48 protein-coding genes and 2 tRNA genes are annotated in these 52,833 nt (G+C 48.8%); 15 read left to right on the forward strand and 35 right to left on the reverse strand.

The genetic code is table 11. The annotated features are described in order from the left end of the window. The 13 genes from HMPREF2865_RS03260 to mraZ all read right to left on the reverse strand — a co-directional run. Positions 1 to 526 (reverse strand): tetratricopeptide repeat protein (locus tag HMPREF2865_RS03260; protein WP_141752512.1); only part of this gene is annotated, 526 nt, incomplete at its 3' end. Between the two features lie 61 nt (positions 527 to 587). Continuing rightward, positions 588 to 1,076, reverse strand: a complete 489-nt coding sequence (locus HMPREF2865_RS03265) for a group II truncated hemoglobin (protein WP_070645587.1) — start codon at positions 1,074 to 1,076, stop codon at positions 588 to 590. Positions 1,077 to 1,191: 115 nt separating this feature from the next. Next, a complete protein-coding gene (gene mraY, locus HMPREF2865_RS03270) occupies positions 1,192 to 2,274 on the reverse strand; it encodes a phospho-N-acetylmuramoyl-pentapeptide-transferase (RefSeq protein ID WP_004518887.1) in 1,083 nt (360 codons plus the stop codon). Positions 2,275 to 2,375: 101 nt separating this feature from the next. Further along, entirely contained in the window at positions 2,376 to 2,525 is a 150-nt protein-coding gene (locus tag HMPREF2865_RS12125) for a hypothetical protein (RefSeq protein WP_049335337.1), read from the reverse strand. A 15-nt stretch (positions 2,526 to 2,540) separates the two neighbouring features. Continuing rightward, positions 2,541 to 3,905 (reverse strand): UDP-N-acetylmuramoyl-tripeptide--D-alanyl-D-alanine ligase, encoded by a 1,365-nt coding sequence (murF, locus tag HMPREF2865_RS03275; protein ID WP_070645589.1) that lies wholly within the window; start codon positions 3,903 to 3,905, stop codon positions 2,541 to 2,543. Beyond that, entirely contained in the window at positions 3,902 to 4,405 is a 504-nt protein-coding gene (locus HMPREF2865_RS03280; protein WP_070645591.1) for a hypothetical protein, read from the reverse strand. Before HMPREF2865_RS03280 ends, murF begins: the two co-directional genes overlap by 4 nt. Before the next feature lie 21 nt (positions 4,406 to 4,426). Beyond that, complete coding sequence (locus HMPREF2865_RS03285; RefSeq protein ID WP_070645593.1) at positions 4,427 to 5,281, reverse strand: peptidase; 855 nt, start codon at positions 5,279 to 5,281, stop codon at positions 4,427 to 4,429. 24 nt (positions 5,282 to 5,305) lie between these two features. Next, the gene (locus tag HMPREF2865_RS03290) at positions 5,306 to 5,827 is read right to left on the reverse strand and encodes a M23 family metallopeptidase (protein WP_070645595.1); all 522 of its coding nucleotides are present in this window, start codon (positions 5,825 to 5,827) and stop codon (positions 5,306 to 5,308) included. Positions 5,828 to 6,007: 180 nt separating this feature from the next. After that, on the reverse strand, positions 6,008 to 7,486 hold the full coding sequence (locus HMPREF2865_RS03295; protein WP_070645597.1) for a UDP-N-acetylmuramoyl-L-alanyl-D-glutamate--2,6-diaminopimelate ligase: 1,479 nt from the start codon (positions 7,484 to 7,486) through the stop codon (positions 6,008 to 6,010). Between the two features lie 26 nt (positions 7,487 to 7,512). Next, the gene (locus HMPREF2865_RS03300) at positions 7,513 to 9,261 is read right to left on the reverse strand and encodes a peptidoglycan D,D-transpeptidase PBP2 (RefSeq protein ID WP_004518895.1); all 1,749 of its coding nucleotides are present in this window, start codon (positions 9,259 to 9,261) and stop codon (positions 7,513 to 7,515) included. A 78-nt stretch (positions 9,262 to 9,339) separates the two neighbouring features. Further along, positions 9,340 to 9,603 carry a cell division protein FtsL gene (gene ftsL / locus HMPREF2865_RS03305; protein ID WP_003681879.1) on the reverse strand — a complete coding sequence of 88 codons (264 nt, stop codon included), beginning with the start codon at positions 9,601 to 9,603 and terminating at the stop codon, positions 9,340 to 9,342. 63 nt (positions 9,604 to 9,666) lie between these two features. Further along, positions 9,667 to 10,629, reverse strand: coding sequence for a 16S rRNA (cytosine(1402)-N(4))-methyltransferase RsmH (gene rsmH, locus HMPREF2865_RS03310; protein WP_070645599.1), 963 nt, complete (start codon positions 10,627 to 10,629; stop codon positions 9,667 to 9,669). After that, on the reverse strand, positions 10,626 to 11,081 hold the full coding sequence (gene mraZ / locus HMPREF2865_RS03315) for a division/cell wall cluster transcriptional repressor MraZ (protein WP_003748265.1): 456 nt from the start codon (positions 11,079 to 11,081) through the stop codon (positions 10,626 to 10,628). The genes rsmH and mraZ overlap by 4 nt, the downstream gene beginning before the upstream one ends. A gap of 401 nt (positions 11,082 to 11,482) precedes the next feature. Here mraZ and HMPREF2865_RS03320 point away from each other — a divergent pair, with 401 nt between their 5' ends. From HMPREF2865_RS03320 to HMPREF2865_RS03330, 3 genes are all read left to right on the forward strand, one after another. Then, positions 11,483 to 12,634: a class I SAM-dependent methyltransferase gene (locus HMPREF2865_RS03320; protein WP_070645601.1), complete on the forward strand. Its 1,152-nt coding sequence runs from the start codon at positions 11,483 to 11,485 to the stop codon at positions 12,632 to 12,634. Positions 12,635 to 12,740: 106 nt separating this feature from the next. Further along, positions 12,741 to 12,817, forward strand: a tRNA-Met gene (locus HMPREF2865_RS03325). 6 nt (positions 12,818 to 12,823) lie between these two features. Then, a tRNA-Ala gene (locus HMPREF2865_RS03330) sits at positions 12,824 to 12,899 on the forward strand. Between the two features lie 156 nt (positions 12,900 to 13,055). Here the strand turns inward: HMPREF2865_RS03330 and HMPREF2865_RS03335 are convergent. The 6 genes from HMPREF2865_RS03335 to HMPREF2865_RS03360 form a co-directional block, all read right to left on the reverse strand. After that, positions 13,056 to 13,460, reverse strand: coding sequence for a ClpXP protease specificity-enhancing factor (locus HMPREF2865_RS03335; RefSeq protein WP_070585198.1), 405 nt, complete (start codon positions 13,458 to 13,460; stop codon positions 13,056 to 13,058). A gap of 11 nt (positions 13,461 to 13,471) precedes the next feature. After that, positions 13,472 to 14,077: a glutathione S-transferase N-terminal domain-containing protein gene (locus tag HMPREF2865_RS03340; RefSeq protein ID WP_039861850.1), complete on the reverse strand. Its 606-nt coding sequence runs from the start codon at positions 14,075 to 14,077 to the stop codon at positions 13,472 to 13,474. A gap of 213 nt (positions 14,078 to 14,290) precedes the next feature. After that, on the reverse strand, positions 14,291 to 15,076 hold the full coding sequence (locus HMPREF2865_RS03345) for a cytochrome c1 (protein ID WP_039864285.1): 786 nt from the start codon (positions 15,074 to 15,076) through the stop codon (positions 14,291 to 14,293). Between the two features lie 14 nt (positions 15,077 to 15,090). Then, entirely contained in the window at positions 15,091 to 16,614 is a 1,524-nt protein-coding gene (locus tag HMPREF2865_RS03350; protein WP_168162036.1) for a cytochrome b, read from the reverse strand. An 18-nt stretch (positions 16,615 to 16,632) separates the two neighbouring features. Further along, positions 16,633 to 17,214, reverse strand: coding sequence for a ubiquinol-cytochrome c reductase iron-sulfur subunit (petA, locus tag HMPREF2865_RS03355; protein ID WP_070459589.1), 582 nt, complete (start codon positions 17,212 to 17,214; stop codon positions 16,633 to 16,635). Positions 17,215 to 17,337: 123 nt separating this feature from the next. Continuing rightward, entirely contained in the window at positions 17,338 to 18,087 is a 750-nt protein-coding gene (locus tag HMPREF2865_RS03360) for a Nif3-like dinuclear metal center hexameric protein (RefSeq protein ID WP_070645603.1), read from the reverse strand. Between the two features lie 175 nt (positions 18,088 to 18,262). On the opposite strand from HMPREF2865_RS03360, the gene HMPREF2865_RS03365 reads away from it, so the two are divergent. Beyond that, on the forward strand, positions 18,263 to 19,189 hold the full coding sequence (locus HMPREF2865_RS03365; RefSeq protein ID WP_070504237.1) for a LysR family transcriptional regulator: 927 nt from the start codon (positions 18,263 to 18,265) through the stop codon (positions 19,187 to 19,189). 73 nt (positions 19,190 to 19,262) lie between these two features. Here the strand turns inward: HMPREF2865_RS03365 and HMPREF2865_RS03370 are convergent, their stop codons facing one another. The 3 genes from HMPREF2865_RS03370 to dnaJ all read right to left on the reverse strand — a co-directional run bounded on the left by HMPREF2865_RS03370 (position 19,263) and on the right by dnaJ (position 21,960). Continuing rightward, positions 19,263 to 19,913 carry a TIGR01621 family pseudouridine synthase gene (locus HMPREF2865_RS03370; RefSeq protein WP_070645605.1) on the reverse strand — a complete coding sequence of 217 codons (651 nt, stop codon included), beginning with the start codon at positions 19,911 to 19,913 and terminating at the stop codon, positions 19,263 to 19,265. A gap of 1 nt (position 19,914) precedes the next feature. Continuing rightward, positions 19,915 to 20,493, reverse strand: coding sequence for a TMEM165/GDT1 family protein (locus HMPREF2865_RS03375; protein WP_070645607.1), 579 nt, complete (start codon positions 20,491 to 20,493; stop codon positions 19,915 to 19,917). A 297-nt stretch (positions 20,494 to 20,790) separates the two neighbouring features. Next, positions 20,791 to 21,960 (reverse strand): molecular chaperone DnaJ, encoded by a 1,170-nt coding sequence (gene dnaJ, locus HMPREF2865_RS03380; RefSeq protein ID WP_070645609.1) that lies wholly within the window; start codon positions 21,958 to 21,960, stop codon positions 20,791 to 20,793. A 469-nt stretch (positions 21,961 to 22,429) separates the two neighbouring features. Between dnaJ and leuS the strand changes: the two genes are divergently transcribed. Further along, positions 22,430 to 25,060, forward strand: coding sequence for a leucine--tRNA ligase (gene leuS / locus HMPREF2865_RS03385; RefSeq protein ID WP_070645611.1), 2,631 nt, complete (start codon positions 22,430 to 22,432; stop codon positions 25,058 to 25,060). A gap of 78 nt (positions 25,061 to 25,138) precedes the next feature. Here the strand turns inward: leuS and adhE are convergent, their stop codons facing one another. Continuing rightward, the gene (gene adhE, locus HMPREF2865_RS03390) at positions 25,139 to 27,754 is read right to left on the reverse strand and encodes a bifunctional acetaldehyde-CoA/alcohol dehydrogenase (protein WP_070587983.1); all 2,616 of its coding nucleotides are present in this window, start codon (positions 27,752 to 27,754) and stop codon (positions 25,139 to 25,141) included. 316 nt (positions 27,755 to 28,070) lie between these two features. Beyond that, positions 28,071 to 29,390, reverse strand: a complete 1,320-nt coding sequence (locus HMPREF2865_RS03395) for an MFS transporter (protein WP_070645613.1) — start codon at positions 29,388 to 29,390, stop codon at positions 28,071 to 28,073. Positions 29,391 to 29,739: 349 nt separating this feature from the next. Here HMPREF2865_RS03395 and HMPREF2865_RS03400 point away from each other — a divergent pair, with 349 nt between their 5' ends. After that, entirely contained in the window at positions 29,740 to 31,113 is a 1,374-nt protein-coding gene (locus HMPREF2865_RS03400) for a Na+/H+ antiporter family protein (RefSeq protein WP_049335972.1), read from the forward strand. 1 nt (position 31,114) lies between these two features. Then, complete coding sequence (locus HMPREF2865_RS03405) at positions 31,115 to 31,342, forward strand: SlyX family protein (RefSeq protein WP_004518924.1); 228 nt, start codon at positions 31,115 to 31,117, stop codon at positions 31,340 to 31,342. Positions 31,343 to 31,444: 102 nt separating this feature from the next. Here the strand turns inward: HMPREF2865_RS03405 and lysA are convergent, their stop codons facing one another. Then, on the reverse strand, positions 31,445 to 32,665 hold the full coding sequence (lysA, locus tag HMPREF2865_RS03410) for a diaminopimelate decarboxylase (RefSeq protein WP_070645615.1): 1,221 nt from the start codon (positions 32,663 to 32,665) through the stop codon (positions 31,445 to 31,447). A gap of 16 nt (positions 32,666 to 32,681) precedes the next feature. After that, on the reverse strand, positions 32,682 to 32,852 hold the full coding sequence (locus HMPREF2865_RS03415; protein ID WP_070585219.1) for an LPS translocon maturation chaperone LptM: 171 nt from the start codon (positions 32,850 to 32,852) through the stop codon (positions 32,682 to 32,684). Positions 32,853 to 32,923: 71 nt separating this feature from the next. On the opposite strand from HMPREF2865_RS03415, the gene cyaY reads away from it, so the two are divergent. From cyaY to HMPREF2865_RS03430, 3 genes are all read left to right on the forward strand, one after another. Further along, positions 32,924 to 33,247 (forward strand): iron donor protein CyaY, encoded by a 324-nt coding sequence (gene cyaY / locus HMPREF2865_RS03420; RefSeq protein WP_070645617.1) that lies wholly within the window; start codon positions 32,924 to 32,926, stop codon positions 33,245 to 33,247. 54 nt (positions 33,248 to 33,301) lie between these two features. Beyond that, on the forward strand, positions 33,302 to 33,808 hold the full coding sequence (gene luxS, locus HMPREF2865_RS03425) for an S-ribosylhomocysteine lyase (RefSeq protein WP_070645619.1): 507 nt from the start codon (positions 33,302 to 33,304) through the stop codon (positions 33,806 to 33,808). A 184-nt stretch (positions 33,809 to 33,992) separates the two neighbouring features. Further along, entirely contained in the window at positions 33,993 to 35,306 is a 1,314-nt protein-coding gene (locus HMPREF2865_RS03430) for a hypothetical protein (RefSeq protein WP_070645620.1), read from the forward strand. A gap of 110 nt (positions 35,307 to 35,416) precedes the next feature. Here the strand turns inward: HMPREF2865_RS03430 and HMPREF2865_RS03435 are convergent, their stop codons facing one another. The 4 genes from HMPREF2865_RS03435 to HMPREF2865_RS03450 all read right to left on the reverse strand — a co-directional run bounded on the left by HMPREF2865_RS03435 (position 35,417) and on the right by HMPREF2865_RS03450 (position 38,266). Further along, the gene (locus HMPREF2865_RS03435; protein WP_070459619.1) at positions 35,417 to 36,106 is read right to left on the reverse strand and encodes a hypothetical protein; all 690 of its coding nucleotides are present in this window, start codon (positions 36,104 to 36,106) and stop codon (positions 35,417 to 35,419) included. Next, entirely contained in the window at positions 36,088 to 37,146 is a 1,059-nt protein-coding gene (locus HMPREF2865_RS03440) for a beta-ketoacyl synthase N-terminal-like domain-containing protein (protein ID WP_070645622.1), read from the reverse strand. Before HMPREF2865_RS03440 ends, HMPREF2865_RS03435 begins: the two co-directional genes overlap by 19 nt. After that, entirely contained in the window at positions 37,143 to 37,433 is a 291-nt protein-coding gene (locus HMPREF2865_RS03445) for an acyl carrier protein (protein WP_063068421.1), read from the reverse strand. The genes HMPREF2865_RS03440 and HMPREF2865_RS03445 overlap by 4 nt, the downstream gene beginning before the upstream one ends. 107 nt (positions 37,434 to 37,540) lie before the next feature. Continuing rightward, positions 37,541 to 38,266: a 16S rRNA (uracil(1498)-N(3))-methyltransferase gene (locus HMPREF2865_RS03450; protein ID WP_070645624.1), complete on the reverse strand. Its 726-nt coding sequence runs from the start codon at positions 38,264 to 38,266 to the stop codon at positions 37,541 to 37,543. A 179-nt stretch (positions 38,267 to 38,445) separates the two neighbouring features. Between HMPREF2865_RS03450 and HMPREF2865_RS03455 the strand changes: the two genes are divergently transcribed. Further along, complete coding sequence (locus HMPREF2865_RS03455) at positions 38,446 to 39,234, forward strand: inositol monophosphatase family protein (protein WP_070645626.1); 789 nt, start codon at positions 38,446 to 38,448, stop codon at positions 39,232 to 39,234. Between the two features lie 264 nt (positions 39,235 to 39,498). Here HMPREF2865_RS03455 and HMPREF2865_RS03460 read toward each other — a convergent pair whose 3' ends face one another. Then, complete coding sequence (locus tag HMPREF2865_RS03460; RefSeq protein WP_070645628.1) at positions 39,499 to 39,966, reverse strand: YchJ family protein; 468 nt, start codon at positions 39,964 to 39,966, stop codon at positions 39,499 to 39,501. A gap of 163 nt (positions 39,967 to 40,129) precedes the next feature. Between HMPREF2865_RS03460 and HMPREF2865_RS03465 the strand changes: the two genes are divergently transcribed. From HMPREF2865_RS03465 to HMPREF2865_RS03480, 4 genes are all read left to right on the forward strand, one after another. Further along, positions 40,130 to 40,978, forward strand: a complete 849-nt coding sequence (locus HMPREF2865_RS03465; protein ID WP_210399347.1) for an RnfABCDGE type electron transport complex subunit B — start codon at positions 40,130 to 40,132, stop codon at positions 40,976 to 40,978. 70 nt (positions 40,979 to 41,048) lie between these two features. After that, a complete protein-coding gene (locus tag HMPREF2865_RS03470; RefSeq protein WP_070645631.1) occupies positions 41,049 to 42,047 on the forward strand; it encodes a BtrH-related acyltransferase DarH in 999 nt (332 codons plus the stop codon). Positions 42,048 to 42,160: 113 nt separating this feature from the next. Beyond that, on the forward strand, positions 42,161 to 43,075 hold the full coding sequence (locus HMPREF2865_RS03475) for an ABC transporter ATP-binding protein (protein ID WP_070645633.1): 915 nt from the start codon (positions 42,161 to 42,163) through the stop codon (positions 43,073 to 43,075). Next, on the forward strand, positions 43,072 to 44,325 hold the full coding sequence (locus HMPREF2865_RS03480) for an ABC transporter permease (RefSeq protein ID WP_070645635.1): 1,254 nt from the start codon (positions 43,072 to 43,074) through the stop codon (positions 44,323 to 44,325). Before HMPREF2865_RS03475 ends, HMPREF2865_RS03480 begins: the two co-directional genes overlap by 4 nt. Before the next feature lie 60 nt (positions 44,326 to 44,385). Here the strand turns inward: HMPREF2865_RS03480 and HMPREF2865_RS03485 are convergent, their stop codons facing one another. The 4 genes from HMPREF2865_RS03485 to HMPREF2865_RS12235 form a co-directional block, all read right to left on the reverse strand. Beyond that, complete coding sequence (locus tag HMPREF2865_RS03485) at positions 44,386 to 45,618, reverse strand: HlyD family type I secretion periplasmic adaptor subunit (RefSeq protein ID WP_070645637.1); 1,233 nt, start codon at positions 45,616 to 45,618, stop codon at positions 44,386 to 44,388. 16 nt (positions 45,619 to 45,634) lie between these two features. Then, complete coding sequence (locus tag HMPREF2865_RS03490; protein WP_070645638.1) at positions 45,635 to 47,818, reverse strand: type I secretion system permease/ATPase; 2,184 nt, start codon at positions 47,816 to 47,818, stop codon at positions 45,635 to 45,637. Between the two features lie 27 nt (positions 47,819 to 47,845). Next, positions 47,846 to 49,108, reverse strand: coding sequence for a TolC family protein (locus HMPREF2865_RS03495; protein WP_070645639.1), 1,263 nt, complete (start codon positions 49,106 to 49,108; stop codon positions 47,846 to 47,848). Positions 49,109 to 49,276: 168 nt separating this feature from the next. Then, positions 49,277 to 52,833 (reverse strand): autotransporter outer membrane beta-barrel domain-containing protein (locus HMPREF2865_RS12235; RefSeq protein WP_210399345.1); only part of this gene is annotated, 3,557 nt, incomplete at its 5' end.

Raw genomic sequence — 52,833 nt, forward strand, 5'->3', positions numbered from 1 at the left:
ACCACTGCACTGCCTGTGTATAGTCTTGACGGACGCCTTGCCCTTTTGCATACATCGTGCCCAAATTAACTTGGGCTTTAGCATCCCCTTGTTCTGCAGCCCTACGATACCACTGCACTGCCTGTGTATAGTCTTGACGGACTCCTCGCCCTTGGCCATACATCAAGCCCAAATTGAATTGGTCATCGGCATGCCCTTGTTCTGCAGCCTTGCGATACCACTGCACCGCCTGTGCATCGTCTTGACGGGATCCTAACCCTTGATCATACGCCACGCCCAAATTATGTTGGGCTTCTGCAACCCCTTGCTCTGCAGCCTTGCGAAACCACTGCACCGCCTGTGCATAGTCTTGACGGACTCCTTCGCCTTTGTAATACATCACACCCAAATCCAATTGGGCTTGAGCATTCCCTTGCTCCGCAGCTTGAAGCGTTTTCTGAAAATTCGGCATATTATCCGCCCAAACTGCCTGCGCCAAGCCCAAAGATAACAGGGCTACCATCATTTTTTTTAATAATTTATTCATTCTAAAATCCATTTCTTTCAAATTATTGTTTCTGTTTTATCCAAGAAGTTTCAGACGGCCTTTAGCCAGCAAATTCCTCAAAAAATCCGTTGACATCATAGCTGGCTAAAATATGCTGCAATTCCGGTGCGCGCACCCATGGGTCAACCGCCATCGGCGGCATAGGCGGTTCGATACCGTCTTCGTTTTGGTTACGGCACCAATCTGCCATGGCAAAAACTTGGATTAAAACAGGTTCGGCAAGTGCTTTGTCGATGTCCAGTTCGCTCATGGCTTGGGCAAAGCAGGCGATCCATTCGTTGCGGACTTGTACGTTGACGGCAAAGGGCATATGGCGGGCGCGCAGTTGGGGATGGCCGTATTTTTCGACAAAAAGTTGCGGGCCACCGAGCCAGCCGCTAAAAAATTCGTAGAGCTTTTCGCGTATCAGGGTCATGTCTTCGCCGTGCATTTGCCGCAAAGCTTGGTATCTTGGCTCAAGTTCCATCAAGTCGTAGAAACGGTCGGTCAGGGTGCGGATGCCGGTTGCGCCGCCAAAAGATTGGTACATATTTGGGGACTTTCTGTGTGGATTATTGCGGGATTTATTTTGAGACGTAGGATTCAGGCAAGCATGCTTACCTTACATAATGGCCGTCTGAAAGTTTCAGACGGCCTTTGGAGATTTAGCGGATTTTGAGGGTACTCAAACCAATCAGCACCAAGACGATGGTGATAATCCAGAAACGGACGACGACTTGGGTTTCTTTCCAGCCTTTTTGTTCGTAATGGTGATGAATCGGCGCCATCAGGAAGATGCGTTTTTTGGTGCGTTTGTACCAACCGACTTGCAACATAACGGAAATGGCTTCAACAACAAACAGGCCGCCCATGATGACGAGGACAAATTCTTGGCGGATGATGACGGCAACGGTACCGAGCGCCGCACCAAGTGCGAGCGCGCCAACGTCGCCCATAAAGACTTGTGCCGGATAGGCGTTAAACCACAAAAAGCCGAGACATGCGCCACACATGGCGGTACAGAAAATCACCACTTCGTTTGCACCGGCAACGTAAGGCAATTGCAGGTATTGGGCAAATTGGGAGTGTCCGCTGGCATAAGCAAAAATGGCAAGACCGGCGGCGACAAGTACAACGGGGAATGCGGCCAGACCGTCCAAACCGTCGGTCAGGTTAACGGCATTGGATGTGCCGACGATGGTCAGGTAGGACAATACCAAGAAGCCGACTACGCCAAGCGGCAAGGCAACTTGTTTGAAGAAGGGAACAATCAGGATATTGTTGGCAGAGTTTGTCGCAAGGTAGAACAATGCCAAGCCGGCGATAATGGCAACGCTGGACTGCCACACCATTTTAAATTTGGCAGACACGCCGTTAGGGTCTTTATAAACCACTTTGCGCCAGTCGTCGTAAAAACCGAGTGCGCCGGTAGCAAGCAAGACTCCTAAGAGAATCCAGATATAAGGATTTGCCCAGTTACCCCACAAGATTGTGGACACGGTAATAGCGGTCAAAATCAGCGAGCCACCCATGGTTGGCGTACCGTTTTTGATCAGGTGGGTTTGAGGGCCGTCGGTACGGACGGCTTGGCCGACTTTAAGCGCAGTCAGCTTGCGGATGGTCCACGGACCAAGCAATAGGGAAAACGCCAAAGCAGTCAAAGCCGCCATGACGGCGCGGAATGTGGTGTATTGAAAAATATTCAGACCGGTTAACCAGTTACTGAAATGTGCGAGCCATAAAAACATGGGGCTTCCTTTTTTGTTTTTGTTGTTACAGCGGGCTTATTGCCCAATTAAAAATCAATCGGTATGCCGTCTGAAATTTCAGACGGCCTTATTGAGTAAGATTATTTCTCTACCACGCAAATCGGATAGTTTCCAGGATTCTTTCCGCCGCCCAAATCCAAGCAGGTATCTTCATAAATAAATGCCTGTACTTTCATTCCGGCATAAAACGCGGCAATCAGCAAACCAGTCAATAGTAAAATCTTTTTCATATTTCAGACGGCCTTTTACGCGGTTGTTGCTGCCAATGCCTCGATCACTTCTTCCATCTTCATAAAGCGCGAGCCTTTGACCAATACAGTAGCGCGTTCAGGCAAGTCGTGGCTCAACACTTGAATCAGCGGATCTTTGTCAGCAAACCACAAACCTTCCGCGCCAAACGTTTCCGCTGCCTCAACGCTGTTGTCGCCGACAAAATACGCGGCCTCGATGCCTTTATCCCGTGCATACGCGCCAACTTCGGCGTGCATGGCAGCAGCTTCATCCTCGCCCAATTCGCCCATATCGCCCATCACAAAAATACGCGGCGCAGGCATAGCGGCGAGCACATCAATGGCGGCTTTCATGCTGTCAGGGTTGGCATTATAAGTATCGTCAATCAAAGTCGCGCCTTTAATGCCTTGCTTGATATTCAGACGGCCTTTGATATTACTGAAATTTTTCAGGCCGTCTGAAACTTCGGCAAGGCTCAAACCTGCCGCTAAAGCTAGAGCCGTCGCCGCTACGGCATTATGCACATTGTGACGGCCGGGGACTGGCAACACCACGGCAACACGTTCATTGCCACGCACCAAATCAAATTCGCAGGACAACGGTTTCAACTCAATATTTTCTGCATGGACATCGCCACTGGCAACGCCGAAAGTCTGAGCGTTCAATTGCGCAGTAGCAGCTTCAAATGTAGCGATATTGGCATCTTCGCACGGAATCAGCGCAATGCCGTCTGAAAGCAAACCTTCGTAGATTTCACTTTTTGCTTTAGCAATATCGCCGACGCCATCAAAACCACAACCGACATGCGCACGCAAGGCGTTATTGACCAGAGCAACATTCGGACCGGCAATTCGGGTCAGCAAAGACAATTCGCCAAAATGGTTCATACCCATTTCAATGACGGCATAGCGGTGTTTTTCGTTCAACTTCAACAAAGTCAGTGGCAAGCCGATATGATTGTTGAAATTGCCGGCTGTCGCCAACACAGCTTCATCACCGAATCGATGACGCAATACGCCGGCCAACATCTCTTTAACCGTCGTTTTACCGGAAGAGCCGGTAATGCCAAAGACAAACGGATTCACATTTTCACGCCACGCCTTCGCCAGTTTTTGCAAAGCCGCAAGCGTATCGTCAACCTTCAACGCGCCTTTCAAAGCCACACAATCTTCGCGCGAAACCACAACTGCCGTCGCCCCCGCTGCCAACACATCTTCAACAAAGTCATGCGCGTCAAAGCGCTCGCCGGCAAGCGCGAAAAATACGTCGCCGTCCTGAATATCGCGGCTGTCTGTAACGATACGCGAAACAGGTTGATTTTCAGACGGCATCGGAAGGTTGAGGGTCTGACAAATAAAATTAAGGTCTAGTGGTTTCATGATTGTGTTTCTTGTCCTTGTTCTAACGGCTCCACATTTTTATCCGTATTTTGGGAAACCATTTTTAAATGACGATAATTGCGTCTTGCCAGCACAATAAAAAGAATAGCGGCAAAATTTACACCGACAGTAAGCTTATGTACCGTAAGGCTAAATGATAATTGCAGTACACTTTCTATATAATACGTAAAAGAAAATGCCTCTCCTACAAAGACTATTTGCAACAAGCATGGCGTGTACACATATATCATTCTATTAAAACCTATTTCACGGAATTTAAACGCATTCCATGCTGCAGACAGCGCCAACACACCCAAAATGAAAAGTAAAATCCCAAAAAACACAGCCCATGCCATGTTGTTAATCAGTCCTTGCACACTCTGAATTGATGCCAGAATCAACCAAACCACGCCCTGTACAAAAGTCAGCCATGCCATAAATTTACCGCTTTTGGGCAATTTTTTATAATCAGGAAATGTATTGGAAAACCAACTTTTCATACTATAAATCACTTTCTCTTATCAACTGCCGATTTTCCCGTACTGCTGGTAATCGGAAAAACACAATACAATGGTTTTACCGTTTTGGCGGTAGGGGTGGCAAAGGCTGTAATTGCCATCTTTTGCCTCATAACGTATTTCATTTGTTTGTCCGGCAAATACCCTCTGCAAGTATTCACGCTCGCTCAGATTTGGGGCATAAAGATATTGCGTTTTGCTGATTGTTTCTTTATTGCCATTCCGAGTAACGACAAAACCATTATCATCGCCTACCCCCTGAGCATTGGGCGCCTGCTCATCAATCCCACTTAAATGGGAATCGGCTGAAAAAGCCAAATAAACCTGTTTATTACCTATCGTATCCGGCACAATCACCGTAGCGGCTTTAAAGGCAGAATCTTCCTTCGACATCAGCTCAAGGATTAACGCCGCTTTTTTGATGTACGCCAATTCAAAACGATAATCTGCCAACGCGTTGATTTGCGATGGATTATCCTTGACGATACGCTCTAGAGATTGAGTCAAAATCTGACGTTTTTGCTGAACAGTCAGATAATTTCCGCCAAATAACAGGGCTGCTAAAACGGGAAATACTGCCAACAACAAATATAAGGTTTTCCGGCTACCTTTGCTTTCTTCCTCTTGTCCTCGCTCGGCGATACGGGTCAAATTCAGCATGATGTTCAATATCAAGGCACCCGCCATCACGGCAAAAATCCCCAAAATACTCATCAGGAAAATTTCCGTAATGTATTCGCGGAATACCTTAAGCCCGAAAACATTGGATGAAATCAGAACAAATACCCAATACACCAGCAGCACGACTGCTACCATACCGATGATATTCGTTGCCTTAACCAATTTCTTTGCGTTCATACTCTCAAATCGTGTTCAGACGGCCTATCTATTCTGACTAATCAGCGGATACGGATTTACCGCGCCGCTGGGCAGATACACGCCGTAATGCAGGTGGGCCGGTGTAGTTCTGGCGTTGCCGGTTTTACCGACATAGCCGATAACCTGCCCTTCTTTGACTCGCTCATACAGGCGGATACGGGCAAATTTATTCAGATGGGCATAGTAATGCCACGCACCCGGCCCTTGAATACCGATAACTTTACCACCCAATCGGTTGCGCCCGATTTTGGTCACGATACCGGGCGTCGTACTGCGTATCGGCGTATTTTTCTTAGCAAAAATATCCACACCTTCATGCCTGCGCCCCTGACTGCGTGCGGCGCCCCAAGTGTCGTCAAAACGTTTGCCTTTAACAGGATTGGGCAGGCTTTGCTCGGCAGGAGGCTGTTGCGCCCTCAACTGCTCGATTTCGGCAGTAGGACGCGGAAGTTGTTTGGTTGTACAACCTGCGAATAAAACCACGGCTGCACTGATTAATAAGGTTTTTATCGGCATTTTCAGCATCAAATCGGTCTCCTTGTTGTTCAGACGGCCTTGTTAAAAAATCCTCTGAAACAAACAACTGTGATGGGTTTAATGGCTGACGTGCCGTAATGCGTGTGTCGTATTGCTTTTATTGTATAGGTTTAAATCTTTTTCAGACGGCCTTAAGGTTTCGGGCCGTCTGAATATTTGCGTTATGGCTTAACTGCGCTCTGCCAATGCTTTTTCTGCGATTTCAAAATCGGAGAAATGGTGCTTCACGCCTTGTACATCCTGATAGTTTTCATGCCCTTTACCGGCAATCAGAATGATGTCATTCGCAGCGGCTTGTTCAACCGCATAACGGATGGCAACAGCGCGATCAACTTCAACACGCTCAGGATTAGGTACGGCAGGCAAAATATCGCTGATGATGTCTTGCGGATTTTCCAAGCGCGGGTTATCGCTGGTAACCACCACTTTATCGGCACCCTGAACTGCTGCCGCGCCCATCAGCGGGCGTTTGCCACGGTCTCGATTGCCGCCGCAACCAAATACGCACCACAAAGCCGCACCCTGCGGTTTGATTTCCTGCAAGGTGGAGAGTGCTTTTTCCAATGCGTCGGGCGTGTGGGCGTAATCGACAACGACCAAAGGTTTGCCGCTGTTCATAATGCAATCCATGCGGCCTGAAGCAGGACGGATTTTTGCCAGCACTTCCAAAATGTTATTGAGTGGATAGCCGTTGGCACACAGCAAGGTAACGCAGGCGGCGAGGTTTTGCGCGTTGAATCGTCCGAGCAGACGGGTACGGCATTTTCCTTCGCCCCACGGGGTTTGGAATACGGCTTCCATGCCGTCTGAAGAAGCGGTGAAATCGGTAATGCGGATATCGGCTTGCTCGCCAAAGCCGTAGCCGTAAACGGCTAAATCGGGACAGTCTTTTTTCAGACGGCCTACCAGTTCTGCACCGTATTCATCATCGACATTGATGATGGCGTGTTGCAGACCATGCCAGTAGAACAAGCGCGATTTGATGGCACCGTAGGCTTCCATGGTGCCGTGATAATCGAGGTGGTCTCGGGTAAGATTAGTGAAGATTGCACTGCGGAATGGCACGCCGTTGACGCGCGATTGGTCAAGGCCGTGGCTGGAAACTTCCATCGCGGCGGCTGTTGCGCCTTGTTGACGGAAACGGTAGAGCAGGGTTTGGACATCGACGGGAGCGGGGGTGGTGTGCGTGGTTTCTTCCAATGCGCCCCAAAAGCCGTTGCCGACCGTGCCGATAATGGCGGTTTTTTCTCCCAACAAATCGGTGGCTTGCGCCAGCCATTGTGTGATGGAGGTTTTGCCGTTGGTGCCGGTTACGCCCCAGACTTTGAGGTCGTCTGAAACATTGCCATAAACTTGCGCCGCCAACATGCCGGCACGGTGTTTCAAATCTTTGATGCCTTGATTGGGGACTTTCCATTCGGGATTCCACGCGAATTTGCCGTCGTCGTCCCAAAAAACAAAAGCCGCGCCGTTGGCAATGGCTGCGGGGATATAACTGCGACCGTCCGTATATTCGCCCTGACAGGCAACGAAAATATCACCTTGTTTAATTTGACGGCTGTCTGAATGCAACAAACGCCCTGCTGCGTTTGCACACAGCAGAGGCGGAATGTTGGTTTCAGCTAAAGGGGTTAACTTGCTGAACATAAACAATATCTCTTTGATTGTTTGGATTATGACGGTACTTTGACAGTAGCGGTATTACTTAAAGGCTTGGTCGGGGAAACGCCCAAGATGTTCAAGCTTCCGCTCATGACTTCTTTGAATACGGGACCGGCAACCACGCCGCCGTAATAGCCGTTGGCAGTCGGTTCGTCAATGGTAACGGCCACAATCACGCGTGGATTTTTAGCCGGAGCAAAACCGATGAATGTACCGACGTGTTTGTTGTCTACATAGCGACCATTGACCAGTTTACGCGCCGTACCGGTTTTCGCACCTACATCGAAACCATCGACAGCACCGGCAGTACCGGTACCGCCGGCTTCAGTAACGGAAACCATCAACTCGCGCACTTTTTTCGCAGTAGAGGCTTTGATGACGCGCTTGCCTTTAGGGGCAACCGCTTGTTTTTCAAAGCTGACCGGCAACAATTCGCCGTCATGGGTCAAGACAGTATAGGCTCGCGCCAACTGCAGCAGGCTTAATTGCAGGCCATAACCGAAAGACATGGTTGCTTGTTCGATTTTTTGCCATCTGCGCCAGCTTCTCAACAAACCTGCAGTCTCACCAGGAAAGCCTGAATGCATGCGCACACCCACACCTAAATCATGATAGAAATCGTACATTTCTTTAGGCGTAAACATGGCAGAAAGTTTACTGGTACCGACGTTGGAAGATTTTTGCATAATGCCGCGCACATCCAAAGTAGGATAAACGTGGGTATCTTGTACGGTAGCCGGACCGATTTTGTAAGGCAGGGTATTGAACGTATCGGTTGCATCCACTTTGCCCGAATCCAATGCTTTGGCAATGGTAAACGGCTTCATGGCAGAACCGGGTTCGATCATGTCGGTTACGGCGCGGTTGCGGCGCTGTTCGCTATTGGCTTGACCCGGTTGATTCGGATCGTAAGCCGGGCTGTTGACCAAAGCCAAAATTTCGCCGGTTTGCGCATCCAATACCACAACTGTACCCGCTTTGGCTTTGTGATAAGCCACCGCTTTGTTTAACTCGTCATAAGCGAGCGTTTGAATACGCTGATCCAAAGACAAAATCATGTCTTGGCCGTTTTTAGGCACGCTGTTGCGTGGAGAGTCGAGGCTGTCTACGATATTGCCTTTGTTGTCACGCAATACAACTTTCGCACCATCTTCACCGCGCAGGCTGTCTTCACGGGAAAGCTCCAAGCCCTCCTGACCTTTGCCGTCGATATTGGTAAAACCGATAACGTGCGCAAACAGATTGCCCATCGGGTAATGGCGTTTCAATTCTTTTTGGAATGCAATGCCTTTAATGCCCAATGCTTTGATTTCTTCTGCTTTCTCGTAGCTGAGTTGACGTTTCAGATAGATAAAGCCTTTGTCTTTTTTAGACAATTTATTTTTCAAAACTTCAACAGGCACATCAGCAATGGCCGACAATTTTTCCAACTGCTCGTCAGTCGGCATTTCCTCCATACCGGAAGGCATGGCATACAATGATTCGGTAGGCGCACTCAAAGCCAATGTGGCACCATTGCGGTCGGTAATCATACCGCGTGATGCCGGCAGCGGAAGCGTACGCACAAAACGTTGGTCGCCCTGATTTTTCAAAAATTCATGCTGACTGGTTTGCAGATAAACCCCGCGCACCAACAGACCGGTAAATGCCAGCGCAACAGCGCCCAGCACCAAACCGATTCGCCCGTTACTTGTCAGCGGCTTTTTCGTTTTTGTTGTTCCAGACAGCATTTGAGGTTTATATTCGTTCTTAATTAACATGTTGAACTTCTCATGACTTAGCTGCTCAGTGAGCCATCAAATCCCGTAAATCTTGCACCAATGCAAGGCTCTGTATTCTTATTTTTTGCGTTCCAGCATAGCCGTATTATGCGCACCCGGAGGAAGCAGATGTTGCTTTTCGGCCGCCACTTTAATCAACTTGTGGTTTGCCAATCTTGCTTGCTCCAATTTCAGGCGCGCGTAATCCTGTTCCAACTGAATTTCCCGTTTTTGTGCCTTATCCAACTCGATAAAATGCAAACGGGACTGGTTTTGCTTAAACACTACGGCAAAGGCTGAGACCGTCACCAAAACCAGCAATAAAATATTCAACTTACCCATCTCAAACTTTCAGACGGCCTGTCAACAGGATTATCTCTTACGACAGCGTTTAGACGCCATCCCCTACTCAATAACCGAAAATTCGCCACTGCTTCGCTCCGCCACACGCAAAACTGCACTGCGCGCACGCGGATTGGCTTCAGTCTCTGTCGAATCCGGTTTGATTGCTTTGCCCACAGCCTTCAAAGGCGGCTGAGGCAAATCCGCTTCCTTAACCACTGCCCAACGGGGCAATGGCGCATGTTGCGAATATTTTTTAATAAACTGCTTCACAATTCTGTCTTCCAGCGAATGGAACGCAATGACAGCCAAGCGCCCACCCTCTTTCAGACGGCCTGCAACCTGCGGCAAAACTGCCTCTACCTCTTCGAGCTCGCGGTTAATAAAGATGCGAACTGCTTGGAAGGTGCGCGTTGCAGGGTCTTGTCCGCGCTCACGAGTACGGACGTTTTGCGCCACAAGCTGCGCCAGCTTGCGGGTTGTATCGATGGGACTCTCCTCGCGTTGCGCAACAATGGCGCGCGCAATCTGGCGACTAAACCGCTCTTCACCATAATTCTTAATTACCTCGTGTAAATCCTGTTCGGATGCAGTTGCAATCCATTCTGCCGCAGACATCCCACGGGTCGGATCCATCCGCATATCCAACGGCGCATCAAAGCGGAAACTGAATCCGCGGCTGCCATCGTCAATTTGCGGCGACGAAATCCCCAAATCAAAAAGCGCACCGTCAATCTTATCGATGCCCAATTCATCCAAGGCCGTCTGAAATGTTTCAAAACCATTGTGTACGACACTGACACGTTTATCTTGCGCCGCCAGCTCATTGGCTACCGCAATCGCCTCGGGGTCTTTATCAAAAACAACCAAACGCCCCTGCTCACCCAAACGCGACAAAATCAGCCGGGAATGCCCTCCCCTACCGAACGTACCGTCCACATAAATCCCGTCTTCACGGATTGCCAATGCATCCACCGCCTCATGCAATAAGACAGTAACATGCTGATAATTTTCAACTTTACTCACAATTGCAAATCCGTTTGACTCAATTGGAAAGCCAATTCATCAGGATCGATATCCAAAGCCTGATTCATTTCCTCTTCCCAATGTTCGCGACCCCACAACTCCATACGGTTTGCACGGCCAACCAAAGTAACTTCTTTTTCAAAATCCACGCGTTTGCGCAGATTGGCCGGAATCAAAACGCGTCCGGCGCTGTCCCACTCCAAAATCTCCGCATTGTGCAGCAGCAAATTCTGATACCGTTGCAAAGATTCATTGCCGGCTACTTTCAACTTCAGAATCTGCTCGGCTTTTTCTTCCCAAACGGGCTCGGGGTACATCAATAATTTTTTTCGGGAATCCAGGGTGACCACAATTGCAGGCGTATAACGGCGCAGCAAAATATCGCGGAATTTGGCAGGAATCGCCAACCGCCCTTTACTGTCCATACTCAATTCATGAGCACCGCCAAACACATCACACCCCAAATTCGATTAAAATAAAACAGAGTGGGATTAAAAATCCCACCTTCCTAAAATCTTTCGTTTTCACTTCCACGGAACACTTTTTAGGAAAAAGTAACCACTTTCACCCACTATGCCCCACTAACCGACACTATAAGAAATTTTGGCAATCAGGTCAAATCCGTTTCTTATCTGAAATAAAACACTAAACACTTTAAATTCAATATCTTATATATATAATGATGCATGACATATGGGTTTATTAAGTGTTTCGTTTAGCATTAAATACTATATGTAGTATTATTCATGGTATAAAAATACTACATATAGTATTTTTATACTCAATTACCACCCCTCTCATAAGGAGCTATAATATACAAACAAATTCAATTTTTTTACATTATCTAACAGTCATGAAGCCTCAACTCCCCCTTCCTTCCCCTGATGCACAAGCCTCTTCAGCACACCTGACCAAGCTTATAAAAAACGAAATTGAACAACATCAAAACTGGATACCCTTCTCCCGTTTTATGGAGCTTGCCCTTTACACACCTCAATACGGCTATTACAGCGGAGGCAGCCATAAAATCGGTACGGACGGCGACTTCATTACCGCCCCCACCCTCTCCCCCCTATTCGGACAAACCCTTGCCAAACAACTTGCCGAATTACTGCCGCAAACAGCAGGCAATATCTATGAATTTGGTGCAGGAACAGGTCATCTCGCTGCCACACTCTTGCAAAACCTTTCAGACGACCTGAATCATTACTATATTATTGAGCTATCGGCAGAACTTACAGAGAGACAACGCCAATATATTATTGAACATACCTCCCCAGAAGTAGCCGCCAAAGTCATCCACCTCACCACATTGCCCGAACATTTTGACGGCATCATCATCGGCAACGAAGTATTGGATGCCATGCCGGTGGAACGCTTGATTTATCAAGATGAAGGGTTTCAACAAATCGGCGTTAGCCTAGAGAATGACGAGCTAATCGAAGTCATTAGACCATTAACCCAAGCCGAACTTACGCAAACAGCCACCTTATACTTCCCTCCCCTTCCCTCATACACAAGCGAGCTGCATCCGGCACAATATGCCTTTATCCAAACCCTGGCCGCCAAATTGCAGCGCGGCGGCATGATATTTATCGACTACGGCTTCGATGCCGCTCAGTATTACCATCCGCAACGCAAGGAAGGCACATTTATCGGCCACTATCGCCACCACACCATCCATGATCCGTTTTTCAATATCGGCCTGACCGATTTGACTGCACACGTCAATTTCACTGATATTGCACGTGCCGGCACGGAATCAGGTTTAGACTTAATCGGCTACCTGCCCCAATCTTATTTCCTGCTCAATCTCGGCATCACTGATCTGCTGGCACAAATCGGCAGCTCGGATTCGGTTGAATATATCCAAGCCGCAGCAGCAGTACAAAAACTGATACATCAGCACGAAATGGGCGAACTTTTTAAAGTGATCGCTTTTGGCAAAGATATCAATATCGATTGGACAGGCTTCAGCCACGGCGATATTTGCCATAAGCTATAGCCTGACAATCTACTTTTTATTTTTTAAAAACAATAAGAAATAAAAAAAATCAAAATTAGCGCTTGCCAAATATTCAAAAAAAACTATAATAGCGACTTCACAAAACGGCGAATTAGCTCAGTCGGTTAGAGCAGAGGAATCATAATCCTTGTGTCCGGGGTTCGAGTCCCTGATTCGCCACCAAATTTCGGGGGTATAGCTCAGTTGGTAGAGCGCTTGCATGGCATGCAAGAGGTCAGCGGTTCGATCCCGCTTACCTCCACCACTAAACAAAAAAGCTCTTGTTAAATGCAAGAGCTTTTTTGTTTAGCTTGATTAATAACTGATTGCTCATTAATTTTGCCACTTCAATACCCAATCAATACAATACCTAATCAATAAAGGCCGTCTGAAACATTTCAGACGGCCTTTTATCTTTTAATTACTTCACAAGCTTCAATACTTTTTTCGGTTTTTCTTCCGCAGATTCAGCTTTTTTATCTTCAGCTACCGCAACCTCGGCAGAAGCAGGCTGATATGGTTCTACCTCAAAACCCATACCCTCTCCACTTTCGCGGCCAAATATACTAACAATATGACCGACCGGAATCCAAATCTCGTGCGCTACGCCGGAAAAGCGTGCAGAGAAATTGACCCATTCGTTGTCGATATTCAAGTTATGGCTGGCGGTAGGACCAATATTTAAAACAATTTCATTATCGCGTACATACTGCATCGGCACACGGGTATGTTCATTTACCCAAGCTACGATGTGCGGTGTTTGGTTATTATCCAAACACCATTCATACAAAGCACGCAACAAATACGGTTTGGTTGAAGTTGCCATAGATCCGTCCTTTAGCGGCGCATGGCTTTTTCAGCCGGCGTCAATGCTTCAATAAAGGCTTCACGTTGGAAAATCCGCTCGGCGTATTTCAGCAAAGGCGCAGCAGATTTACCTAGTTTGATGTCGTAATAGTCCAAACGCCACAACAGTGGAGATAAGGCAACATCAATCATAGAAAAGTCATCGCCCAAGATGTATTTGTTTTTAGTAAAAGACGGTGCCAACAGTGTCAGACCATTGCCAATGGCTTCACGCGCTTTAGCTTGTTCTTTATTGGTAGATTCAGGGTTTTCCAACACTTGCACCAAGCTGAACAATTCTTTTTCCATACGGTACAGCACCAAACGGCCGCGACCGCGCATAACAGGATCACCCGGCATCAGTTGAGGATGAGGGAAACGCTCGTCAATGTATTCGTTGATAATGTTTGATTCATGCAAAATCAAATCACGCTCAACCAGAACCGGTACTTGGTTATACGGATTCATCAAAGCCAAGTCTTCAGGTTTGTTGAACACGTCCACATCTTTGATTTCAAAATCCATGCCTTTTTCGTACAGCACAAAACGGCAACGTTGGCTGAATGGACAAGTAATACCTGAATACAATGTCATCATAATCTTTTACTCCTGATAAATCTTTTCAGACGGCCTTAAGCCTTATAAAAATTCAGACAGAATTATACATAATTTCAAACACTTAATCCAGAAATTTCACATATCACATTGTTTATATTAAGTAATTTTAAAATTTACATTATTTCCGCATAAACCGATTTCACAAACAAAAAGGCAAACCTGAAACAGGTTTGCCTTTTTGATTCAAAAGAATTAGTGAACGTCTTTCCAGAATTCTTTTTTCAGGAAGTAAGCCAATGGCAGCATTACTGCAAACAGGAATGCCAGAACCATGTAGCCGATGCGGTGGCGTTGCAACTGAGCAGGCTCACCCATGTACACCAAGTAGTTCACCAAATCGCGTACATAAGTATCGTACTCTTTTTGGATCACTTTACCGTTAGGCAGGCGACGGCTGTGCAGACCGGTAGATTCCCAATACAGCTTAGGAGTCAGGTTGCCATGCTCGTCTTTAATCATAACGGGCTGACCTTTAGCATCCAACTCAACGGCTTGAACACCTTGTTGCTCCCACAATGGGTGAGGCATACTCGCGCCGGCCAAAACAGTATTGTTCCAACCGGTTGGACGAGTTGGGTCTTTATAGAAGCCGCGCATATAGGCGTACAGGTAGTCTGCACCTTTAGAACGTGCGATCAGGGTCAAATCCGGCGGAGGCGCACCCAACCATTTGGAGGCATCTTTCGGATCCATTGCCGCTACCATGACGTCACCAACGTTGTCTGTTGTGAACATCAGGTTTTTCTTGATTTCATCTTCAGTCAAACCAATATCTTTCAGACGGTTGAAGCGCATACCGCTTGCAGAGTGACAAGACAAACAGTAGTTTGTAAAGATTTGCGCACCGTGCTGCAGACTGACTTGATCACGCAGGTCGATATCGACTTTTTCGTAGTGTCCGCCGCCGCTGGCGACGGCTGCACTCATAGGCACTGCCAGCAATAAGGCAGCAAACCAGTTTTTCAGAGTTTGTTTCATTTTCGCTGCCCTCATCAGATATTGGTTGCAAACAAGTAAGCACCGACAACGGTAATACCGACGTAAACAAAGAACATAATTTTTTGTTTAGTAGTGCTCATGGTTACGCGTTCAGGCGTAGCTTTTTCGCTATTAAACGCATTCAGGAATGGAATAGCTGCAAAGAAAACAGTGTAAGCCAGAACGAACGCCTTAACGATGTTATTTGGCAAGACTGCAACTAAATACAGGTTATAAATAATTAAAGCTGCATAAACAAACAGACTGATTAAATATTTAATACCACCAGCTTTTTCAGCCAACCATTTAGGATTTGTATGCAAAGGCATACCGATGAAGAACAAGAAATAGAATGCACTGAATGCACGAGCAAAAGCTGTACGTGTATCATCTGCTACCAATGCACCCAAAATTCCCAAGCCGATAAAAGATACAACAAACAACGCCAACATTACTTTGAACGAGTTGCTGCGGTAACGAACAGATTTTACAGGTGACTTATCCAACCAAGGCAACAAGGCAATCAATACAACTGCTGCACCCATGCCGATTACACCCCATACCTGAGTACCTGCCATCGAAGGAATCGCACGCAAAATAGCGTAGAACGGGGTGAAATACCATACCGGCGCAATGTGCGGCGGTGTTTTCAACGCGTTTGCTGCATCGAAGTTTGGCGCTTCCAAGAAGTAGCCGCCGCCTTCAGGTGCAAAGAACAACACAGAACAGAAGACAATCAAGAATACAACAACACCCAAGATGTCTTTAACGGTGTAGTAAGGATGGAATGGGATACCATCGCGTGGAATACCGTTTTCGTCTTTGTTTTTCTTGATTTCAACGCCATCAGGGTTGTTAGAACCCACTTCGTGCAGGGCGATGATGTGAGCCACAACCAAGCCGAGCAATACCAAAGGCACAGCGATAACGTGCAGGGCGAAGAAGCGGTTCAAAGTAACGTCGGAAACGTTGAAGTCACCGCGGATCCAAGTGGACAAATCAGGACCGATAACAGGGATGGCGGAGAACAGGTTAATAATTACCTGCGCACCCCAGAAGGACATTTGACCCCAAGGCAACAGGTAACCCATAAAGGCTTCTGCCATCAATGCCAAGAAAATCAGGGAACCGAAAATCCACACCAATTCACGAGGTTTTTTGTACGAACCGTAAATCAGACCGCGGAACATATGCAGATAAACGACGATGAAGAAGAAAGATGCGCCGGTGGAGTGCATGTAGCGGATAATCCAACCTCCGGACACGTCGCGCATGATGTACTCTACTGCGGTAAAGGCAGCAGGCAGATGGTAAGCGTTAAGGTTGCCGTCCGGTTTGTAGTTCATGGTCAGGAAAATACCGCTGACGATTTGAATTACAAGGACGAGTAGAGCCAAAGAGCCGAAGTAATACCAGAAGTTGAAGTTCTTCGGCGCATAGTATTGAGCCAAATGCTCATTCCACATTTTAGACAGAGGGAAGCGATCGTCCATCCAGCCTAACAATGCTTTTGCTTTGCTATTGGTTTGGTTTGCCATAATTATCGTTCCTTATTTTTAGTCTTCGCCCACCAAAACAGTCGTATCGCTCAGATATTTGTAAGGCGGTACAACCAAGTTGGTCGGTGCAGGAACACCTTTGTATACTCGGCCTGCAATGTCAAATTTCGAACCGTGGCAAGGGCAGAAGAAACCGCCTTTCCAGTCTGCACCCAAGTCGGCGGGAGCAATATCGGGACGGTAAGTCGGAGAGCAACCCAGGTGGGTACAGATACCGATAGCGACGAGGAGGTTCGGCTTGATCGAACGGGTCTCGTTTTTAGCGTATTCCGGTTGCTGATCCACTTCGGAATTGGGATCGACAACTGCGCCATCCAAACTTTTCAAGTCTTTGAGCTGTTGATCTGTGCGGTTGACCAGCCAAATCGGTTTGCCCTGCCATTCGGCAGTCAGCATTTGGCCTGCTTCGATTTTGCTGACATCTACTTCGACAGCAGCACCGGCAGCCTTAGCTTTCTCCGATGGGAAGAAGCTGGCCACGAAAGGCGTAGCTACGCCCAGAGCCGCCACACCGCCTGCACCGCATGTAGCCAGTGTCAGGAAACGGCGGCGACCGTTGTTGATTTCTTGATTATCCATTATTCAGTCGTCCTAAAATTTTGGGAATACCGAGCCATTAAACAGCGTAATTCTACCTAGTTTGTTGTAATACTCAAAGCATTATTTAAAATAAGGTAAAGTTTTTATGATATTGCTCAATACTCAGGCAGGGTTGTTTTCATCAAAGTGAACCACTTCGATACCGAATTTTTCTGCCACGGCATCGCCTAAGGCGCGGACGCCGTAACGTTCTGTCGCATGATGGCCGGCACTGATAAATGCCACACCCGTTTCGTTGGCAAGATGATATTGTGCTTCGGAAATTTCACCGGTCAGATACGCATCGACACCTTCGTCTGCGGCCGTCTGAAAAAATCCCTGCGCACCTCCGCTACACCAGGCAATACGTTTGATTTCGCGTTCAAGATCGCCGATAACGGTCGGCTTGCGGCCGAATACCGCCTCGATGCGTTCAGACAACTGCGCCAGCGTTTGCGTGGTTTTCAGGCGGCCTGTATTCAACAGATTTTGCTCGCCGAATTGTTTTTCGAGCACCCAATCGAGTTTCTCGGCCAACTGCGCGTTATTGCCCAATTGCGGGTGCGCATCCAGTGGCAGATGGTAGCCCGCCATATTGATTTGGTGTTGCAGCAAGGTTTCAATGCGTGCTTTTTTCCAACCGGTAATCGTGACAGGCTCGCTTTTCCAAAACATGCCGTGGTGGACCAAAAGCAGATCCGCCCCCTGCTCTACGGCAAAATCGATTGCAGCTTTGCTGGCGGTAACCGAAGTGGCGATTTTGGCAATTTCTTCTTTGCCTTCGACCTGCAAACCGTTGGGCGCATAGTCCTTAAACAGCCCGACCTGCAATGTCTCATCACACCAAGCCAGAATTTCGCGGCGTAAAGCCATATTCCGCTCCTTATATCTATCTTCAAAAACAGCTTCGCATTCTAACCGCAAAATCTGTTTATGCCTCAAATTCTTACATTCCGATTTCAGCAATCATTCCCAACATTAATCATTTGCACATCATCATGAATTATTTTAATATACCCCACCTTACCTACAGGCCGTCTGAAAACACATGGACTCTATTATCGAATTGCGTCATCTCAAAACCTTGCTGGCTTTAGAAGAAACCGGCAGCGTTTCCCTTGCCGCCAAACGGGTTTTCCTGACCCAATCCGCCCTGTCGCACCAAATCCGCGCCTTGGAAAATTATTACGAAACGCCGTTGTTTGAACGTAAATCCACACCTTTGCGCTTCACTCCGGCCGGTATGCGCCTATTGCAACTGGCACGCGAGCTGTTGCCGCAGGTTGCCGCCGCCGAACGTGATTTGGTGCGGATTATCGAAGGCGAAGCGGGCGAACTCAGGCTTGCCGTCGAATGCCACACCTGCTTCGACTGGCTGATGCCTGCCATGGGCGAGTTCCGCCCCTTATGGCCGCAAGTTGAATTGGACATCGTTTCCGGTTTCCAAGCCGATCCGGTCGGGCTGTTACTGCAACACCGTGCCGACCTTGCCATCGTTTCCGAAGCCGAGCCGCTCAACGGCATCAGCTATCGCCCTCTGTTTGCCTATGAAATGGTCGGCATCTGCGCAGAAGACCACCCGCTTGCTGACAAAGACATTTGGGAAGCGGAAGATTTTATCGATGAAACCTTGATTACTTATCCCGTCCCCGACGAAATGCTGGATTTGCCTAAAAAAGTGCTGCTGCCCAAAGGCATTAATCCACCACGCCGCCACAGCGAGCTGACCATTGCCATTATTCAGCTGGTTGCCAGCAAACGCGGCATCGCTGCCCTGCCCTATTGGACGGTCATGCCGTATCTGGAAAAAGGCTACGTCGTCCATCGCAAAATCACTTCAGACGGCCTGCAAAGCAAACTTTATGCCGCCATTCGTACGGAAGATGCCAACAAAGGCTATCTGGACAACTTCTGCCAAATCACGCACGACCGCTGTTTTGCCGACTTGCCGGGTTTGAGCGAATTAGAAATGTAAACTTGAAACAATCAAAAGGCCGTCTGAACAATTTTCAGACGGCCTTTTCAATATATAAAAAATCTCACTGCTTCTATTCGGACTCATCCAAGCCCAAACACGCTGACAAATCGATTGCAGACGGCCATGTTTTATCAGGCGTAACCCGAATATCGAAATGCTCGCCGCGATAATCAAAAACCAAACGCCAAGCGTGCAGAAACAGATGTTCCGCCTCATCGCCGCCATACAGCGTATCGCCCAAAATCGGACTGCCTATGCTTTTCATGGCCACGCGCAGCTGATGGGTTTTGCCGGTAAACGGTTGCAACACAAACAGGCGCAAACCGGGCTGCAGGCTTTGGCTGCTGAAACGGGTAACGGCAAAATTATCCTCATCACGCGTCAGCTTCCATGTACCACGCCGCGAACGCGCCATACCTCCTTTCACCCAACCCTGCTTTTTCGCCGGCTTGTGCGTACCGAGTGCCAAATAAGTTTTACGCATGGTTTTCTCGGCAAACTGCGCCGATAAAGCGGCCGCGCTGTCATGGTTTAACGCAAACAGCAACAGGCCGCTCGTGGCTTTATCCAATCGGTGAACCAGCCACACGCGTTCAACACCGAGCTGCTGCGCCAGCGATGAGGTCAGACAAACATCCCCTTCCGATTCGCTGTGCACCGACACCCCACAAGGCTTATTGATGACCACAAAGTCTTTGTGTTCAAAAACAATGTCCCACATTTCAGACGGCCTTCAACACAATACCGTCGCCAAGCAGAGTCAAAATACCCAGCAGGCAGAACAAGATACACGCAACAATGCGCACTGCTTTGGCCGGAATTTTGCGCATCAGCATTTCGCCCAAATACACGGCAGGCACAGAAGCAATCATCAAACCGGCAATACTGCCGACCACAACCAGCAGGATAGATTGGTATTTTGCCGCCAAAAGAACCGTCGCAATTTGCGTTTTATCGCCGATTTCCGCCAAGAAAAACAGGACGACCGTCGCCGTAAATGCGCCGTATTTCAACCATTTGCCATCAGGGTCTTCGTCTTTATCCGGCAACAGCAGCCATAATCCGACCGCAATAAAACTGCCGCCGACCACCCATTTCATGACTTCGGGCGAAATAGCGGATGCCAGCCAGACACCGAGTGCGGCTGAAACAAGATGGTTCAACAGGGTTGCAATAAAAATACCGGCAACAATCGCGTTTTTGTGGGCAAAACGTGCAGCCAAAAAGAGCGCGAGCAATTGCGTCTTATCGCCGATTTCGGCAATGGCAACGCCCAGCGTCGAGGAGAAAAAAGCTTCCATGATTTAAGATACTCAACCGAAAAGCGGGCAAACAAAAAGCGCTGTGCATACCGCCCGCAAGGGTATGGACAACGCTTACGTCTTGCCTGTCTTCCGATAAAGCAGAGAAGATACCGCTGCCACGGCCGCACAAGCCGATTATGTTGACAACGGTTTCGGCATTGCGCCGAATAGCTACTCCCGTAAGAGTGAAGCGCGAATTGTAAGGCAAACCATGGCTTGAAGCAACAAAAAGAAAAACAAAAGGCCGTCTGAAACCTGATTCAAGCAGATTTCAGACGGCCTTTTTCACAGCGATTAATTATCGGAGAACAAATCGCCTACTTTTTCGCCTACTTTTTCCCAAAACGATTTTTTGCGCGGGGTTTGGCTGAGATTGAGGCCGGAGGAGATTTTTTCAAATTCTTCCAGCAACTCTTTCTGACGGTCGGTCAGGTTGACCGGTGTTTCAACCAAAATATGGCAGTACAAATCGCCAGTCGAGCTGGAACGCAGAGACTTGATGCCTTTGCCTTTCACGCGCATACGGCGGCCGGTTTGCGTTTCTTTCGGAATGTGCAGTTTCACTTTGCCGTCCAAAGTCGGCACTTCGACTTCGCCGCCCAATGCGGCAATGGCAAAGCTGATCGGCAGTTCGCAATGCAGGTCCAAGCCGTTGCGCTCAAAGATTTTGTGCTGTCTCACGCGGACATTGACGTACAAATCGCCTGCCGGTGCGCCGTGTTGACCCGGCTCGCCCTCGCCACTCAAGCGGATGCGTTGACCGTCGTCGATGCCTGCCGGAATGTTGACTTCAACCGTTTTGCTGGTTTTGGTGCGGCCTTCGCCACGGCATTTGACGCAAGGATCTTTGATTTCTTTGCCTGTACCGTGACAAGTCGGACAAGTCTGCTGCATTTGGAAAATGGCTTGGCGGACGTGCACCGTACCTGAGCCGTGACAGGTCGAACAAGTCGATGCGGATGTGCCCGGTTTGGCACCTGAGCCGTGGCAGACATCACATTCTTCGTAAGTCGGAATGTTGATGCGTTTTTTCACGCCTTTAGCGGCTTCTTCAAGCGAAATCTCTATGCCGACCTGCAAGTCCGCGCCGCTGTAATCCGGCTGACGGCCGCCTGCGCTGCCGCCACCGCCGAACATTTGGCTGAAAATATCGGAAAAATCGAAGCCTTGCGTGCCACCGAATCCGCCTTGGCCGCCGAAACCGCCAAAGCCACCGAATCCGCCCGCACCTGCGCCCTGTTCAAACGCGGCATGGCCGTATTGGTCGTACATGGTACGTTTTTCCTTGTCAGACAAGGTGTCGTACGCTTTTTGGACTTCTTTAAATTTTTCTTCCGCTTCTTTGTTGTCAGGGTTGCGGTCGGGATGGTATTTCATTGCCAGCTTGCGGTAGGCTTTTTTGATTTCATCGTCGCTAGCGCTGCGGGCAACACCAAGGGTTTCGTAAAAATCTTGGGTACTCATAGTTTGATAGTGTTTTGAATAAGTTTGAACTGGGTCGGATATGTGGGCGGAAGGTAAAAAACTCAAGTCGATATTTTTAAGGCCGTCTGAAAATTTTGTTTCAGACGACTTCCCTTACCTTGTCAAAGCATGATAATGGCCTTAAATTGAAAGAATATTTGACTCTATACTACTGTTTTATATTAGAAAGATTTTCCTCCATGATGAAAAAAAACGCTTCCTTTTTATGCCTGATGCTGATGATGACCGCTGCCAGACTTACCGTTAACCGTTTCATATTTAGACCGTCTGAAACCCTGTTTTCAGACGGCCTTTTGATTGTTTGCATTCCTCCATATAAAAACAAACGGGAAACAACAATGCCAAAGCGGTTTGACATGATGTTACGATACAAGCAATCCGCTTCTGAATCCGCTATAATCTGCGTTTGATTTTATTTTCCAACGCCTTTTGTACAAAGCGAAACATCATGCAAGAACAATATCAACCCGCCGCCATTGAGCCTGCGGCGCAGAAAAAATGGGATGACGCCCGTATTTTCAACGTCTCCGAAGACGCTTCCAAACCCAAATACTACTGCCTCTCCATGTTCCCCTACCCCAGCGGCAAGCTGCACATGGGGCATGTGCGCAACTACACCATCGGCGACGTATTGAGCCGCTTCAAACTCTTAAACGGCTTCAACGTCATGCAGCCTATGGGTTGGGACGCGTTCGGCATGCCGGCGGAAAACGCGGCGATGAAAAACAACGTCGCCCCTGCCGCTTGGACGTACGACAACATCGAATACATGAAAACCCAGCTCAAAAGCCTGGGTTTTGCGATTGACTGGGAACGCGAAGTCGCCACTTGCAAACCCGAATACTACCGCTGGGAACAATGGCTGTTTACCAAGCTTTTTGAAAAAGGCATCGTCTATCGCAAAAACGGCACGGTAAACTGGGACCCTATCGACCAAACCGTCCTTGCCAACGAGCAAGTCATCGACGGACGCGGCTGGCGTTCCGGCGCGTTGATCGAAAAACGCGAAATCCCGATGTATTACTTCAAAATCACCGATTACGCCGAAGAGCTGCTCAACGATTTAGACAAGCTGGAACACTGGCCGGAACAAGTCAAAACCATGCAGCGCAACTGGATCGGCAAATCTCGCGGCATGACCGTGCGCTTCGCCGTTTCAGACGACAGCAAACAAGGTTTGGAAGGCGATTACGCGAAATTCCTGCAAGTTTATACCACCCGTCCCGACACGCTGATGGGCGCGACTTATGTTGCCGTTGCCGCCGAGCATCCGCTGGCAACCGCCGCAGCCGCCGACAAACCCGAATTGCAAGAGTTTATCGCCGAATGCAAAGCCGGCTCGGTTGCCGAAGCCGATATGGCGACGATGGAGAAAAAAGGCGTGCCGACCGGACGCTACGTCGTCAACCCGCTCAATGGCGACAAGCTGGAAGTGTGGATTGCCAACTATGTATTGTGGGGCTACGGCGACGGCGCAGTGATGGCTGTTCCGGCGCACGACGAACGCGATTTCGAGTTCGCCACCAAATACAATCTTCCTAAAAAACAAGTCATTGCCGTCGGCGATAACGCATTCGATGCGAACCAATGGCAAGAATGGTACGGCGACAAAGAAAACGGCGTATTGGTCAACAGCGGCGACTTGGACGGCATGAATTTTCAGACGGCCTTCGACACCATCGCCGCCAAGCTGCAAAGCCAAGACGCGGGCGAACCGAAAACCCAATACCGCCTGCGCGACTGGGGTATTTCGCGCCAACGCTACTGGGGCTGCCCGATTCCCATCGTCCATTGCGAAAAATGCGGCGACGTCCCCGTCCCAGCCGACCAACTGCCCGTCGTCTTGCCTGAAAACGTCGTACCCGACGGCATGGGTTCGCCTTTGGCAAAAATGCCCGAATTTTACGAAACCACCTGCCCATGTTGCGGCGGCGCGGCGAAACGCGAAACCGACACCATGGATACCTTCATGGAATCGAGCTGGTATTTCTTCCGCTACATGTCGCCCAAATTTTCAGACGGCATGGTCGATCCTGCCGCCGCGAAATACTGGAGCGCGGTCGACCAATACATCGGCGGCATCGAACACGCGATTCTGCACCTCTTGTACGCGCGTTTCTTCACCAAACTGATGCGCGACGAAGGCTTGGTCAGCGTGGACGAACCGTTTGAACGCCTGCTCACGCAAGGCATGGTCGTCTGCGAAACCTACTACCGCGAAAACGACAAAGGCGGCAAAGACTGGATCAACCCTGCCGATGTCGAGCTGACTTTTGACGACAAAGGCCGCCCTGTTTCCGCCGTTCTGAAAGCAGACGGCCTGCCTGTCGTCATCAGCGGCACGGAAAAAATGTCCAAGTCCAAAAACAACGGCGTTGATCCGCAAGAGCTGATCAACGCCTACGGCGCGGACACCGCCCGCCTGTTCATGATGTTCGCCGCACCGCCCGAACAGTCCCTCGAATGGAGCGACAGCGGCGTCGAAGGCGCGCACCGCTTCCTGCGCCGTCTGTGGCGTACCGTTTACGAATACCTGAAGCAAGGCGAAGCAGTCAAAGCGTTCGCAGGCAACCAAGACGGTTTGTCTAAAGAACTCAAAGACCTGCGCCACAAACTGCATTCCACCATCGCCAAAGTCAGCGACGACTACGGCCGCCGCCAGCAGTTCAACACCGCCATCGCCGCCGTGATGGAATTGCTCAACCAATATGACAAAACCGACACCGACGGCGAACAAGGCCGCGCCGTCGCCCAAGAAGTATTGGAAGCCGCCGTGCGCCTGCTGTGGCCGATTGTGCCGCACATCTGCGAAACCCTGTGGAGCGAATTGAACAGCGCGAAACTGTGGGAAGCAGGCTGGCCGACAGTCGATGAAGCCGCCTTGGTCAAATCCGAAATCGAAGTGATGGTTCAAGTCAACGGCAAACTGCGCGGTAAAATCACCGTCGCCGCCGACGCATCCAAAGCCGACCTCGAAGCCGCCGCCCTTGCCAACGAAGGCGCAGTGAAATTCATGGAAGGCAAGCCTGCGAAGAAAATCATCGTCGTTCCCGGACGCTTGATAAATATCGTCGTCTAAACCGCTTTTAAGGTTTAGCCATACGGATAAAGGCCGTCTGAAACTTGGTTTTCAGACGGCCTTTTTATCTACCCGATTTTATTCGCCGTAATAAGCTTTGGTCAGGATTTCTTCCATATCGGCCACCATGGCGAGGCGTGGGTTGGCCGGGGTGCATTGGTCTTCAAAAGACATCATGGCTAACTCTTTTCTGCCGTCGAGGAAGGTTTTTTCATCGATTCCCTGCTCTTTCAACGACATTTTGATGCCGACATTGACTGCCAGTTCATGGCAGGCGCGGGCGAAGGATTCGACACCTTCTGCCGGTGTACTGCATGGCAGGCCTAAAGTACGGGCGATTTCCTGATATTTCAGGTCGGCTTTGTAGTAGTTGTACTTCGGCCAAGTGGCGGTTTTCTGCGGACGCGTACCGTTGTAGCGGATGACGTGCGGCAGCAGGATGGCGTTGGCACGGCCGTGCGGAACGTGATATTTGCCGCCGATTTTGTGTGCCATCGAGTGGTTGATGCCCAAGAACGCATTGGCAAACGCCATGCCTGCAATGGTGGAGGCATTGTGCATATGTTCGCGCGCTTCAGGATCGGCCGCACCGTGTTTGTAGGAGCGTTCGAGGTATTGGAACACGAGCTTGATGGCTTGCAGGGCGAGGCCGTCTGTAAAGTCGTTCGCCAGTACGGAAACGTAGGCTTCTACGGCGTGGGTCAGTACGTCCAAACCGGTATCGGCGGTTACGCCTGCCGGTACGGTCATGGTAAACGCAGGATCGACAATCGAAATGGTCGGTGTCAGCGAATAGTCGGCAATCGGATATTTTTTGTCGCCGTCGCTGATGACGGTAAACGGCGTCACTTCCGAGCCTGTGCCCGATGTGGTAGGAATGCCGATAAATTTGGCTTTGCGGCCCAATTCAGGGAAGCGGAACGCGCGTTTGCGGATGTCCATGAATTTTTGTACCAAGTCTTCAAAATCGACTTGCGGCTGCTCGTAGAAGAGCCACATGGCTTTGGCCGCATCCATCGGCGAGCCACCGCCCAGCGCGATAATGGTGTCCGGCTGGAAGCTGCGCATCAAATCCGTGCCTTTATAGACGGTTTGGACGCTCGGATCGGCTTCGACATCGGTAAACAGCTGGATGGTCACTTTGTTTTTGCGTTGATGCAGTTGGTGGGTGATTTTATCGACAAAGCCCAGGTCAACCATCGAACGGTCGGTCACAATCATGACTTTTTCGCAGTCTTTCATGTCTTGCAGATATTGGATGGAATCGCGTTCAAAATAGATTTTGGCGGGCACTTTGAACCATTGCATGTTGTTTCTCCGACGGCCTACTTTTTTGATGTTTAACAGATTGACTGCGCTGACGTTACCGCCGACGGCGTTTTTACCGTAAGAGCCGCAACCGAGGGTCAGAGAAGGCAGGAAGGCGTTGTACACGTCTCCGATGCCGCCGAAGGTGGAAGGCGAATTCCAAATCACGCGTAGGGCTTTGACGCGGGAGCCGAACGTTTTGACCAATTCTTCGTCGGCGGTATGGATGGCGGCAGAGTGTCCCAAACCGTCGAAGGCAACCATTTCTTCGGCGAACTTCAAACCTTGTTCGGTCGAATCCGCCTTAATCATGGCCAAAACAGGCGAAAGTTTTTCGCGGGTTAGCGGCTCGTTCGGGCCGACTTCGCGGCATTCGGCGATGATGATGTTGGTTTTTTCAGGGACTTTAAACCCGGCCTGCTCGGCAATCCATGCCGCCGGTTTGCCCACTACCGCAGAATTGAGTTTCGCCCCGCCGCAGCTGGCGCAATTCGCCGTTACGCCGAAGATAAATTCTTCGAGCATGGCTTTTTCTTTTTTGTTGGCAAAGTACACGCCGTAAGATTTGAACTCTTCGGCCAACTCTTTGTAAATCTCTTTATCGGCAATCACCGCTTGCTCGCTGGCGCACACCATGCCGTTGTCGAAAGATTTCGACATCACAATATCGTGCGCCACCTGTTTGATGTCCGCCGTTTTTTCAACATAAGCAGGTACGTTGCCCGCCCCTACGCCGAGCGCAGGTTTGCCGCAAGAATACGCGGCTTCCACCATCGCATTGCCGCCGGTCGCCAAAATCGTTGCCACGCCCGGATGCTTCATCAGCGCGGAAGTGCCTTCCATAGACGGCTTTTCAATCCACTGGATACAGTTTTCCGGCGCACCGGCCGCAATCGCCGCATCGCGCACAATACGCGCGGCATGGGCGGAACATTGCTGGGCGGACGGGTGGAACGAGAAAATAATCGGATTGCGGGTTTTCAGCGCAATCAAGGATTTGAAAATAGTGGTGGAAGTCGGATTGGTTGTCGGCACAATACCGCAAACCACGCCGACCGGATCGGCAATTTCAGTAATACCGGTTACATCGTTTTCACTGATGACGCCTACGGTTTTCAAATCACGCAGGCGGCGCACGACGTTTTCGCAGGCAAACAGGTTTTTCGTCGCCTTATCCTCAAACACGCCGCGTCCCGTTTCTTCCACCGCGTGCATGGCGAGTACACCATGTTTGTCCAGCGCGGCGATAGAGGCTTTGGCAACAATAAAATCAATCTGCTCCTGATCCAACTTAAGAAACTCATCCAACGCCCGTAAACCCTTTTCAACCAGGCTGTTTACCTCGGCTACGGCTGGGCTGACGACGTTGTCGGCTGATGCGTTCATGGTGTATCTCCTTAATAAAAGGTGGCAATAAGGTCAATAAATTTTCACTACGATAACTATAGGTAATTTAGTTACATTTTGCTTTGACCTAAATCACAAACCATGATTGAACTTTTCAGACGGCCATTTTATCGTTTATTCATTTTAATTCTTTGAAGTATAATATTTTTATCTATACGAAAACAAAGACGGTTATTCTTCGTCGCTTTCCTCAGTAATTAAGATAAAAACAGAAAATTGATGTATTAAAATTACAGACGCAAATAAAAAGGCCGTCTGAAAATATTTTTTCAGACGGCCTTTTTTGCTTTGCCTTTTATTGGCTGATGTCTTCCAGCGTACGGCCTTTGGTTTCTTCACCCAATACCAAGATTACCGCCACAATCAGCAGCATAACCAGGGCAAACATCATAAAGATATTGCCGAAGCCGCCGCTATTGCCTACCATCGCCGCTACTACCATGGGGGCGAGTATGCCGCCGATACGGCCGATGGCGCCTGCCCAGCCGGATGCGAAGGCACGGAAGCGCAAGGGGTAGAGTTCGGGGGTGTAGGTGTACAAAACGCCCCATGCGCCCAAGTTGAAGAAGGACATCAGGCTACCCCAAACCATGACTTCGGCCGCAGTGGTGCTTTGCCCGAAAAACCATGCGCACACGGCGCAAGCGGCCAGGAAGCCTGCCAGCGTTGCTTTGCGGCCGATTCTCTCCACCAAAGCCGCGGCAGCTATATAGCCGGGCAGTTGCGCAACAATCATCACCAACACATATTCAAAGGTTTTGACCACGGTATTGCCCTGCTCGACCAGCAGTTTGGGCAACCAAGTAAAAATGCCGTAATACGAAAACACGATGCCGAACCAAACCAGCCACAGCATCAGCGTGCGCCGTGCAAACGGATGTTGCCAAAGTTGGAAGAAGCGGATGCGTTCACGCGGGGCGGCCGGTGCGGCAACGGCTTCTATCGGAGGCGTTATGCCCGATTGAATTTCCAGCGCGGATACTAAATGGTGCGCTTCGTTGGTTTTGCCGCGGGAAAGCAGGTAAGGCACGGATTCGGGAACGAATTTCAACACCAACGGCACATAAAACAGGGGCAAGGCGCCAAATAAAAACGCGCTGTGCCAGCCGGTCTGCGGAATAAAGAAATAAGACACCAGCGCGGCTGAGAGCCAGCCCAAGCCCCAAAAGCTTTCCAGCAAAACAATAAAACGGCCGCGTACTTTCGGCGGCGCATATTCGCTGACCAGCGACACGGCGACGGGCAGTTGACCTCCCAAGCCGACGCCGACAAAAAAGCGGCACACCAGCAAAACCGTCAAATCAGGCGCAAGCGCGCACAAACCTGTGGCAATGCTGTACACCACCATCGTGCCGGCAAAAACGGTTTTCCGTCCGAACCTGTCCGCCAGCCAGCCGCTAAATACCGCGCCCAAAGCCATGCCGACAAAGGCAATGCTGACAATCCAGCCTAACTGCGCCGGAGCCAACGCCCAATCTTTGCCCAAAGCAGGCAATACAAACGACACCAAGCCTGTATCCATGGCATCAAACAGCCAACCTATGCCGACCAAGACCAGAAGTTTGTAATGAAATCGGGAAGGCGGCAGATTGTGCAGCCGTGTCAGAATATCCATAGTTTCTTTCCTTTGTTTGCGTATTATTGAATTGGGTTTTATCAATAAATGCTTTAATTTCAGTAACAAACCTAAAACCAAGACATTGTATCGATTTTAACATTGGTACCATATGCAAAGAATAGGAAGCGCGTGTTTTTTAGATATTTTTATCGCCAGAACCGCACGCCCTATTAAAACTCTGAATAAGGGTTAACGGCAGGCCGTCTGAAACCGATGCTCCGGGTTTCAGACGGCCTGCCGTTTTTTGCAAAGGCTTCATGCTTGGGTTATGATGTTTATTTGTAATATGTAAACAGATGATTGCCTGTTTTTACATAACAGGCCGTCTGAAACAACGGAGAACGATATGAATGCGGTTGTAATTGCGGTCATCATCATGCTTGTGCTGTCTTTATCGCGCGTGCATGTGGTGCTCAGCTTGGCTGTCGGCGCGTTTGTCGGCGGCTTGGTGGCCGGTATGCCTTTGGAAAATGTAACCAACGCGGCCGGCGATGTGGTGCAGCAAGGGATTATTCCTGTTTTTAACGAAGGCCTGAAAGGCGGGGCGCAAATCGCGCTGTCTTATGCCATGCTCGGCGCGTTTGCCATGGCCATCACGCATTCCGGCCTGCCGCAACAGCTCGCCGGCGTGATTATCCGCAAACTCAACGGCGGTGAAGGCAATGCGAAAGGCGAAGGCGCGGTCAAATGGCTGCTGCTGGCGATTATTTTGTGCATGGGCGTGATGAGCCAAAACGTTGTGCCGATTCATATCGCGTTTATCCCGATGATTATTCCGCCGCTGCTGTTGGTATTCAACCGTTTGAAACTCGACCGCCGCTTGGTGGCCTGCGTGATTACGTTTGGTTTGGTAACGACTTATATGTTTCTGCCTTACGGTTTTGGCGCCATCTTCTTGAACGACATCATGTTGGGCAATATCCGCTCGGCAGGCATGGACACCAGCGGCATCAATGTGATGCATGCAATGGCGATTCCGGCTTTGGGCATGGTGTCCGGCTTGCTGCTGGCCTTTTTGCACTACCGCAAGCCGCGCATTTATCAAAACAATACCACTGACACGGAAGACAACCGCGCAGCAGTGCAACAACAAGAGCCTTCAACCTATCGCAGCTTGGTGGCGGCCGTGGCGATTGCCGTGTGTTTTGCCATTCAGCTTTCGTACGATGGTTCGCTGGTATTGGGCGCGATGTTGGGCTTTGCCGTGTTTATGATGTTGGGCGTGATGAACCGCTCCGCCGCCAGCGATGTGTTCGGCGAAGGCATCAAAATGATGGCGATGGTCGGCTTTATTATGATTGCGGCGCAAGGTTTTGCCGCCGTCATGAACGCGACCGGCGAGATTCAGCCTTTGGTCGAACACAGCATGGCTTTGTTCGGAAGCAATAAAGGCATGGCCGCCTTTACCATGCTGTTTGTCGGCCTGCTGGTAACCATGGGCATCGGCTCGTCTTTCTCCACCTTGCCGATTATTACCGCGATTTATGTGCCTTTGTGCATCAGCTTGGGCTTCTCCCCAATGGCTACCGTGGCCATCGTCGGCACGGCAGGCGCGCTGGGCGATGCGGGTTCCCCCGCTTCCGACTCGACACTCGGTCCGACCATGGGTTTGAATGCCGACGGTCAGCACGACCACATCCGCGATTCGGTTATCCCGACCTTTATCCACTACAATATCCCGCTGATGGTTGCAGGCTGGATTGCCGCGATGGTGCTGTAATATGAGCGATATTCAGGAATTGGAACACCGCGTCACCGAGCTGGAAATTCAGACGGCCTTGCAGGAAGATTTAATCGGCAGCCTGAACGACACCATCGCCAAGATGCAACAGGCTTTGGATTTGCAACAAGGTCAGTTGCGGCTTCTGTATCAACGGATGCAGGACAAAGGCGCAAACGGCGAACGCGAACCGTACAGCCTGCGCGACGAGATTCCGCCGCATTATTGATAAACTAAAAAAGGGCATGTTTGATACATGCCCTTTTCTTTCATAGCAAAGGCCGTCTGAAAGTCAATCAAGCTTTCAGACGGCCTTTTAAACAATCAAACCTTACAAACAAGCCAATTCGTTGGCCATTTGCTGCTCGACGGTTTCACGTTGGCGGATAAGTTTGTATCCGCTGCCGTCAACCAATACTTCCGCCGCACGGTTGCGCGTGTTGTAGTTGCTCGCCATGCTTGAGCCATACGCACCGGCGCTGCGGATAAGCAGCAAATCCCCTTCTTCGCAGGCGATGGTGCGGTCTTTGCCGAGGAAGTCGCCGGTTTCGCAAATCGGGCCGACGATATTGGCCGTCAGAGGCTCAATGTCTTTGGTTTCGACCGCTTCAATGTGATGATAGGCATCATAAAGCGCCGGACGCATCAAATCGTTCATCGCCGCATCGACCATCACAAAGTTTTTCTCTTCGCCATGTTTGACGAACTCGACGCGAGTCAACAACGCACCTGCATTGCCGACCAAACTGCGGCCTGGCTCGAGAACCAGTTTCAGACGGCGTGTACCCATCAGTTTTTGAACGGCTTGGGCATACGCGCCCAAATCAGGCACATTTTCATCTTGGTAAACAATGCCGACACCGCCGCCCAAGTCCAAGTGTTCCAACACAATGCCTTCGTCTGCCAGTTGGTCAACCAAGGCCAAGATACGTTCGCAGGCTTCGACAAGCGGGCTGAGATCGGTCAGTTGCGAGCCGATATGGCAGTCGATACCGACAATTTTCAAATGGCTTTGTCGGGAAGCATGACGATAAGCCTCAAGCGCATCGGCATAGGCAATACCGAATTTGTTGGCCTTCAGGCCGGTGGAGATATAAGGGTGGGTTTTGGCGTCGACATCGGGGTTGATGCGCAGGGAAACCGGAGCGACTTTACCCAAGCGCGCGGCAACTTTCTGAATGCGGTCGATTTCAGGAATGCTTTCCATATTGAAGCATTTCACGCCTGCATTCAGCGCAAATTCAATTTCTGCCTCACTCTTGCCCACACCGGAAAAAATCGTTTTCGCCGCATCGCCGCCTGCCGCCAAAACACGCGCCAACTCGCCGCCGGACACAATGTCAAACCCGCTCCCCAAAGAAGCAAAGTGTTTGATGATGCTCAGGTTGCCATTCGCTTTAACCGCGTAGCAGACAAGCGGATTCAAAGCAGCAAACGCGGTTTGGTAGTTTTCAAACGCCTCGGTCAGCGCAGATTTGCTGTACACATAAAGCGGCGTACCAAACTCTTCGGCAAGGTGTGTATAAGGGAGTTGTTCGCAGAATAAGGTCATGTTTCTGAAATATTTTTTAATCGTTGGTTTGAGTGGTCGGTTCTTTGGCCGTATCGAATTTCAAGCCGGTTTGAATCACGCCGAAGCGCGCCTTGTCGCCTTCTTTGGGCAGGTAGAGATCGCCTTTGTAGCCGCAGGCAGAGAGCAGCAGAACCGTTGCCGCTGCAAAAAATACGCCGTATTTCATCAGTAAAACTTTCTTCATCATTACGAATGTGGCAAGATTCGGTATCTTAAACAAAAACCACATAAAAAGCCATGATGACCGAAAGCGAATTCATCCGCATGAGCGAAGAATTGTTCGAACACATCGAAGACCAAATCGACGAAAACGGCTGGGATTTCGACTGCCAGTTTGCCGGAAACGTGCTGACCATCGAAGCCGAAGACGGCACGCAAATCATCGTTAACCGCCACACGCCCAACCAAGAATTGTGGATTGCCACCAAAAGCGGCGGCTACCATTTCGCCGAGCAAAACGGCAAATGGCTGGCAACACGCGACAGTCGCGATTTCTACGACGTTTTAAACGAAGCACTGAGCGCAGCTTCGGGCGAAGCAGTTGAGATTGCAGAATTGTGATTCAGTGTTCAAATATCCCTAGCTAAAAATCTATTTACCTCAAAGGACACCCAAATGCCCCTACTAGACAGTTTCAAAGTCGACCACACCCGTATGCACGCCCCTGCCGTACGCGTGGCAAAAACCATGACCACACCCAAAGGCGACACTATTACCGTGTTTGACCTGCGTTTCTGCATTCCTAACAAAGAAATCCTGCCTGAAAAAGGCATTCATACGCTGGAACACCTGTTCGCAGGCTTTATGCGCGACCACTTAAACGGCGACGGCATTGAAATCATCGACATTTCCCCGATGGGTTGCCGCACCGGTTTCTACATGAGCCTCATCGGTACGCCCGACGAGCAAAAAGTGGCCGACGCATGGCTCGCTTCAATGCAGGATGTTTTGACCGTTCAAGACCAAAGCAAAATCCCCGAGCTGAACGAATATCAATGCGGTACTTATCTGATGCACTCGCTTGCCGAAGCGCACGAAATCGCCCAAAACGTTTTGGCACGCAAAGTCGCCGTCAATAAAAACGAAGAGCTGACATTGGACGAAAGCCTGTTGAACGCTTAATCCGCCATGACAGCAAAGGCCGTCTGAAACTTTATATGACAAGTTTCAGACGGCCTAAGACCTTTTATTCCAATTTTCAACCTTTCAGCCACAGTTTTACACTGCCTAAAAATAAGTTGGCGGATGCTGACAGTGTACATAGTATAATTACACTTTAAACAAACAACCTGATTCTATTGCCTTTATGAAACCGTTTTTCTGCAAAACCGCCATTGCCCTCAGCCTGACCCTCCCCGCCGCCGCTAATGCTGCCGAGTATGTCTGCAATGTTGAAGGCATCACCGTTTATACCTCACACCAGATCAACAATACCTGCCGCGTTACCGATTCGTACAGTCCAGTAGAAACAAATGTATTTCAAACAAACGCTGAGCAGCTAAATTTGAATTCGACTCTTACAGAGCAACAAACAGATCCGAAATTGGTTGGAACACAGAACATTTTCGATAAAACAGGAGTAACAAACCAAAAAACTACTAGATCAACAGCTGATCACTATGTTCCTGTTATAGAAACACAAACGGCAATAGCTCCTGTTGAAACCAAGCAATATCCCGTTAATACTTTCGCCATATTCAATACCACACCTGTTGTTCAAATATACCCCTCTGCACCTATCGCTCAGACACAAACTACCCCTCAGGAAAGTCATAGATCGGATAGCTTTTTCTCTCCTCATACTGAGCAGACATCTACCCAAACTCTCGCCGCCCCGAACGTGCACACTGACCAAGCTACCACCACCCAATTCCTGAATCATTCTCTAGATTTGGAGCCATTGGACAACAAGACAGCAAAAAGTACAACGGCCGAAGAACCGGCCAAAACTGAAGTTACACACACAGAACAAACTGTTTCCAAAACATCGATAAACCGCACAACCAATATTAAAAAAACAGTAACCAAACCACTTAACGCTGAAAACTCTTCTGCATCGTCCGACAAAACCAATATATTAACAGGATCTACAACCGAGATTTTCGCACTGACAGACTCGGTCAAGCCGACCGAACCCATACCAGCGGCAGCAACTCCAACGAAGCCTACCAAAACCCCATTGCCCAAAGCATATGGACCAACCACTGATGCACTCTTCAGCGATAAAGATGTCGATAACGACATCAAAATTCTGCTAAATGGTCCGATCGGTGGCGTTACCAATACTGCCGCAGCTGCTAATCCGCGTCTGAATATCCTCCTACGCAACAGCATACAGAAACGCCAGGCCAAGCAAAATAGCCAGCAAGACATCCGCCGCAAAGCACCGATTCGTACCATTCCTGCAACCATTGCTGCACCACAACCCAAACCTAAAGAAACACGTAAACAGGTATTACAAGGGGAAATTCGCAACGAACAGACCGCTATCATCCGCCTTCAAACACAGCTGAATGCGGCCAAACAAAAAGGCGATCAAATTAAAATCCAACAACTGACCCGTACCATCAACGCCCGTCAAGCGAATATCCGCGCTATTCAAGGTGAGATGTCTCGTTGATTGGTTTTTATACAAAAGGCCGTCTGAAAATATTTTCAGACGGCCTTTTTAATGGCTTATAACCTATTTACTTCAACAAACAAACTCATTCTCTAAAATCATTTTCCCCATCACGCCAAAGTATATTTCTTCACATCCCTACCCTCGTGCGCCATTACTGCTTCTAGCCAATCGGCGATATTTTGCCAATAATATTGCGGCTTTTCAGACGGCCTATCAGTCTGAGTACCTTCATCATTCAACACAACGGGAACACCCTGCTCTGCACCGTTTTCAAGCAAAATCCAAATACTGCCTTCATGGGTATCGGCACGGACTGCTTGATGTTCATATGCCCAACCAACCGCAGCTTGTCCGCCATTTTGCACAGATTGCATCGCCAGTAATAATGGATGAAAGCAAGTATCCATATTATTGTCGGCAACAACGACCAAAGTTGCACCATGCGTGCCTAAAGCTTGCGCGGCATGAAAAACGGGGGAGTTGTGCAGGTTGGCAATAAAGTCAAACGGCATCGCGGCGTGATGGTTCAGCACATTGTCTGCCATTTTTTCAAACACGGATGGCGAAGAAAACGGCGTACCGAGAAAAACAGCGCAATCAGAGCAGATTTCGCTTTGTTCCTTCAGTTGCCCTGCACCAAGCGCGGCAATCAAACTCAAACGGCTGAGGCGGCGGGTATCTATACCGCTTTGCTGCTTTAAGGTTTGTTTGAGGATTTTGCCGCTGGTGCCGGCGTCAGTATCAAAACGCACAGCGGCAGTAATACGGATATTAGAATTTACGGTTGCCATTGCCATACCAAAGATGTGTTGCTGCCGCCAAAACCAAATTGATTGGCCAAACAAAAAAAACCGCCTTTTTGTGAAGCCGCGCATTCGGAAAAACGAATTTTCCACCCCTGATAATCGCTGCTTCCACCTTGTTTTAAAGCGGATAAAAGCAGGGCTGTTTCAAGGGCTGCCGTTGCGCCAAGCGTGTGTCCGATTTGCGGCTTGAATGCCATCAAAGGGGGCAGTGTACCGAATATATTTTCCAGTGCGGCCAATTCGGCGGCATCGCTGTCAGCCGTGCCGATGCCGTGTGTTTTAACGACCGCAATGCTTTCAGGAGCGATGCCTGCAACACCCAAAGCGCGTCGCATCACCTGCTCTTGTGCTTGGCCATCGCTTTGAATCAGGTCATTGCCTGTATTGGCGGCGTGTCCGATAAGTTTCAGACGGCCTGAAGAAGATTCGGGAGCAGCGGAAGATAAAGCAAGCGCGGCAACACCTTCGCCTAAAATCAAACCATTTCCGCCAAAAGGCCGATACTGCTCGGCCAGCAAACCCAAGCTGTGAAAATGCAGCAAAGTCAGCCGGTTGAGGTTTTCAATACCAAGCACAAAGGCGCGCTCCGCCCCGCCGCGCAAACAATTATCCGCCTGAATCAGCGCATGGGCAGATGAAGTGCAGGCAGTAGCGAAACTGAAAATCTGCCGATTACCGCTACGCCGGCGCAAATCTTCGGCAAGATAAAGCAGATTGTGTTCCTCTACCGCCCTATTACCCGCAAAATGGCGGTTTTCATATTCGGAGATGGAATAGGAACTGGAACCGATAAACACCGGCGTATCGTGCCAGCTTTCAGACGGCCAGCCTGCATTTTCGGCGGCTCGGCGCAAATGTTGTTCGGCGATATCCGCAAATTCCTTCCGCCCCAAACTGTCGCCGGCGAATGCACGAAAATAAGCAGCCTGCTGCGGTTGGTTTAAAAACGTATAAGACACCGCATCAGGTCGTCTGAAATCCGTTTGCGGATTCAAGGCAGAAGTGGCCGCCGTACCGCAAACCCAACTCACGCGCCATGCTCCGCACGGATAAACGCCGCCAAATCGCGTACGCACATCATATGTTTGCGCACCATCCGGTCGCCCTGCAGACGCACTTGGAAATACTGTTGCAAGGCAACGCTGATTTGCAGCGCATCAAGCGAATCCAAACCGACCGGACTGCCATCGCCAAACAAAAGTGCATCGTCGGTGAAATCATCCATATCCACATCGTCGGCCTTATCGGCCTCTTGCACGATTAGCTTTTTCAATTCCGCTTCCAGCTCGTGCTCGGCCAGTGTAAAGGTGTAAGACATTTTTTAAACTCCCATTTTGATCTCATGAAGCAACAGCTTGTTTTAGATAAACCTGCTACGCTCGTTTTAGCGAAACTCGCTACGCTCGCTTTCAGACGGCCTGAACTTTATGCAAAATCGCCCCAAAGTGTCTGCATGGCGGCAATGGCCGCAAGTGAGGCGGTTTCGGTACGCAACACCCGTTTGCCAAGCGTAACGGATTGAAAACCGGCATCAAATGCCTGCTGCTCTTCCTTCTCCGTCCAGCCGCCTTCCGGGCCGACCATAAACACGACCTTGCCGGATTGCGGCTGAACATCGCCCAGTTTTTGTGCGCGATTCAAGCTCATTAACAGTTTGGTCGTTTCCTGCGGCAACTGCTGCAATGACTGTGCATAAGTCGTCAGCGGCAAAACCTTCGGCACAATATTGCGGCCGCTTTGTTCACACGCCGAAACGACGATTTCCTGCCAACGCGCCACCCGCTTTTCAGCGCGTTCGCCGCTCAAGCGGACGACACAGCGTTCGCTGATGACCGGACGAATTTCTGCCACGCCCAATTCCACGCTTTTCTGCAAAGTGAAATCCATGCGCTCGGCGGCGGATACCGCCTGTACCAACGTAATGTTCAGCGGCGATTCGTTGTCCGTTGCCTCTTCACGCAAAATCCGCACGCTGGCGCGGCGTTTTTCCAAAACTTCGGGCAAAGCCGGATATGACTTGCCATTGCCGTTAAACAACACGATTTCTTCCGTGTTTTTCACGCGCAATACATTCAGATGGCGCACCACATTATCGGGTAATTCGACCACGCTGTCGGGGCTTAAGGCAAAATCAACATAAAATCGGGGCATGGTTTCCTGCTTTATTCATGTATATAATTTAATGTATATAATTTAAATTTAAAATTTCATGAATGAAGTTGAAACACGGCGACATACTCCTGCCTGATTTCGATTTCATCCACTATAATTTAAGACTTCCCGAATTTTAATCCACTGTCACGCAAAACTGCAAAAAACAAGGATACGCCGTGCTATACCGTTTACAGAAAGTCGTCCGCCACATCGCCCAAACCGAAGTCATGCCGCGTTTTCTGAACACGCCGTCACGACGCAAGGAAGACGGCTCGGTTTTGAGTGAAGCAGATTTAGCCGCACAAACCGCTTTTGCCGCCGCCCTGCCCTTATTGGAGGATTGTCCGATGTTGGGCGAGGAAATGAGCGTTCAGGAGCAAACCCGTTTGTGGAACGAACATTCAGACGGCCTGTGGATTGTCGACCCTATAGACGGCACAAACAACTTCGTCAACGGTTTGCCGCATTTTGCCGTATCCGTCGCGCTGGTTAAAAACGGCCGCGCCGAATTGGGCGTGATTTACAATCCGGTCAGCGGCGAATGTTTCTATGCCGAACGCGGCAAAGGCGCATTTCTCAACGGCACGCCGCTGCCGCTGCGTTCGGAAAACAAAAAACTCAACGAATCCATTGCCGGCGTGGAAATCAAATACCTGCGTTCGGGCAAACTCGCCAGCCGCATGAATACCCTTGCTCCATTCGGCACAATCCGCAGCATGGGCAGCAGCACGCTCGATTGGTGCTACCTTGCCAGCGGCCGCTACGATATTTACATCCACGGCGGACAAAAGCTGTGGGACTACGCCGCCGGCGCATTGATTTTTGAAGAAGCCGGCGGCTGCCTGACCACTTTGGAAGGCGACGATTTTTGGAGCGGCGAACATGTATTTAAGCGTTCCGTCATCGCCGCATTGCAACCCGAGCTGTTTCAGCAATGGGTGAAATGGATTCGAGAAAATCAGTAAAAATACCGTTTATCTTCAAAAAATCACGATTATCTTGCAACTTATTGAAATTATTTCACTTCTTAACAGCATTTAATACTAAAAACGGTAGAATATTAATCGCTGACACAACACCGCTCTTTCATCCCTTTTGGGCGGTGCAGCAAGTAAGACGTTTTCCCGCAATGTATTGGCCATTCATACTTCTCCCTTAGTATGAATGGTTTTTTTTATCTGCAAAAACAGCTCAGGCCGTCTGAACATTCAGACGGCCTGTTTACATGACTATTTGAAAAACTGTCCGCAACATGCCTTAAACTTTTTGCCCGAACCGCACAAACAAGGCTGTTTCATCATCGGCAAAGCAACGGTCGGATCAATAAAGTACCAACGCCCGTCTATTTTCACAAACGCCGACAATTCATGATGGCACTCAGTTTGCCCGTTCTCTTCAAAATACGCCTCAAACTCGACCAATGCATGCAGCTTGCCAAACGGCACATGCCGGATAACCTTCAATCCCGACCACTGCGTCTGCCTACTCCATGCCGCCAAATCCTGCTTGTCCAACAAATTCTGCTGCACAGGGACAGTCGTGTCCACGATATAGTCGATTTCCTGCAAAACATATGCGCTGTAACGCGAACGCATCAACTCTTCCGCCGTCGAGGCCGCCGCCTCACGCGCATGAAACGGTGCGCAACATTCCGTATAAACGCGCCCTGACTGACAGGGGCAAAGTGTAGCCGTCATTCCTAATTATCCGAATAAATCCATTTCAAAATTATAACGCAAACCTGACTCAGGCCGTCTGAAAACGAGCGTAGCGAGTTTCGCTAAAATAAGCAAAGCGGGTTTCGCCAAAATAAACGCAACAATCTGATATAATGCGCCTTTTCGATTTTGACTATCCATGATGAACATTCCCATCCAAAGCATCAGCCGCCTGTTGCCGCAAACCCAATGCCGTGAGTGCGGCTATGAAGGCTGCTTACCCTATGCGCACGCCCTGTCGGCAGGAGAAGCGCCGGTAAACCTGTGCGCGCCGGGTGGAGAAACCGTCATGAAAGACCTGTCCGACCTGTTGGGCAAACCCTACCTCGCTCCGGCAAAAACACAAATCAAAGCCGTAGCCCTGATTGACGAAGCCGTCTGCATCGGCTGTACCGCCTGCATCCGCGCCTGCCCTGTCGATGCCATTATGGGCGCGTCCAAACTGATGCACACCGTCATCAGCGACGAATGCACCGGCTGCGGCTTGTGCGTTACCCCATGTCCCGTCGACTGCATCGACATGGTTCCCGTATCGCAGCCCTTCCTGCCGTCCGCACGCCGTTTCAGCACCTCTGCCGAACCACGCTTTGCCGCCGCCGAACACGCACAAAGCCGTTTTGAACGCCATACCGCGCGCAAACAGCGCGATGATGCCGAACGCAAAGCCCTGCTGGCGCAACGCGAAGCCGCCGTCAAAGCCAAACAGGCCGCACAGGCACAAGCCCAAATAGCCGCACCAAGCGCCGCATTCAACCCCATGGATTTGATTGCCAAAGCCATGGCCAAAGCGCAATTGCAACAGGACAAACTCGTCTCCTCCGACAATCGCGAAGACTTCAAAGCGCGCCAAATCGAAGAAGCCAAAGAACGCGCCGAACTGCGCCGCGCCCAACGTGATGCCAAATACGGCAACGAAGCCGAAAAAGCCGCCGCCATCGAATTTCTGCGCCGCTATAAAGCCGAGCAAGAAGCGGCCAAAGAAGCACGCTGATTTCCAAAACAACAAACCATTCCGACCGCCTCAGGCCGTCTGAAAACATTGCACGAAAACCAATAACTTTATGAACGCACAAGAATTTCCACACCAACATACCGCCCATTGCGAAAGCGGTGTGATGTCCACCCTGCTCAAATACCATGGCCACAATTTAGACGAAGCCATGATTTTCGGCATTGCCCACGCGCTGACATTTGTCTGGATGCCGCTGATCAAATTAAACGGCATGCCGCTGGTTTCCTACCGTACCGCGCCGCGCAGCATCATCAAAAACACCTGCAAAGCATTGGGGCTGAAATTATCCGTCCGCAAATTTTCCGACGCACAAAGCGGACAAGCCGCATTGGATGCGGCGCTATCCTCAGGCAAATTGGCCGGTTTGCAAACCTCCGTCTTTTGGCTGCCCTACTTCCCGCCACAAATGCGTTTCCATTTCAACGCACACAATCTCTTGGTATACGGCAAAGACGGCAATGACTACCTCATCAGCGACCCCGTATTTGAAACCGTACAACGCTGCGCCGCCGAAGATTTGCAACGGGCGCGCTTTGCCAAAGGCGTATTGGCGGCAAAAGGCATGATGTACACCTTGGAAGACAACAGGCCGTCTGAACAAATCATGGCAGACTTACCCACCATTATCCGCAAGGCCATACGCAAAAACGCCAAACATATGCTCGCGCCGGTCTTTTTCATCGGCGTCAAAGGCATCCGCACGCTGGCCAAAAAAATCGAATCCCTGCCTGCCAAACAAAACGACAAATACCAAAAACTGTTTCTCGGCCATTTGGTGCGGATGCAAGAAGAAATCGGCACCGGCGGCGCAGGTTTCCGCTATATCTACGCCTACTTCCTCGAACAGGCCGCCCATATCTGCAACGAATCTGCGTTTCAGACGGCCTCAGAACAAATGACCGCCATCGGCGACCAATGGCGTCAATTCGCAGCCATGTGCGTGAAGCAGTGCAAAAAGCCGTCTGAAAACGGCTGCCGCAACATCGCTGAATTTCTGCGCAAAATTGCGGATGATGAAGAAGCGTTATGGCGGGGATTATTGAAATAATGGGGTTATGCGGTAGCGAGAAATTTTCTGTGCCCGTTTGTACACAGATGACCTAATGCCGCCTTTGTCAATGATTTCACTATGCTCCATCCATACTAAGGCCGTCTGAAACCATGATTCACATCCAATCCCTCTCCCACCGTTATCCCAAAGCCGAAATTACCGCGCTGGACAATGTGTCGTTCGATATTGCCGACGGCGAATGTTTGGGGCTGCTCGGTCACAACGGTGCGGGGAAAACGACGCTGATGTCGCTTTTGGCAGGCTTGCAGGAAGTACGGCAGGGCGAAATTTTGTTTGACGGCAAGCCGTTGCGCCTATTAAGCCGCAGCGAGCGGCAGAAAATCGGTTTGGTGCCGCAGGATTTCGCGTTTTATCCGCAGCTTTCGGTGTGGGACAACCTGCTGTTTTTCGCCTCGCTTTACAAAGTACGCGACAAGGGTCGTCTGAACGCGCTGTTGGAACAGACCGACCTGACCGCCCACAAAAACAAAGCAGCAAAGCATCTTTCGGGCGGGCTTAAACGTCGTCTGAATTTTGCCATCGGTCTGATTAACACGCCGCAACTTGTGTTCCTCGACGAAATCACGGTCGGCATCGACCCGCAGTCGCGCCGCTTTATCCTCGACAGCGTGGCGGATTTGACACGGCAGGGAGTAACGGTGGTCTACACCTCGCACTATCTGTCGGAAATCGAGCAGCTTTGCGGCAAAATCGCGCTGCTGCAACACGGCAAACTGGTGTACCACGGCGGTTTGGACGAGCTTCTAAGCACGCAAACCGGTGTCGTGCGTTTTACCGTCGAACCGCCGCTGCCGCCTCAGACGCTGACCGCTTTGGGTGCAAAGCAAGTGGACAGCCGCGGCATGATGGAAACGACACACGATGCCGCCGCCGTTTACGCCGCCCTGCAACAAAGTGGCGCGCAAATCCGCTACTTCCAGCAGGGACACGGTTCGCTGGAAACGTTTTACCTTGATTTCCTGCGCAAAGACGAACCGGCAACAGATAAGCAAAATCCACAATGACGACTTCCTCCCTCCTCAAAGAACTCAAACTGCTCTGCCGCGACCTGCACGGTTTGGCAGTGTTGTTTGTGATGCCCATCGCCTTCATGCTGATTATGTCGTTGGCGCTAAGCCGCGACCAAGATCCGCACACCGACAGCCGCATCGCGCTGGTCGGCGCGGCAAACGACAGCGTCAATACCGCGCTGGCCGCCGCGCTGGAAAAAGAGCAGATTCATGTCACGCTGATGTCGTCTGAAAAACTGACCGACGCGCAAAACGGCCTGCACGACAAGCGTTTCCAACTGGTGCTGTACAACCCGAACGCCGCTTCCGACAAAATCGCCGACAACAAAGCCTTGCAAATCTATGTACCACCCGATACCGAGCCTTCGTGGCTGGCGGCGGTTAAAGGCGTTTTGCAGCAGCACTACACCCAAACGCGGCTGGACGCCTATTTCGACAACAACGACGGCATCAAAATCAACAATAAAAAACTGCCCCGCGCCATCCGAAAAGACATCCAGAAAAAAGTCGATGAAAAAAACGACGAACAATTCGCCGCCGTGCAAACCTTTTTAGATAAAAAAATGTTGGAAGAACACTATTTGAGCGCAGGCAGCGGCACAGTGGAAAAACCCAACGCCGTACAGCACAGCGTTCCCGCATGGCTGATTTTCGGTATGTTTTTCATCATGATACCGCTGTCGAATGTTATGGCACTGGAACGCCAGACCAACACTATCACCCGCCTGCGCCTCGCCCGAGCTTCCGCATCCGGCCTGATTGTGGCGAAACTTATCCCCTATTTCCTGATTAACCAACTTCAGTTTGTCGGAATGTTGCTGCTCGGCCGCTACCTGCTACCCGAAATCGGCGTGCCCGCCCTCATACTCAACGGCAGCCTTGTTCCCTACGCACTGCTGTCCGCCGCCGTCAGTGCTGCCGCACTTGGCTACGCGCTGTTAATCAGCGTCTGCGCCAAATCTACCGAACACGCCGTCGTCCTCGGAGGCGGCGGCATTATCCTGATGGCGGCAATCGGCGGCATTATGGTGCCCGCACACGTCATGCCCGAAACCATGCAGCAACTCACTTGGATTTCCCCAATGGCTTGGGGCTTGAAGGCTTTTCAAGAATTGCTGCTCAACCGCAGCGGCTTGGATGGAATCGGCCGTTATCTGCTCTTATTGTCTGCATTCTCTTTTACCACGCTGACTGCTGCCGTATTGGTTTATCGTATGCAGTTACAGACGCAGGTAAGGTTTTAAACCTATTAATATCCTTTTACCCAATAAAAAAGCAGTATGCATAGCATACTGCTTTTTCTTCTAGCGTTCTCGCAATGCCTGCTTCATTCTAGTAATCGGTTTGATCAAGTATTGGAACACAGTTTTCTCACCAGTTTTCACGTCAACTGTTGCCACCATACCTGGAATAATTGGCATTTCTTTTCCATCCTTATCCAATAGTTTGCTGCCAGAAGTTTGAACCAAAATGCGGTAATATACATTATTCATATTCAATTTCAAATCACCGGTATTGCGTTTCTCATCACTCAATGTATCCGGACTAATCAAAATAACTTTACCCTCCAGACCGCCATAAATAGCATAATCATAAGCCGTTAATTTCACTACAGCAGGTAACCCTGGTCGAATGAAGGCCACGTCATTCGGGCGGATATAGGCTTCAACCAAAAGGTTATCCTCAATTGGTACAATTTCTAAAATATCCTGTCCAGCATTGACCACACCACCAATAGTATTGATACGGATATTTTTCACAATACCTTTCATCGGTGCACGAATTTGTGAACGATCAACCGGGTCAGCACGCATGGCCATGTTTTCCTTAGCTTGTGCAAGCTCAGCTTCGGTTTTAACCAATTCGTTACTTGCATCTGTCGTATAACGGTTTTGGCGCTCAGTGATTTGTACAGCCAAATCCTGTGAATCACGTTGCATACGCAATAGCTCAACCTGAGACATAACACCTCTTTGAACCATAGGACTGACAATTGAAATCTGTTTGTCCAAAGCCGCCTTACTTTGCCGCAAACCGGAAACTTGCTCTTCCATTGCCTTACGTCGAGAAATATAGGCAGCTTCTTCACGTTTTTTCAACTCAGAAGAAATGCCTTCAGGAAAAGTCAATTTACTATTGTAGGCTTCAGCTTTCAGACGGGCAGCCATTGCTTCCAAATTTTCTACTTTTGCCTGACTTTCGCGCAAAATGGCCGAACTTCTAGTATCGTCCAGCTTCAAGAGGACTTGCCCTTTTTCAACAGTATCACCTTCTTTAACCAACATTTCTTGAACAGTTCCTGGGTCTAAGCTCTGCACAATCTGTTCACGACTACTCGGAATAATCCTTCCCTGTCCTTGTGCCACTTCTTCAAGCGGACTGAAATAAGCCCATACAATAAAAACAATGACAAAAGACAGAAACAAACTGATAACTGCAAAATAACCTGTATGTTTTTCAGACTGTAAAGCTGCACTCAAATCGTTAATCAACTTTAAATCTTCTTGATCGATATGTTCCGGTTGCTGATTTGACATATTATTTCCCTTTTCCTTATTTTTTTTCAGCTGCAACCTGTGCCGCTTTTTGAGCTTGCGCCTGTACTGCTTGAGCTTGATGTTCTTCGTTCTCACGCAGTTTTGCAATCACTGCATCGCGAGGCCCGTCGATAATGACACGGCCGTTATCAACCACCACAACGCGATTAACCATAGGTAAAACTTGTAAACGGTGTGTAACAACAACAACGGTTTTATCATGCGCCCATTGAGCCAAAACACCCAAGGCCTGACGCTCTGTCTGTTCATCCAAACCAGTTGTTGGTTCATCCAACAATACTACGCGAGGGTGAGAAAGCGTCAAACGTGCCAACGATACAATTTGTTTTTGTCCACCCGAAAGTCCTAAACCATCTTCACCCAAAGGCATATCCAAACCTTTAGGATGATTACGAACAAGCTGATCCAAATGGAAATTGTGCAATGCCCCCAGCAATTCCTGATCAGTTGAATACCCATTCATACGGCCCAAGTCCAAGTTCTCTCGCAATGTACCGAGGAATAATCTTGGAGATTGATTCAGCAAAGCAACTTTATCACGCAGAAAATTCGGATCAATTTGGCGGATGTCCACGTTATCCAGCAAAATATTGCCGCCTGTCGGATCATACAGGCCACTGGCCAACTTTAATAAAGTACTTTTACCGCTGCCAATCCGTCCTAAAATGGCAACTTTCTCACCAGGGCGAATGATCAGATTAAGATTGGAGATAGCAGGTTGTGTGTCTTCATTGTATTTGAATACAACATTGTCAAAAGTAAGCTGTCCCTGAACTTGATCAAGTGTTACATAGGCGCGCTCAGGGTCACGCTCAATCGGTCTTTCAACAATCGCATTGATACCATGAAGCGCATTTTTTGCCTGTTGGAAACGTATAGCCAATCCGGCAATTTTGCCTAATGAAGAGAGTGCACGACCGGAAAGGATAACTGAAGCAATCACTGCACCCATCGTAATACGCGCCTCAACTACGCTGTCATGAATCAAATAAGTACCTAAAACAACCAAACCCACGGTATTAAGCTGCTGTAGGCCTACGGTAAAGTTGGATACAAACTCATTAATTTCTTTAACTTTCATTGAGCTGGCTGCTGTCACCGCATTCAACTTATCCCAACGCTGCTGTGCCCAATTAGTCGCATTGTTGACTTTAAGTGTTTCGATACCTTCTACGGCTTCAACAGCCAAACCTTGACGTTGTGAGCTTTCTTTCATACTTTCATTAATGCGTTTAGCCAACATAGGCTGAACCGCAAAAGAAGCTACAATTACCAAAATACAGGTAATGATTGGTACGATTACAAGTTTTCCGCCAATAATGAATATTACCAACAAGAAAAGTAACAAAAACGGCGCATCGACCAAAACCAACAAACTAGCACTAGTCATAAATTCACGTACAGCTTCAAAATCCCGCAAATTGTTGGCATATGAACCGGATGAAATCGGACGCTCAATCAGACGTAAAGCCATCACACGTCTGAACAACGCAGAACTAATAATTAAATCTGCCTTTTTACCCGCAATATCTGTCAGACGCGAACGTATCATTTTACCGATAAACTCAAAGACAATCGCCAAAAATACGCCAATACTCAGCACCCACAAAGTAGAGTAAGCCTGATTTGGAATTACACGGTCATATACATTCATGACATACAGCGAACTGACCAATGCCAAAATATTGATAAGGAACGATGCTAAGATTACTTGGTAATAATACTTTTTAAACCGTCCGATGACTTTCCAAAACCATGCTTTGGGTAAATGGTACTCTGGCAACTCAGAGCGGTGGTCTGCAGTTAACTTGGGTTTAATGAACCAACAAAACCCCAAATATTGAGTTTCAAGCTCTTTATGGCTGACTTCATGTGCCGGCGCATCCCCAGAACGGATGACATAAACACGCTCTTCTCCTCGCCCTTTTACCTCACTGACAACTGCAGCTTCATCATTATGGAGAATAATGACTACAGGCATCGCAAGTGAAGGGATCTCAATCAGTTTGCGACGGGAAATATGGTTTTCAAACCCATAACTGCGTAAAACTTCACTCAGCGATTGGATATTGGCATTTAAATTTCGTTCTCTGGCAATGTTTGCTGCAAGAGCCTCTTCTGCAACAGGTTGATTAAGCAATTTTGTTGCAATGGCTAAATGTTTAATAATTGAATTCATAAAATCTATCTACAAAATAACGACAAATCAAAAACGGCCGTTTGCATTAAAATCTGGCACTTTAGCCCACTTGGCCAAACTAGCTTTGGCAAGCAGATACGCAACTGCTGCATCACGGTAGTCGTTTTGCGCCTCAACATAGTTGGTTTCAGTTGCCGCCAGTTCCGCATACGAACCCAAGACATCCAACAATGTTCGATTTGCAATATAAAACTGTTGCTCATAGTCTTTGGCTACTTTGGATTGAGTTGCAATCAATAGTTTCGCAATTTTGGCACGATGTTCATTCTGCTTCATATCCACTTTTGCCGTTTCTGCACGCTCTTGAATATCTCGTAACAATTCATCTGAACGCGATTTTGCCGACAGTGCCACCGCATGGCTTTTTTTGACAGCATAATCAGAAGATTTGTTATAAAAATCCCAACTCATTGTTACAGCAATACTTCTATCGCGATGCGTCGCACTGCCTTCCAAATTAATAGAGGGATATCTTGAGGCCTTGTTTACCTTAATATCAGATAATGCGCTGTTATATTCTGACTCCTGCGCTTTCACGCTTGGATGTTCTTTTGCCTGCGCCTTATCAAAAGAAGCAATCAACTGATCCGCATTCTGTTTACCAAATGGATCGACAATATCTTTCTCTGTCAAAATCTTAGCACTGTATTTATTCAGCTTACTTAATGCTACCGATAAAGTTTTTTGTAAATTAGCTTCATTAGACAAAGCCTGCAAATAGCGCGATTCTGCTTGCGTCTTTTCCGAACGGCGACCTGGATCATATTTACTAATAATACGTAAGTCAGCCAAAAATTTTTCATGGCGTTTGATGTTTCTCTTAGCAATCGCTATTGACTCTTTCGCACGTAATGCAGTCAGATAAAGCGTACTGATTGTATTGGCTAACTCCTCTCGGGTCTCATAATATTTATATTGGTAATACGCCATTTTATGCTTGTCGCGTTCGACAGCAGCCTGAATACCGCCCCAAGCATACAAATTCAAGCGCGATTTAATCCCTAAATCATCGCGCATTTTGGAATTGTCTGAAGTATGCCGCTGAGCCAAAACATTTTGCCCTGTTAAAGAAAAAGTCGGGTAATGCCCGGCCTTTGAGGCTTTCATGTCATTATAGGCACCCTCTGTATTGGCATTAGCTTCCTGTAATGTCGGGTCGTTTTGCAGCGAATAACGAAGTATATCGACCAACTCTACTGCGAAGGCTGAAGGTGATTGCAAAATGCCATACAGTAGCAATGCAATAAACTTCTGATGGGGATTTTTCATAAACAAATTTCTCTTTTTTAGTGCAGAAAATAAGACTTTTTCACTCTAGAAATTATAAATCAAATTAGTTAAATAAAGTACAAAATACAAGGTTTTCAGACGGCCTCAATGTGTAAAGCAGATAAAAAAACGCACCCGAAGGTGCGTTTTTCTAATAGATGTTACAAATTAAGCAATGGTGATATCTGAATCAACCCAAAGTTCATTAGAACCAGTGTTGTAAACATTATAAGTATTGCCTTCATGAGTAACTTGTGAGCTTGCAGCTTTGCTAATACCACTTAAGGTCACTTTATCGCCCGCATCACCATCAACAATTAACACGTTGTTATGAGATTTACCACTTGCATCAACAGTTGCTTTAGCACTGTGGTTTCTATCAACATCGCTTGCGCTGATAGTAACTGAGTTGTTTGACGTGCCGGTAATATCAATTTTCTCAAAATTAGAGATCATTGAAATAGTGGTTGTAATCGCTTTGCCATCTCGGTTCACAAATTGAAGTGTATCGAAATCACTGCCTCCATCAATAGATGCTCTGGTATTAATCGTACTAGATGTTCTCACGATGTCATCACCAGCCCCCATATTGATTGTTGGATTACCACCAGCTAAATAGAAGAAGCCATTGCCTGTCTCACGCGCTTCAAGGATATCATTACCAGCTCCCATGTTTATAGTACCAGCAATGTTTTTGAAACTCGCGAAGTCATTACCGTTACCCATATCAAGTGTATTACTACGATATTGAACACCGGTTGCATAGACAGAATCATCACCGCTACCAGTAGTTAGGCTAGATCTAATCAACGCACCCAAGTCACCAGTACCACCTTTAGTACCAATTAAGATAACATCATTTTCGTTACCGTAAGTTTCATTGGTATTACCAGCAAAACGACGGTAGTAAGTGTAAGCAACATCCTTAGACACAGAGTTACCCGCTAAGTCTGTTTCAACTACAGAGTAATGTACTTTCTTCGCTGTTGCACCTGAAGCAATACCCGTAGCAAACTCAAACTCACCATTGGCATTTGCTTTACCACTTCTATTATTGATAGAAATTGTTGAATTTTTCTCAGCTGTTCCGATTAAATTCATACTACCATCAATAATCGCATGGAATTCACCTGCTTTTTGGTCAAGCGTCATATTTAAGGTGTCGCTGGCTGATGCCGCATTACCTTTCACACGAGCTTGTAAGCTGTATGCAATACCACCCACTTTGGTGTTGTTTGGTAAGGTAAACGAGTTACCAGAACCAGAATTCCAAGTTTGACCACCGTCTGTACTGTATTCCCATTCAGAACCTGATGGAATACCAGACACGTTAACTTGACCATTTCTAGTATAGTTATCGTTATTAGACGCACCAGTATCTTGAGCTAATGATAGTTCAAGTTTAACAACCTTATTATTACCTGCCGGTTGACTCACAACCGCACTTTCGTTGCCTGCAGGGTCTTTCGCCTGAGCCGTCACTGGAGAGCCATCTTTCACTTTGTCTTGTGGAATGGTTGTGCTGCTCTGACCTGCTTCAACATTTGGTAACGTTGTAGGGTTGCTTGAAGTCCAGCTGCCGTCTGTCTGTTTGGTTAAAGTCACTTTTTCAGGCGTATCAGAACCTTCAGGAGTTACCGTTACTTCTACAGTATCACCTGCTTCTGCATCGCTTGGTACTTTCACAGTGACTGAACCATCTTCTGTAGATGGGGTGACCTCTGGTGCACTTGGTGCAGTCGTGTCAGGATTATTACCCGCATTCGCTGTACCTTCATTACTAATGTTACCTGCATTATCAGTTGCTTTCGCTTTTACTGGCGAACCATCTTGCACTTTATCTGCTGGAATCGTCGCTTTACCAGTTGCTGGCTCTACCGCAACATCTGGGTTATTCGAAGTCCAAGTGCCGTCTGTACCTTTAGTAATGGTTACAGTTTTCGGTGTACCCGCTTCATCAGTGTAGCTCACCTCTACAGACTTGGTATCCTCATCTGCAGGAGGAGTCACTTCTACTGAACCGTTGTCTTTTGCTTCAACAGTCGGTTTATCCGGTGCAGTCGTATCAGGGTTGTTACCTGCATTAGCTTTGCTTTCTCTACTGCCTACACCCCGACCATTAGCTGCATTAGCTCCCACCTCAGAGCCATCTTGTACTTTATCCGCTGGGATAGTTGCTTTACCAGTTGCTGACTCTACCACAACATCTGGGTTGTCCGAAGTCCAAGTACCATCTTCACCTTTCGTTAAGGTTGCAGTTTTTGGTTTACCTGCTTCATCGATATAACGTACTTTCATAGACTTAACGTATGGAGCTGCAGGAGGAGTAATTTCTACAGAACCATCTGTTTTTGCGGTTACTTCTGGCATTTCTGGAGAAAGATAAACTAACGGTACTGCGCTTTCATTACCTGCAGGATCTTTCGCCTGAACATGTACATCAGCAAATCCTTTAAGCTTATTAGCTGGAATAATAGTAGTATTATTACCTACATCAACACTCGGCACATTCTCTGGTTTATCTGAAATCCAGCTACCGTCCTGTTGTTTAGTCAAAGTAGCTAAAGTCTCAGCAGAAGCCTCAGTATCTGGTTCAAAACCATCACCTTTATAAATTCTTCGTTCAATTACAACAAAATCTCCAACTTCAGCGTCATTTGGCATTGTTACTCTTACAGAACGATCTTCTAATGCCTCCGCTTCCGGCATGCCTGGCGGAAGATCCGGATTACTAACCGCATGTTCAGTAGCTTCTTCGCCTTTGTTTCCTGCATTATCAGTTGCTGAGGCTTTCACTAGAGAGCCATCTTTCACTTTATCTGCTGGAAGTGTTATTTTGCCGGTCTCTGAATCTGGCAAGATAACATCTGGATTGGTCAAGAGATCAAATGGTTCAGATGGTATCCAACCCTCATTAGCATCTTTAATAATAGTTACTGTTTGTGGATTACCCTCTTCATCGATGTAGTTCACCTCAACAGATTTAGTATCTTCATCTGCTGGAGGGGTAATTTCAACAGTACCATTAATTTTCGCTTCAATAGTTGGTTTACCAGGTGCAGTTTTATCTGCATTTTCACCCGCTTGAGCTGTTATCGGTGCACTGTCGTTACCAGACGGATCTTTCGCCTGTGCAGTCACTTCAGAACCATCTTTCACTTTGTCTTGTGGAATAGTGGTGCTGTCTTTGCCTGCTTCAACGCTTGGCACTGTTTCAGGTTTGTCTGATGTCCAGCTGCCGTCTGCCTGTTTGGTCAAAGTCACTTTTTCTGGGGTGTCAGAACCTTCAGGGGTAACTGTCACTTCTACAGTATCACCTGCTTGGGCATCACCAGGCACTTTCACAGCCACTGAGCCATCGGTAGTTGATGGGGTCACTTCTGGTGCGCTTGGTGCAGTCGTGTCAGGATTATTACCTGCATTCACTGTACCTTCTTCACCTGCATTACCCGCAGTGTCCGTTGCTTTCGCAGTCACTGGAGAGCCATCTTTCACTTTATCTGCTGGGATGGTTGCTTTGCCAGTCGCTGGGTCTACTGCAACATCTGGGTTGTTTGAAGTCCAGTTGCCATCTTCACCTTTGGTTAAGGTAGCAGTTTTCGGTGTACCCGCTTCATCGGTGTAGCCCACTTCTACAGACTTGGTATCCGCATCTGCCGGAGGAGTCACTTCTACTGAGCCGTTGTCTTTTGCTTCAACAGTCGGTTTAGCCGGTGCAGTCGTGT

The sequence above is a fragment of the Neisseria sp. HMSC073G10 genome (assembly GCF_001812605.1).
GTDB classification, from domain to species: Bacteria; Pseudomonadota; Gammaproteobacteria; order Burkholderiales; family Neisseriaceae; genus Neisseria; species Neisseria subflava_A.

Excerpts from the sequence above, each read along its gene's own strand:
- HMPREF2865_RS03265 (WP_070645587.1), bottom strand. The coding sequence starts at position 1,076 with ATGTACCAATCTTTTGGCGGCGCAACCGGCATCCGCACCCTGACCGAC.
- mraY (WP_004518887.1), bottom strand. The coding sequence starts at position 2,274 with ATGTTTTTATGGCTCGCACATTTCAGTAACTGGTTAACCGGTCTGAAT.
- HMPREF2865_RS12125 (WP_049335337.1), bottom strand. The coding sequence starts at position 2,525 with ATGAAAAAGATTTTACTATTGACTGGTTTGCTGATTGCCGCGTTTTAT.
- murF (WP_070645589.1), bottom strand. The coding sequence starts at position 3,905 with ATGAAACCACTAGACCTTAATTTTATTTGTCAGACCCTCAACCTTCCG.
- HMPREF2865_RS03280 (WP_070645591.1), bottom strand. The coding sequence starts at position 4,405 with ATGAAAAGTTGGTTTTCCAATACATTTCCTGATTATAAAAAATTGCCC.
- HMPREF2865_RS03285 (WP_070645593.1), bottom strand. The coding sequence starts at position 5,281 with ATGAACGCAAAGAAATTGGTTAAGGCAACGAATATCATCGGTATGGTA.
- HMPREF2865_RS03290 (WP_070645595.1), bottom strand. The coding sequence starts at position 5,827 with ATGCTGAAAATGCCGATAAAAACCTTATTAATCAGTGCAGCCGTGGTT.
- HMPREF2865_RS03295 (WP_070645597.1), bottom strand. The coding sequence starts at position 7,486 with ATGTTCAGCAAGTTAACCCCTTTAGCTGAAACCAACATTCCGCCTCTG.
- HMPREF2865_RS03300 (WP_004518895.1), bottom strand. The coding sequence starts at position 9,261 with ATGTTAATTAAGAACGAATATAAACCTCAAATGCTGTCTGGAACAACA.
- ftsL (WP_003681879.1), bottom strand. The coding sequence starts at position 9,603 with ATGGGTAAGTTGAATATTTTATTGCTGGTTTTGGTGACGGTCTCAGCC.
- HMPREF2865_RS03320 (WP_070645601.1), top strand. The coding sequence starts at position 11,483 with ATGAAGCCTCAACTCCCCCTTCCTTCCCCTGATGCACAAGCCTCTTCA.
- HMPREF2865_RS03335 (WP_070585198.1), bottom strand. The coding sequence starts at position 13,460 with ATGGCAACTTCAACCAAACCGTATTTGTTGCGTGCTTTGTATGAATGG.
- HMPREF2865_RS03340 (WP_039861850.1), bottom strand. The coding sequence starts at position 14,077 with ATGATGACATTGTATTCAGGTATTACTTGTCCATTCAGCCAACGTTGC.
- HMPREF2865_RS03345 (WP_039864285.1), bottom strand. The coding sequence starts at position 15,076 with ATGAAACAAACTCTGAAAAACTGGTTTGCTGCCTTATTGCTGGCAGTG.
- HMPREF2865_RS03350 (WP_168162036.1), bottom strand. The coding sequence starts at position 16,614 with ATGGCAAACCAAACCAATAGCAAAGCAAAAGCATTGTTAGGCTGGATG.
- petA (WP_070459589.1), bottom strand. The coding sequence starts at position 17,214 with ATGGATAATCAAGAAATCAACAACGGTCGCCGCCGTTTCCTGACACTG.
- HMPREF2865_RS03360 (WP_070645603.1), bottom strand. The coding sequence starts at position 18,087 with ATGGCTTTACGCCGCGAAATTCTGGCTTGGTGTGATGAGACATTGCAG.
- HMPREF2865_RS03365 (WP_070504237.1), top strand. The coding sequence starts at position 18,263 with ATGGACTCTATTATCGAATTGCGTCATCTCAAAACCTTGCTGGCTTTA.
- HMPREF2865_RS03370 (WP_070645605.1), bottom strand. The coding sequence starts at position 19,913 with ATGTGGGACATTGTTTTTGAACACAAAGACTTTGTGGTCATCAATAAG.
- HMPREF2865_RS03375 (WP_070645607.1), bottom strand. The coding sequence starts at position 20,493 with ATGGAAGCTTTTTTCTCCTCGACGCTGGGCGTTGCCATTGCCGAAATC.
- dnaJ (WP_070645609.1), bottom strand. The coding sequence starts at position 21,960 with ATGAGTACCCAAGATTTTTACGAAACCCTTGGTGTTGCCCGCAGCGCT.
- leuS (WP_070645611.1), top strand. The coding sequence starts at position 22,430 with ATGCAAGAACAATATCAACCCGCCGCCATTGAGCCTGCGGCGCAGAAA.
- adhE (WP_070587983.1), bottom strand. The coding sequence starts at position 27,754 with ATGAACGCATCAGCCGACAACGTCGTCAGCCCAGCCGTAGCCGAGGTA.
- HMPREF2865_RS03395 (WP_070645613.1), bottom strand. The coding sequence starts at position 29,390 with ATGGATATTCTGACACGGCTGCACAATCTGCCGCCTTCCCGATTTCAT.
- HMPREF2865_RS03400 (WP_049335972.1), top strand. The coding sequence starts at position 29,740 with ATGAATGCGGTTGTAATTGCGGTCATCATCATGCTTGTGCTGTCTTTA.
- HMPREF2865_RS03405 (WP_004518924.1), top strand. The coding sequence starts at position 31,115 with ATGAGCGATATTCAGGAATTGGAACACCGCGTCACCGAGCTGGAAATT.
- lysA (WP_070645615.1), bottom strand. The coding sequence starts at position 32,665 with ATGACCTTATTCTGCGAACAACTCCCTTATACACACCTTGCCGAAGAG.
- HMPREF2865_RS03415 (WP_070585219.1), bottom strand. The coding sequence starts at position 32,852 with ATGAAATACGGCGTATTTTTTGCAGCGGCAACGGTTCTGCTGCTCTCT.
- cyaY (WP_070645617.1), top strand. The coding sequence starts at position 32,924 with ATGATGACCGAAAGCGAATTCATCCGCATGAGCGAAGAATTGTTCGAA.
- luxS (WP_070645619.1), top strand. The coding sequence starts at position 33,302 with ATGCCCCTACTAGACAGTTTCAAAGTCGACCACACCCGTATGCACGCC.
- HMPREF2865_RS03430 (WP_070645620.1), top strand. The coding sequence starts at position 33,993 with ATGAAACCGTTTTTCTGCAAAACCGCCATTGCCCTCAGCCTGACCCTC.
- HMPREF2865_RS03435 (WP_070459619.1), bottom strand. The coding sequence starts at position 36,106 with ATGGCAATGGCAACCGTAAATTCTAATATCCGTATTACTGCCGCTGTG.
- HMPREF2865_RS03445 (WP_063068421.1), bottom strand. The coding sequence starts at position 37,433 with ATGTCTTACACCTTTACACTGGCCGAGCACGAGCTGGAAGCGGAATTG.
- HMPREF2865_RS03450 (WP_070645624.1), bottom strand. The coding sequence starts at position 38,266 with ATGCCCCGATTTTATGTTGATTTTGCCTTAAGCCCCGACAGCGTGGTC.
- HMPREF2865_RS03460 (WP_070645628.1), bottom strand. The coding sequence starts at position 39,966 with ATGACGGCTACACTTTGCCCCTGTCAGTCAGGGCGCGTTTATACGGAA.
- HMPREF2865_RS03465 (WP_210399347.1), top strand. The coding sequence starts at position 40,130 with ATGAACATTCCCATCCAAAGCATCAGCCGCCTGTTGCCGCAAACCCAA.
- HMPREF2865_RS03470 (WP_070645631.1), top strand. The coding sequence starts at position 41,049 with ATGAACGCACAAGAATTTCCACACCAACATACCGCCCATTGCGAAAGC.
- HMPREF2865_RS03475 (WP_070645633.1), top strand. The coding sequence starts at position 42,161 with ATGATTCACATCCAATCCCTCTCCCACCGTTATCCCAAAGCCGAAATT.
- HMPREF2865_RS03480 (WP_070645635.1), top strand. The coding sequence starts at position 43,072 with ATGACGACTTCCTCCCTCCTCAAAGAACTCAAACTGCTCTGCCGCGAC.
- HMPREF2865_RS03485 (WP_070645637.1), bottom strand. The coding sequence starts at position 45,618 with ATGTCAAATCAGCAACCGGAACATATCGATCAAGAAGATTTAAAGTTG.
- HMPREF2865_RS03490 (WP_070645638.1), bottom strand. The coding sequence starts at position 47,818 with ATGAATTCAATTATTAAACATTTAGCCATTGCAACAAAATTGCTTAAT.
- HMPREF2865_RS03495 (WP_070645639.1), bottom strand. The coding sequence starts at position 49,108 with ATGAAAAATCCCCATCAGAAGTTTATTGCATTGCTACTGTATGGCATT.